Source organism: Metabacillus flavus, from assembly GCF_018283675.1.
In the GTDB taxonomy this organism is placed as follows: Bacteria; Bacillota; Bacilli; order Bacillales; family Bacillaceae; genus Metabacillus_B; species Metabacillus_B flavus.
Genome location: NZ_JAGVRK010000001.1, coordinates 3619447 through 3677117 on the forward strand (window position 1 = coordinate 3619447; position 57671 = coordinate 3677117).

55 protein-coding genes and 3 pseudogenes (2 of these 58 only partly in view) are annotated in these 57671 nt (G+C 42.7%); 22 read left to right on the forward strand and 36 right to left on the reverse strand.

Annotation, left to right across the window (positions count from 1 at the left end; genetic code table 11):
• Nucleotides 1-441, forward strand: partial view of a hypothetical protein gene (locus tag J9317_RS18460; protein ID WP_211561346.1) — the final stretch only. It extends 1056 nt beyond the left edge of the window; only the last 441 of its 1497 coding nucleotides appear in the window; its start codon lies off the left edge, out of view; its stop codon occupies nt 439-441.
• Between the two features lie 353 nt (nt 442-794).
• On the opposite strand, the pseudogene J9317_RS21135 reads toward J9317_RS18460, so the two are convergent.
• The 18 genes and pseudogenes from J9317_RS21135 to J9317_RS18555 all read right to left on the reverse strand — a co-directional run.
• Nucleotides 795-959: pseudogene (locus J9317_RS21135) on the reverse strand (DUF5381 family protein); the annotation flags it as partial.
• Nucleotides 953-1277: pseudogene (locus J9317_RS21085) on the reverse strand (DUF5381 family protein). The pseudogenes J9317_RS21135 and J9317_RS21085, both read right to left, overlap by 7 nt.
• A gap of 8 nt (nt 1278-1285) precedes the next feature.
• Nucleotides 1286-1489 carry a hypothetical protein gene (locus tag J9317_RS18480; RefSeq protein ID WP_211561357.1) on the reverse strand — a complete coding sequence of 68 codons (204 nt, stop codon included), beginning with the start codon at nt 1487-1489 and terminating at the stop codon, nt 1286-1288.
• Nucleotides 1490-1698: 209 nt separating this feature from the next.
• Nucleotides 1699-1956 carry a hypothetical protein gene (locus tag J9317_RS18485; RefSeq protein ID WP_211561359.1) on the reverse strand — a complete coding sequence of 86 codons (258 nt, stop codon included), beginning with the start codon at nt 1954-1956 and terminating at the stop codon, nt 1699-1701.
• A gap of 28 nt (nt 1957-1984) precedes the next feature.
• On the reverse strand, nt 1985-2170 hold the full coding sequence (locus J9317_RS18490; protein ID WP_211561360.1) for a hypothetical protein: 186 nt from the start codon (nt 2168-2170) through the stop codon (nt 1985-1987).
• Between the two features lie 288 nt (nt 2171-2458).
• Nucleotides 2459-5095, reverse strand: coding sequence for an Ig-like domain-containing protein (locus tag J9317_RS18495; RefSeq protein WP_211561361.1), 2637 nt, complete (start codon nt 5093-5095; stop codon nt 2459-2461).
• Between the two features lie 354 nt (nt 5096-5449).
• The gene (locus tag J9317_RS18500) at nt 5450-6589 is read right to left on the reverse strand and encodes a S8 family serine peptidase (RefSeq protein ID WP_211561362.1); all 1140 of its coding nucleotides are present in this window, start codon (nt 6587-6589) and stop codon (nt 5450-5452) included.
• An 87-nt stretch (nt 6590-6676) separates the two neighbouring features.
• On the reverse strand, nt 6677-7990 hold the full coding sequence (locus J9317_RS18505) for a UDP-glucose dehydrogenase family protein (protein WP_211561363.1): 1314 nt from the start codon (nt 7988-7990) through the stop codon (nt 6677-6679).
• 37 nt (nt 7991-8027) lie between these two features.
• A complete protein-coding gene (gene galU, locus J9317_RS18510; RefSeq protein WP_211561365.1) occupies nt 8028-8903 on the reverse strand; it encodes a UTP--glucose-1-phosphate uridylyltransferase GalU in 876 nt (291 codons plus the stop codon).
• 19 nt (nt 8904-8922) lie between these two features.
• A complete protein-coding gene (locus J9317_RS18515) occupies nt 8923-9684 on the reverse strand; it encodes a glycosyltransferase family 2 protein (RefSeq protein ID WP_211561369.1) in 762 nt (253 codons plus the stop codon).
• Nucleotides 9685-9691: 7 nt separating this feature from the next.
• Nucleotides 9692-10789 (reverse strand): glycosyltransferase, encoded by a 1098-nt coding sequence (locus tag J9317_RS18520; RefSeq protein ID WP_035404869.1) that lies wholly within the window; start codon nt 10787-10789, stop codon nt 9692-9694.
• Nucleotides 10790-10801: 12 nt separating this feature from the next.
• Entirely contained in the window at nt 10802-11920 is a 1119-nt protein-coding gene (locus tag J9317_RS18525) for a glycosyltransferase (protein WP_211561371.1), read from the reverse strand.
• A 226-nt stretch (nt 11921-12146) separates the two neighbouring features.
• Nucleotides 12147-13067 carry an NAD-dependent epimerase/dehydratase family protein gene (locus tag J9317_RS18530; RefSeq protein ID WP_211561372.1) on the reverse strand — a complete coding sequence of 307 codons (921 nt, stop codon included), beginning with the start codon at nt 13065-13067 and terminating at the stop codon, nt 12147-12149.
• A gap of 28 nt (nt 13068-13095) precedes the next feature.
• Nucleotides 13096-13764, reverse strand: coding sequence for a sugar transferase (locus tag J9317_RS18535; RefSeq protein ID WP_211561374.1), 669 nt, complete (start codon nt 13762-13764; stop codon nt 13096-13098).
• Nucleotides 13765-14735: 971 nt separating this feature from the next.
• Complete coding sequence (locus J9317_RS18540; protein ID WP_211561376.1) at nt 14736-14906, reverse strand: hypothetical protein; 171 nt, start codon at nt 14904-14906, stop codon at nt 14736-14738.
• A 135-nt stretch (nt 14907-15041) separates the two neighbouring features.
• Entirely contained in the window at nt 15042-15983 is a 942-nt protein-coding gene (locus J9317_RS18545; protein WP_211561378.1) for a hypothetical protein, read from the reverse strand.
• Between the two features lie 413 nt (nt 15984-16396).
• On the reverse strand, nt 16397-19876 hold the full coding sequence (locus J9317_RS18550; protein ID WP_211561384.1) for a S8 family peptidase: 3480 nt from the start codon (nt 19874-19876) through the stop codon (nt 16397-16399).
• Nucleotides 19877-20724: 848 nt separating this feature from the next.
• Nucleotides 20725-22686: an NHL repeat-containing protein gene (locus tag J9317_RS18555; RefSeq protein ID WP_211561386.1), complete on the reverse strand. Its 1962-nt coding sequence runs from the start codon at nt 22684-22686 to the stop codon at nt 20725-20727.
• Nucleotides 22687-22855: 169 nt separating this feature from the next.
• On the opposite strand from J9317_RS18555, the gene tagU reads away from it, so the two are divergent.
• The gene (gene tagU / locus J9317_RS18560) at nt 22856-23800 is read left to right on the forward strand and encodes a polyisoprenyl-teichoic acid--peptidoglycan teichoic acid transferase TagU (RefSeq protein WP_249292237.1); all 945 of its coding nucleotides are present in this window, start codon (nt 22856-22858) and stop codon (nt 23798-23800) included.
• A gap of 154 nt (nt 23801-23954) precedes the next feature.
• Nucleotides 23955-26789, forward strand: coding sequence for a bifunctional diguanylate cyclase/phosphodiesterase (locus J9317_RS18565; RefSeq protein WP_211561392.1), 2835 nt, complete (start codon nt 23955-23957; stop codon nt 26787-26789).
• A 26-nt stretch (nt 26790-26815) separates the two neighbouring features.
• Here the strand turns inward: J9317_RS18565 and J9317_RS18570 are convergent, their stop codons facing one another.
• Nucleotides 26816-27325 carry a competence protein ComK gene (locus J9317_RS18570; protein WP_211561393.1) on the reverse strand — a complete coding sequence of 170 codons (510 nt, stop codon included), beginning with the start codon at nt 27323-27325 and terminating at the stop codon, nt 26816-26818.
• Nucleotides 27326-27605: 280 nt separating this feature from the next.
• On the opposite strand from J9317_RS18570, the gene J9317_RS18575 reads away from it, so the two are divergent.
• The gene (locus tag J9317_RS18575) at nt 27606-28511 is read left to right on the forward strand and encodes a CPBP family intramembrane glutamic endopeptidase (RefSeq protein ID WP_211561394.1); all 906 of its coding nucleotides are present in this window, start codon (nt 27606-27608) and stop codon (nt 28509-28511) included.
• Nucleotides 28512-29164: 653 nt separating this feature from the next.
• Nucleotides 29165-29788, forward strand: a complete 624-nt coding sequence (locus tag J9317_RS18580) for a hypothetical protein (RefSeq protein WP_211561395.1) — start codon at nt 29165-29167, stop codon at nt 29786-29788.
• A 36-nt stretch (nt 29789-29824) separates the two neighbouring features.
• Here J9317_RS18580 and J9317_RS18585 read toward each other — a convergent pair whose 3' ends face one another.
• The 7 genes and pseudogenes from J9317_RS18585 to J9317_RS18615 form a co-directional block, all read right to left on the reverse strand.
• Nucleotides 29825-31243: a sensor histidine kinase gene (locus J9317_RS18585; protein ID WP_211561396.1), complete on the reverse strand. Its 1419-nt coding sequence runs from the start codon at nt 31241-31243 to the stop codon at nt 29825-29827.
• On the reverse strand, nt 31240-32241 hold the full coding sequence (locus J9317_RS18590; protein ID WP_211561398.1) for a sugar-binding protein: 1002 nt from the start codon (nt 32239-32241) through the stop codon (nt 31240-31242). The genes J9317_RS18585 and J9317_RS18590 overlap by 4 nt, the downstream gene beginning before the upstream one ends.
• A gap of 104 nt (nt 32242-32345) precedes the next feature.
• Nucleotides 32346-32906, reverse strand: a pseudogene (locus tag J9317_RS21090) (IS3 family transposase); the annotation flags it as partial.
• On the reverse strand, nt 32867-33199 hold the full coding sequence (locus tag J9317_RS21095) for an IS3 family transposase (protein WP_211561400.1): 333 nt from the start codon (nt 33197-33199) through the stop codon (nt 32867-32869). The pseudogene J9317_RS21090 and the gene J9317_RS21095, both read right to left, overlap by 40 nt.
• A 32-nt stretch (nt 33200-33231) precedes the next feature.
• Nucleotides 33232-33537, reverse strand: coding sequence for a transposase (locus tag J9317_RS18605; RefSeq protein WP_211561402.1), 306 nt, complete (start codon nt 33535-33537; stop codon nt 33232-33234).
• Between the two features lie 227 nt (nt 33538-33764).
• Nucleotides 33765-33986: a hypothetical protein gene (locus tag J9317_RS18610; protein WP_211561403.1), complete on the reverse strand. Its 222-nt coding sequence runs from the start codon at nt 33984-33986 to the stop codon at nt 33765-33767.
• A 59-nt stretch (nt 33987-34045) separates the two neighbouring features.
• Nucleotides 34046-34237: a hypothetical protein gene (locus tag J9317_RS18615; protein ID WP_211561404.1), complete on the reverse strand. Its 192-nt coding sequence runs from the start codon at nt 34235-34237 to the stop codon at nt 34046-34048.
• A gap of 139 nt (nt 34238-34376) precedes the next feature.
• Here J9317_RS18615 and J9317_RS18620 point away from each other — a divergent pair, with 139 nt between their 5' ends.
• From J9317_RS18620 to J9317_RS18665, 10 genes are all read left to right on the forward strand, one after another.
• The gene (locus J9317_RS18620) at nt 34377-35654 is read left to right on the forward strand and encodes a GTPase (RefSeq protein WP_211561405.1); all 1278 of its coding nucleotides are present in this window, start codon (nt 34377-34379) and stop codon (nt 35652-35654) included.
• A 346-nt stretch (nt 35655-36000) separates the two neighbouring features.
• Nucleotides 36001-36384 carry a YwqH-like family protein gene (locus J9317_RS18625; RefSeq protein ID WP_211561408.1) on the forward strand — a complete coding sequence of 128 codons (384 nt, stop codon included), beginning with the start codon at nt 36001-36003 and terminating at the stop codon, nt 36382-36384.
• Between the two features lie 15 nt (nt 36385-36399).
• Nucleotides 36400-36675, forward strand: coding sequence for a YwqI/YxiC family protein (locus tag J9317_RS18630; RefSeq protein WP_211561410.1), 276 nt, complete (start codon nt 36400-36402; stop codon nt 36673-36675).
• A gap of 21 nt (nt 36676-36696) precedes the next feature.
• On the forward strand, nt 36697-38238 hold the full coding sequence (locus tag J9317_RS18635; RefSeq protein ID WP_211561412.1) for an LXG domain-containing protein: 1542 nt from the start codon (nt 36697-36699) through the stop codon (nt 38236-38238).
• A 21-nt stretch (nt 38239-38259) separates the two neighbouring features.
• Nucleotides 38260-38595 (forward strand): hypothetical protein, encoded by a 336-nt coding sequence (locus J9317_RS18640; protein WP_211561413.1) that lies wholly within the window; start codon nt 38260-38262, stop codon nt 38593-38595.
• A gap of 30 nt (nt 38596-38625) precedes the next feature.
• Nucleotides 38626-39420: a hypothetical protein gene (locus J9317_RS18645; RefSeq protein ID WP_211561414.1), complete on the forward strand. Its 795-nt coding sequence runs from the start codon at nt 38626-38628 to the stop codon at nt 39418-39420.
• A gap of 506 nt (nt 39421-39926) precedes the next feature.
• The gene (locus tag J9317_RS18650; protein ID WP_211561415.1) at nt 39927-40256 is read left to right on the forward strand and encodes a hypothetical protein; all 330 of its coding nucleotides are present in this window, start codon (nt 39927-39929) and stop codon (nt 40254-40256) included.
• 1255 nt (nt 40257-41511) lie between these two features.
• Nucleotides 41512-41844 (forward strand): hypothetical protein, encoded by a 333-nt coding sequence (locus J9317_RS18655; protein WP_211561416.1) that lies wholly within the window; start codon nt 41512-41514, stop codon nt 41842-41844.
• A gap of 50 nt (nt 41845-41894) precedes the next feature.
• Nucleotides 41895-42227, forward strand: coding sequence for a hypothetical protein (locus tag J9317_RS18660; RefSeq protein WP_211561417.1), 333 nt, complete (start codon nt 41895-41897; stop codon nt 42225-42227).
• Between the two features lie 264 nt (nt 42228-42491).
• Nucleotides 42492-42821: a helix-turn-helix domain-containing protein gene (locus J9317_RS18665; RefSeq protein ID WP_211561418.1), complete on the forward strand. Its 330-nt coding sequence runs from the start codon at nt 42492-42494 to the stop codon at nt 42819-42821.
• Nucleotides 42822-42863: 42 nt separating this feature from the next.
• Here the strand turns inward: J9317_RS18665 and lepB are convergent, their stop codons facing one another.
• The 5 genes from lepB to pepF form a co-directional block, all read right to left on the reverse strand.
• Nucleotides 42864-43385, reverse strand: coding sequence for a signal peptidase I (lepB, locus tag J9317_RS18670; RefSeq protein ID WP_211561420.1), 522 nt, complete (start codon nt 43383-43385; stop codon nt 42864-42866).
• The gene (locus J9317_RS18675; RefSeq protein WP_211561422.1) at nt 43375-43935 is read right to left on the reverse strand and encodes a hypothetical protein; all 561 of its coding nucleotides are present in this window, start codon (nt 43933-43935) and stop codon (nt 43375-43377) included. The genes lepB and J9317_RS18675 overlap by 11 nt, the downstream gene beginning before the upstream one ends.
• Nucleotides 43936-44002: 67 nt before the next feature.
• Complete coding sequence (locus J9317_RS18680; RefSeq protein ID WP_211561424.1) at nt 44003-44770, reverse strand: hypothetical protein; 768 nt, start codon at nt 44768-44770, stop codon at nt 44003-44005.
• Between the two features lie 33 nt (nt 44771-44803).
• Nucleotides 44804-45226 carry a hypothetical protein gene (locus tag J9317_RS18685; RefSeq protein WP_211561426.1) on the reverse strand — a complete coding sequence of 141 codons (423 nt, stop codon included), beginning with the start codon at nt 45224-45226 and terminating at the stop codon, nt 44804-44806.
• Nucleotides 45227-45677: 451 nt separating this feature from the next.
• Complete coding sequence (gene pepF, locus J9317_RS18690) at nt 45678-47594, reverse strand: oligoendopeptidase F (protein WP_211561433.1); 1917 nt, start codon at nt 47592-47594, stop codon at nt 45678-45680.
• Nucleotides 47595-48430: 836 nt separating this feature from the next.
• On the opposite strand from pepF, the gene J9317_RS18695 reads away from it, so the two are divergent.
• Nucleotides 48431-50230, forward strand: a complete 1800-nt coding sequence (locus J9317_RS18695) for a YecA family protein (RefSeq protein WP_211561434.1) — start codon at nt 48431-48433, stop codon at nt 50228-50230.
• A gap of 17 nt (nt 50231-50247) precedes the next feature.
• On the opposite strand, the gene J9317_RS18700 is transcribed toward J9317_RS18695, so the two are convergent.
• Nucleotides 50248-50637 (reverse strand): ribosomal maturation YjgA family protein, encoded by a 390-nt coding sequence (locus tag J9317_RS18700; protein WP_211561435.1) that lies wholly within the window; start codon nt 50635-50637, stop codon nt 50248-50250.
• On the reverse strand, nt 50634-51074 hold the full coding sequence (locus J9317_RS18705) for a hypothetical protein (protein WP_211561436.1): 441 nt from the start codon (nt 51072-51074) through the stop codon (nt 50634-50636). Before J9317_RS18705 ends, J9317_RS18700 begins: the two co-directional genes overlap by 4 nt.
• A gap of 106 nt (nt 51075-51180) precedes the next feature.
• Between J9317_RS18705 and J9317_RS18710 the strand changes: the two genes are divergently transcribed.
• The 3 genes from J9317_RS18710 to J9317_RS18720 are packed head-to-tail and all read left to right on the forward strand — an operon-like array spanning nt 51181 to nt 53208.
• The gene (locus J9317_RS18710) at nt 51181-51501 is read left to right on the forward strand and encodes a hypothetical protein (RefSeq protein ID WP_347880541.1); all 321 of its coding nucleotides are present in this window, start codon (nt 51181-51183) and stop codon (nt 51499-51501) included.
• Nucleotides 51501-52751, forward strand: a complete 1251-nt coding sequence (locus J9317_RS18715) for a glutathionylspermidine synthase family protein (RefSeq protein ID WP_211561437.1) — start codon at nt 51501-51503, stop codon at nt 52749-52751. The genes J9317_RS18710 and J9317_RS18715 overlap by 1 nt, the downstream gene beginning before the upstream one ends.
• A gap of 25 nt (nt 52752-52776) precedes the next feature.
• Nucleotides 52777-53208: a DUF350 domain-containing protein gene (locus J9317_RS18720; protein WP_211561438.1), complete on the forward strand. Its 432-nt coding sequence runs from the start codon at nt 52777-52779 to the stop codon at nt 53206-53208.
• Nucleotides 53209-53504: 296 nt separating this feature from the next.
• Here J9317_RS18720 and J9317_RS18725 read toward each other — a convergent pair whose 3' ends face one another.
• Nucleotides 53505-53675 carry a hypothetical protein gene (locus tag J9317_RS18725; RefSeq protein ID WP_211561439.1) on the reverse strand — a complete coding sequence of 57 codons (171 nt, stop codon included), beginning with the start codon at nt 53673-53675 and terminating at the stop codon, nt 53505-53507.
• A 150-nt stretch (nt 53676-53825) separates the two neighbouring features.
• Here J9317_RS18725 and J9317_RS18730 point away from each other — a divergent pair, with 150 nt between their 5' ends.
• A complete protein-coding gene (locus J9317_RS18730; protein WP_211561440.1) occupies nt 53826-54611 on the forward strand; it encodes an HAD family hydrolase in 786 nt (261 codons plus the stop codon).
• A gap of 38 nt (nt 54612-54649) precedes the next feature.
• Here the strand turns inward: J9317_RS18730 and J9317_RS18735 are convergent, their stop codons facing one another.
• Together J9317_RS18735 and J9317_RS18740 are read right to left on the reverse strand one after the other, a co-directional pair.
• Nucleotides 54650-55225, reverse strand: a complete 576-nt coding sequence (locus tag J9317_RS18735; protein ID WP_211561441.1) for a class D sortase — start codon at nt 55223-55225, stop codon at nt 54650-54652.
• Nucleotides 55222-55671, reverse strand: a complete 450-nt coding sequence (locus J9317_RS18740; protein WP_211561443.1) for an LPXTG cell wall anchor domain-containing protein — start codon at nt 55669-55671, stop codon at nt 55222-55224. The genes J9317_RS18735 and J9317_RS18740 overlap by 4 nt, the downstream gene beginning before the upstream one ends.
• A gap of 763 nt (nt 55672-56434) precedes the next feature.
• On the opposite strand from J9317_RS18740, the gene J9317_RS18745 reads away from it, so the two are divergent.
• Together J9317_RS18745 and J9317_RS18750 are read left to right on the forward strand one after the other, a co-directional pair.
• Nucleotides 56435-57565, forward strand: a complete 1131-nt coding sequence (locus tag J9317_RS18745) for a HesA/MoeB/ThiF family protein (protein ID WP_211561444.1) — start codon at nt 56435-56437, stop codon at nt 57563-57565.
• Nucleotides 57562-57671: the 5' end (the start) of a PqqD family protein gene (locus J9317_RS18750; RefSeq protein WP_211561446.1), read on the forward strand. 1102 nt of this gene lie beyond the right edge of the window; the window shows 110 of its 1212 coding nt (coding positions 1-110); the start codon lies at nt 57562-57564; its stop codon lies off the right edge, out of view. Before J9317_RS18745 ends, J9317_RS18750 begins: the two co-directional genes overlap by 4 nt.

The following is a 57671-nucleotide window of genomic DNA, read 5'->3' on the forward strand; positions in this document are numbered from 1 at the left end:
GGCTCCTATTATATAAAGATTTATGATGGAGATGATTATGAGAGGCATACAGGCAAGTATTATTTAACTGTTGCCCTTCCTGCCGATAAACATTTAGGAAGAATACTGATTAGAAGCAATAATCAATACCTCTACAATCCCAAAGGCACAGCTGTACGAAAACTAAAAGCCCAAGAAGGTCTTCGCGTTTATAAAGTGTTAGCAGACCGATACGATGTTGGCGGGGGCAACTATGTTAAGAAAAACAAAGCCAACCTATTTTACCTTGGACACGTATGGAGCAGCAGTTATTCAATGAGAGTGTATACTCCAGAAGGTTATTCCTTTAAATCATTTGATCCTAAAGAACCCGTGAGAGTTTATGGACTAAGCGATGGGCGGTATAATGTTGGCGGAGGCTATTACATTATAGCAGAGGATTATATTCAGTTTGATCGATAAATGATAAAAAGCTGCCGGCAAACCCGGCAGCTTTTTCCTTTGTAAGAGATTCTGAATATGAATTACCTTCTATTCACGTTTAATACCATCTCACCAGACTGTATCATCCTATATTTTCCACATTCAGAACTTGTTATCGCGAAGATTGGTACTTACTTAAAATAATCTCCAAAAATATCAGCCTAATCTTATCAACTGAATAGTCATCATGCCTAATGTATATCAGCCCATCTTGCATCCACAGCTGTCTAGCCATATTTTTTACAATCGTCTCTTCCCTTTCATCTGGCTTTTCGTGATGATCAGGAATGTGGTAATCCTCCAGGATCGCTTTCCTCTTTTGACTCCAGATATTAAGGCTGCACTCTTCCATTCGTAAATTTCCGATTCCACGCCTCTTGGGCTCGGGGATTCATGTGGGGAAGTACGTATTTTTCTATATGTCTTTTAAATTCATGGAGTCCCAGCGTATTAAATGTGTGGTCTATTCGGTTATCAGTAGCAGTAACAATTAATTCTTCATAAAAAGCCCTTCCATACTAGGTCTGAAATTATTTAACCCAATATCCTGTATATCCCTGAAGGCAACTTCTTTTTTTCTGTCTGAGATAAATCCATTTTCCCCTTCATATATGTAGTGTAAAGTGGTCCCTCTTTTTAGAAATGACGGCAGCCACAAAATGGTTGTAAGCATTGAAGAGAACCATAAATCCTACTAAAATATAAATATGTGAATACGATGATTTAAACTGAAGGCCATTTCTGATTAGGAAAATACCTGCCGCAATGGTACCCACTGTCGCCAGAAGGAGCCATGCAAAGAAAAACGTCTTCATTTTTATTTTTATCGGGTGGTTTTAATATCCTCACTGTCGATTAGGAAATCTCTTAACAGCTGGTAAGCATCCGTTGGAGACTTGATTCTTCTCTCTTTGTAAAGCACACTTGATTCTCTTACGAGTTTCAGATAAACGATGCTCTCCCGTATCGCTGATTGGCTCTTTACACATCCCTTCTCAAACAACTCCAGCTGCTTTTGCTTCTTCATTTCATATAGCCTCAATTTGTATGCATCCCTAAATTAAAAATGCCCTAACTCCGCTTGGGAATTGGGGCTTAAATATCTCTTCACTTATATAATATTTATTTATCTTTCTCTTTAATCCGGTTTATAGACAAAATGAAAAGCCCCGCAGGGATCATTCTCTACAGAGCCTTTCGACATACTTCGGGTGGTGACAGGCACCGCTCTATATTTTAGAGAGTTTTGTTTGTTCGTCTAAATTTTCCGTCTTCTCCGCGTTCAAGATATCCTCGGTTTGCAAGCTCTAGTCCATATGCTGCTTTGTCAGCACCTGAAGCATTTTGGAATCGATTCACTAAATCCCGGTCATTGCTAACTCCAGAAGCTCTTCTATGAGCATTTTCTAGCTGTCTTTCCCTTTGTTGTTGTGATCGCTGTGCTTCTTCCATAACTGCTTTACCTACTTTTGCAACTCCATCCCAAAATCCCATGACAACTATTCTCCCTTATGTATGAATTTTATTTTTTTCTATCTTTTAGAATTTGATTTTTTATTTCAGAATCACTTTTTCCTCTTGATGCTAAATCTGCAGCGTTATTCCATTCTCTTGTGCTCATAGTTTTTAGTCCTAAAGAATCTTTCCACTGACCAGCTGCATAACGATCAACTTCATTTTTAAGTTTGCTAATATCTTTATTAGGCATATGTGTTCATCTCCTTTGTTTTTCCATGACTATTATATCATATAAATGTATTATTTTTCTAAAAAGGGTTGTTAAAAATCAATTTGACTATACATTTATTTCTTTAATCAATCCTTCAAAAATAAAAATTATACTCTAATATTTTTTAGTTTTATATGGTGAATTCAATCTGTTTACATCTCATCATCTGTTATTTATAGACAAAAAGAAAAGCCCCGCAGAGATTTCTCTCCACGGAGCCTTTCGACATACTTCGGGTGGTGATAGGCACCATCCTTATTACTAATATTAGTTAGTAATAGATCCGTCTTTAACTTTGTTTCCTGCAGCGTCAGCTAGAGCAGCACCAGAAAATTCTACTGTTACTTTATCGCCAGACTTTAGTGTTCCAGCAACAAAATCAATTACTAAGTCTCCAGATACTACAGATGGCGTAGATGATACTGTAGCACCGTTAACTTTTACAGTAATACCTGTAGTTGCGCCAGTAACAACTTCTGAGAAGTCAACAGTTGCTTTTGAATCACTTGCAATTGTCACAGTTTTAGCAACAGGAACAACATTTTCCTTAAGTGTTACGGTTTGTTGAGTTTGGCTAGTTGTATTTTGAGTATCTCCATTAGAAGCAGTAACTCCGGAAACAGATAGAACACGAGTTCCAGATACTGTTACATAACCTTCAGGAAGAGTAACCAATACATTTTTCTTGTCTCCAACAAAAGTTAAAGTAGTTCCTGCTGGAAGACTTGAACCAGCTAAAGTGTACTTAGATGCATCTAAAGCACTTTGACCCATATCTGTGTTATAGACTACTTTAAATTGGTTGTTTGCTAAACCAGTTGTAGTAGTAGCGTAAGTAACAGTTTTAGATGCAGATGCTGCACCAACAGCTACATTAAATGTAGAAGCTGCTACTTTATTTCCAGCATTGTCTGTAAGAATATCTTTTGCTACAGTAACTGTGTAAGTTCCTTGTGCAAATTTATTAGCAGCTGTAATGAAATCGGCTGTACCAGCTTCATCTAGAGTAACAGTTACATACTTTTCTTCATCAGTACCAACATCAATACCACTATTACCATTTAAATCAGAACCGGCAGTAGTAGTTGCAGTGAAATCAGTACCTGCTGCATAAGTATGAAGTACTCCATCAGCATCAACATATTTAAGCGTTAAGGCAGTTTCATCTAAAGCAGCAGCAGTTGATGCTTTAATAGCTTCGTCGTATTTCAATACTAATGTTTTACCATCAGCAGAAGCTGAAACGAATTTAGGAGCTGTTGTATCTGCAACGAAGTTAGCCGTTACTTCAGAATCTTGACCTTTATTTCCAGCTAAATCATTTACGCTTGTAACGTTAACTTTTGCATTATTAAGGAATGTGCTTCCTCCCAATGCTGGAGTTACGTCTGCTGTGTATAATGTTGGATCATTGCTGTCTTGAACTGCAGTTAATGTAGTTCCGTTAACTTTTAGAACAAAAGCGTTACCGCCTGTATTTTGAACTTCTTCAGAGAATTTCAATTTTACAGCAGAAGCTGTTGTGCTTACTGCTACAGTTGGTGCAGTAGTATCTTTAACTGTACTCACAGTTGAAGATAAAGGATTAGCTACGTTACCAGCGATATCAGTAGCACCCACAACGTCAACTTTATAAGCAGTTCCAGCATCAAGGCCTGTTACAGTGAAAGAATCTGAATTTGCTGTGAAATTTGGAAGTACTTGATTACCGTTCACACTAACAGTACCTACTGTAGAAACTCTCTCATCAAAAGTAACTTTTACGTCAACTTTTCCAGATGCAGCTGGCGTGTAAGAAACGCTCTTGATTACTGGAGCAGCCTTATCACTAACATTGACTGTAGTTGAGTATTCAGCTACATCTTTACCATCTGTAGATTTTACAGATTGAGCTGCTAATTTCACATCATAACGCTTATCGAATTTATCAGCGCCTGTAGTTTCGATTGTAAATGTTTTACCATCTGCACTTAAAGTTCCTGTTTTTGCATTAGCAAAAGTTTGTCCATCTAATGCAGTGATTGTGAAATCACCCAAAGAAATTGTATTTTTATCAATTACTTTGTTAAACTTTACTTCCATTTTTGTACCGTTAATCGCACTTACACCAGTAACCACTGGAGTCAATTTAGCTTCGTAATCAGCTACAACTTTAGCTTTATCAGCAGCAAGAGCATCATTGATCTCTTTAAGAGCTGGGTACATACCCGGGTGAAGTTTGTTACCTTCTTCTTTAATTCTTACAGATCTTTCTTCAAGGCGTTGAAGAAGAGCTACTTTTGCAGGTACTTCGTCTAGTTTATTATCAGCGATAAGCTGTTTAAGTTCTTTGTGAAGGTTGTAACGGGAAACTTCAAAAATTACAACTTCTTTAGCGATTTTACCAGGAAGAACGTATTTAGCTTGAACAGCTTTACGAGCATCTGCTCCGTAAACTTTTCCTGCAGAACGCTCCATAGCAAGAACTGCGTTGGAAACTGCGTTGTAAGCAGCTACAGTTGTGTCGTCTAGTTTGTTAGCTTTTACTAGAGCGTCAAGAGCAGCAACTTTCTTTTCAAGATCAGCGCCAACTTTAACAGCGTCGATGATGCGCGCAGCTTTGATGCGGTTTTGTTCAGCAGCAGCTAGTTTAGTAGCCCAAGTTCCTGTTGGCTTTACAGCTTGAGCAGCTTTAACAGCAGCAGTAGCTTCGTTGTAAGCTTTAGTGAACTCAGCAGATACCATTACTTGCTCAGCTTTCGTGATTGTGTAGAAAGGCTTAAGTTTTGCTACAGCAGCCTCAGCTTGTTTTACAAGAGTTTCAGCTTTAGATGCAGCAGCAGCTTGTGCTGGGTTAGCAGCTACTAGTGAGCTAGCAGCTACAGCAGCAGCAAGACCTAGCTTTACAGTGTTCTTTTTTGACATTTTGGTGTGTTCCCCTTTCAAATTGTGTTTAAAGTGTTTTGTATATTGATAAACTGACAATTATGTAGACTGGCATAATCCCCAGTTACCAAAAACGAGATAATAGGTATGTATATCCTCCTATACCGTAGTAAATTATTACATACTTTGTCTGATATTTCAACTTGTAATTATGCGAAACTAATAAAAAAGATCTAGACAAAGGAAATACTTAGTAAGAGGAATACCTATTGACAATCATATTACAAAATATTTTAAAATGCCAGCGATTTCATGTAAATTTTTCATATTCTTTGTAAAATATTCTTAACAATGCAAAAGATACCATGGAAATTTGCTGAATGCTGTCGAAAGTTATTTCAACCCGTAATAACTTTTGTAAAGATTCAATACCGGAACCTGCAGGGTGCGGCCTTTTATTGCTACAGATCTCACATCTGCGTAATCTTTTAATCTGCTTCTCACCCATTCTACCTTTTCCCCGTTTTTCGGACCTGTATAGAGAGGCAGAAGTTTTGATATCGCAGCCGTTACATGCGGAGCTGCCATGGAGGTTCCGCTGTACGATGCATACTGATTTGTTTTCACTGTTGATAGAATGTCCACGCCAGGGGCTAAAATATCCAAGCCTTTTCCATAATTAGACCAAGCGGGCATTCGATAGTACTGGTCAACCGCTCCAACGGCAATCGTATAAGCGGATGAAGCCGGGTAATCGACAGTTAATCCCTCATTACCGCTTGCAGCTACAATTGTAACGCCTTTATCATATGCACTTTTCAGCACTCTTTCTGTCACTTCGTCTTTGCTTGCATGAACGCCGAGACTGATATTCATGACTTCTGCACCGTTATTAACTGCCCACGCAATTCCTGCTGTAATATCTGAGAAATAACCGCCGTATTCCCCTTCAAATACTTTTACAACCATGAGCTTGGCATCCGGCACCATCCCGGTTACGCCAAATAAATTATTATTGGCGGCAATAATCCCTGCGACGTGCGTTCCGTGCTGGTCCTGCGCCGTATCTTTAGCCGTTTTCGGAAGTTCTTTTCCGTAAAGGTACGTAATTTTGGACTGCACCCGGCCTTTAAGATCCTCGTGATCGGATATCCCTGAATCAATGATGGCAATTTTGCAGGCACAGTCTTTTGCAGTCAAACGGTAAGCCTGGGATTTCTTCACGCCCCACGGTGTCGTTTGTTTGTAGGACGCAGCTGTTGTTTTTCTGTCTATTTCTGCACTGATAATGGCTGGGTTATTTTTGAGCTCCTGCAGGGATTTTTCCCCTGTTAAGACCGCATAATAATGCCCATCCAATGAAAAGCTTCTGATGAGACTCCAATCTTTTAAAGAAGCAGCCAGATCAGCAGGCTTTTTCGATAGCTCAACAAGATAGCGCGATGTATCAGCATTTGCCTGCGGAGCCGGCACAGCCAGCGCAGAACCAAACAATAGACAGCATATGAACAGAATCTTGACGATATTCCCCATTTTTTCACTCTACTCTCTCAAGTTAGTCGTTCTTTTCTCTTATATACTAATCGGATACCATAAAAAAAACTAGATGGAAAATTCCATCTAGTTTCGGCTCGTAATATTTTTTCGTCCAACTGAATAATATTCAACCGGATGCTGGGCTGCCTGCTCAAGAGAATAGCAGTTGCGTCCGTCAAAAATAATCGGCTCATTCATTTTCTCAATATAATCATGGAATGTAAGAGCTTTTACTTGATCCCACTCGGTTACGATCATTGCAAAATCTGCTCCTGCAATGGCTTCATCCGGGCTTTCTACATAGAGAGTCTCGGAGGGAAGAAGTTTTTTCGCATTGTCTGCTGCTATCGGATCATAGGCAACGACGGTTGCTCCTTCTTTCACCAATTCATGGGCTAGAGTGATGGATGCTGCTTCACGCATATCATCAGTGTTTGGCTTGAACGCTAGACCAAGCATAGCCACGCGCTTTCCTTCCAGGCTGCCAAAACGCTGCTTAGCTTTTGTTACAAGCATGCGCTGCTGTTCGCCATTGACTTGAATAACGGATTTCAGCAGGTTGAAATCGTGCTGAACATAGCTTGCGATCTGGACAAGCGCGCTTGTGTCTTTCGGGAAGCAGGATCCGCCGTAGCCGATTCCCGCTTTCAGGAATTTGCTGCCGATCCGGTCATCAAGTCCCATGCCAGCCGCTACATCTTCTACGTCTGCCTCAAGCTTTTCGCAGAGGTTGGCGATTTCGTTGATAAAGCTGATTTTCGTAGCAAGAAATGCATTGGAAGCATACTTGATCATTTCCGCACTGCGGATATCCGTTTTGAATATTTCAATGCCGAACGGACGGTTGATTTCCTCTAGTAGAGCAGCAGCTTCTTCGTTGTTGGATCCAATTACAATCCGATCGCCTTCAAATGTATCCTTTACAGCGGATCCTTCACGAAGGAACTCCGGATTGGAGACAGAGTGAACCTTATAATCCTCTTTCAGGTGCTCTCTTACAATCGACTGGACGCGTTCGTTTGTTCCAACAGGCACCGTGCTTTTCGTTACAACGACTACATCATTTTCGATGTTGCTGGCGATATCGATTGCTACCTGCTCAACGAAGCGAAGATCGGCCTGGCCATCTTCACGCTGAGGTGTGCCTACTGCAATATAAATGGCTTTAGCACCGGCAAATGCTTCTTTATGATTCGTTGTAAAATGCAGTCTTCCCCGGTCAATGTTCGCTTTCATCAATTCATCGAGACCCGGCTCATAAATTGGAGACAAACCTTGTCTCATGCGCTCCACTTTTTGTTCATCGATATCGACACAGGTAACGTCATGACCGATTTCAGAAAGGCAGACACCTGTTACCAGACCGACATACCCTGTACCAACTACTGCTATTTGCATGATGTCAAATCCTCCAAATTGCTGAATGCTCAGCTTTTTACTTTTTCACTACCTTTTCAAGATAGTTGTTTACTTGGTCTCTTAGATCTTCGCGCTCAAGGGCAAAGTCAACCGTTGCTTTAATAAAACCGAATTTGTCGCCAACATCATAGCGCTGTCCGTCAAAGTTGTACGCATAAATCGGCTGGCTTTCGTTCAATACCTTCAGCGCATCGGTCAGCTGAATCTCTCCGCCGGCTCCCGGTGGCAGCTCATCAAGAATGCTGAATATCTCTGGCGTCAGAATATAGCGGCCCATAATTGCATAGTTAGAAGGTGCTTCTTCTCTCTTCGGCTTTTCAACCAATGTATGTACAGAAATCATTTTATCTCCATTAGGCGTTTCCTGAGGAGCGATGATTCCGTATTTGGATACATCCTCCTGCGGCACCTGCTGTACGCCAACTACACTGCGCTGATGCAGATCAAATGCATCAATCAGCTGCTTCGTGCACGGAACCTCAGAACGGACAATGTCATCACCAAGCAGAACCGCAAAAGGCTCGTCTCCAATAAAACGGCTTGCACAGTTAATCGCATGGCCCAATCCTTTTGGCTCTTTTTGGCGGATGTAATGAATGTTAGCAAGGCCGGAGATTGCCTGGACCTCTTTAAGGACCTTGTCTTTCCCTTTTTTCGCAAGAGTTTCTTCAAGCTCATAGGATTTATCGAAATGATCCTCGATCGCGCGCTTTCCGCGACCACTTACGATAATAATATCTTCAATCCCGGAGGCAACCGCTTCTTCAATAATGTATTGAATGGTCGGCTTGTCTACAATCGGAAGCATTTCCTTCGGCTGTGCTTTTGTAGCAGGCAAAAAGCGTGTACCTAAACCCGCAGCTGGAATAATGGCTTTTCTAACCTTTGTCATAAAAATCCCCCTACTAATTCTATTTTTTCAAATACGTTTTCTTCACAGCATTCCAAGCGTATCCCCCAAAGCAAACGGCCGAGTAAGGCAGGCTAAGCTTCTCAACCTCACGATACACCTTCCACGTTTGCTTTGCCGCTTTTACCTTATTGCTCGAGATTGATCCAGGAACGAGTCTGTAATAGGCCAGCGTTTCCTGCAGTCCATATGCGGTAATGCCTGTTTTCAGAATCGACAGCCACAGCGCAAAATCCTGTCTTGTCCGGATGTTCGGCATTTGAATCGGACCAGTTTTTTCTAAGTTGACAACGGCGGTTAAACAGCCGATGATCGTATTTTTCAAAAGCCCGTGATATCCGATGCGATCCGGGATATCAATAATCTGGTCGGTCTTTTCTCCATTTTCAAGCATGATTTGGTATTTTGTATACGTAAACGCATAATCATTCTCTTCCATAAACCGGATCTGCTTCTCCAGTTTTTCCGGATGCCACAAATCATCGCTGTCCAGGAAGGCTGCGTATTTTCCTTTCGCCATTCTGAGTGCAGTGTTTCGCGCAACAGCTGCTCCGCCATTTTCAGCGAGTTCAATCAGCTGAATCCGAGGGTCCTGCTCGGCAAAGCCTCTAATGAAATCGCGGGAATGATCCTTCGAACAATCATCCACAATGAGCATTTCCCAATGATCATAGGTTTGAGCCTGTACAGAGCGAATCGTATCACCGATGGTCTTCGTGCTGTTGTAGGAAGGCGTAATAATCGAAACGAGGTGCTTTTCCACTTCGTAATTACCTTCTTTCTAATGTTCTGTCGTATATGTCTGACATGAGCTCCGCATTTTCTTCCCAGCGGTATAGTGAAAGGACATGCTGTCTTCCCTTTTTGCCCATCTCGATTCCAAGCTCTGGCTCTTCAATAAATAGCTTCATTTTTTCAGCCAGCGCTGTGCTGTTTTTCGTAGGAACGATAAAGCCCGTTTCTCCGTCCTTAACGACCTCAGGTAATCCGCCGACGTTCGCAACGACAACCGGAACCTCGCAGGCTTGAGCTTCAACAGCCGCAACTCCAAAGCTTTCGCTGTCCAGTGTTGATGGCACAAAGAAAACATCGAAGGAATTAATCAGCTCCGGTACTCTTGCATGCGGGACTCTTCCGTGGAAAACAGTTTGTGAATCAATGCCAAGCTTTTTCGCAAGAGCCTGGTATTCTTCAAGCTTCGGACCCGGTCCGACAATTTCCAGATTGGTCATTTCGAAGGCTTGTGGCGGCACCATTTGCTTAAGCTCCGCGTAAGCCTCAAGCAAATAACGGATTCCGTATTTTTCTGCCATCGTTTTTACAATCCCAAATGTTACTTTATCATCGGGCTTGCGGTTTGGCATCGGTTTGAATTTTTCCATGTCCACTCCGAACGGGGTCACGTCGATATGCTTGTCCGTATACTGTGCCGTCACTTCTTTCATGACATGGCTAGTTGAACCGATGACATCAGCCTTGCTTAAAGCATATTTCACCATGTATGTATTCAGTTTGCCCTCTTTTGGAAAATCATATATATCCATGCCCCATACAGAAATCATGTATGGATGGAAGTTGGTCATAGCACCAACCAGGCCATAGCTGGATACGTAATGGCTATGCAGAATATCAGGCTGAAAACTCTGCAGCTGCTTCTTAATTTCCGGTACAGTCAGAAAATAAGAAAGCTTGTTGGAAAATTTCAGCTTCAAATAATGAGTTTGTACGTTAGGCCACTGGGAACGATCCTCATGATCGGTGTGGCTGTCAAAGCTGATATTTAAAACTTGATATCCTTTGTTATTGTAAAAATCCAGCCACTTTTTCGTGTGGACGTTATTTGCTGGAGCTAAAATGGCAATCTTCATTTTCTTCACCTCTTATTTGCGGATGGCTGTCAGATCGTGAACAACCTTCTGAACTCGTGCATCCCAGCTGTTTTTTTCAAATGCATGTTCCTGGATGGATCGGACGAGCTCCTGATGAACTTCCGGTTTTAATGCTTGATGAACGGCCTCTGCAAAATCCTGCTTGTCTACTGTTGATACGATTCCGAATAGATTATCTTGAAGGAACCTTGCATGAGCATCACAGTTTGTCGCAACAATCGGCAGGCTGTAGGAAAGATATTCAAATAATTTAACCGGCATGGCAAAATCATGATACGTATTCTTTTCTCTCGGGATCAATGCAAGATCTGCCTTTTTGTAAACTTCCTTCAATTCGTCCCCGGACAAATGCTGAATCGAAATCCAAGGCTCATTCTGGAATTTTTGCACCTCAGGGTACTTTTTAAATTCACCCTCACGGCAAATAAACTCAAGCTTAACTTTCACTCCGCCTTCATTTAACAGACTGAACGCTTCAAGCATCGTTAAAATTCCAACTGTGTCAGTAATACCGCCTACATAAACAGCGGTTGGTACGGAGCTAGAGGTATGCTCCACGGCAGGGACCTGTTCCATCCCAGGCGGAAGTTCGTCGAAGTCCTTTTCCCACTTTACAAAGCGGTTCATTTCTAATGAAGGAAGATACATTTTATCCACTACTTTATGATACGTGCTGAGCTCTCTTCTGTAAATATTTCTCATAACCGGGGTTAAAAATTTATAACCGAACGGCGGTACGTACATATCATCAAACTGCCAGTAGACGTCACGGTAGAAACAGCCAATCGGAACGCTGTTTTCCTTTAGCTTTTTCCAGAAAGGAAAATCCAATCCAATTCCGCGCGGAACATGGTCCTTATCTGTCAGCCAGAAAGGCATTGTACTGTTTTCCATGTAGCAGAATACAGCATCTTTTACATCGTGATTTCCCAGGTATTCACGAATCCGTTCTTTACGGACCTTTGATTGGCCTGAGATGACGACTATTTCAAGATTTTCTTTTTCCCCGTAACGGGTAAAGGCTTCCACTAATCGTTTTGGCCGGACTCCCGAACCGCTTTTCGGGTTTTTTTGAAGCTCATATGGAAAGTAGACGATGGCGTGTTTCATGATAATCTCCTCTATGGTTACGTTTTACGCTATTTGGTTTTACTCACTCGTGCTTGAACTATAATCAATTCGCTGCACATCCGGGGTTTCTGTACAAAAAAATGAAGATGGCATAACTATTTCTTTTTGTTAAGTGGGATTGTCTATAATTGTCCATAAAAAAACCCCCCGCTTCGCAATCCAATGAACCTGGTTTATGCGAATAGCAGCGGGAGATGACAGTTAATCATTTTGATGCACTTTTATAAAATTCCAATGTGTTGGCAAGACCCTGAGGCAAGTTGACCTCGGCATTCCAATCAAGGGCCAAAATGGTGTCGCTGTTAGATAGCACGCTATCCCGAATATCACCGCTGCGCTCTTCTTTAAAAATCGGTTCAAGACTGTTTCCCGAAATTTCGTTCATGAGAAAGAACAGTTCCTTAATCGTAATTTTATCACCAGAAGAAACGTTTAAGATTTTATTATCGCCGCTCGTTAATGCTTTCACATTAGCTTGCGCAACGTCCCCTACATATACGAAGTCACGGGTCTGCTCTCCGTCTCCAAAGATAAACGGTGCCTCTCCGCGCGATAGAGCCTCTGCAAAAATCGCAATAACGCCGCCTTCACCGAGTGCGTCCTGGCGTGGACCGTACACGTTTCCATAACGGAGAATGGTGTAATCAATTCCGTACAGGCTGTGCGCCATCTGCAGGTATTTTTCAACGGAAAACTTGGAAACCCCATATGGAGCCATAGGCTTCGTTGGGTGATCCACATCGACCGGAAGGTATTCCGGATTTCCGTAAACAGCTGCTGACGAAGCAAAAACAATTTTGCGGACGCCGTGTTTTTTTGCGCTCTCAATCACTGAAAGTGAACCGCGGATGTTGATTTCTTCATCCTTAAAAGGATTATCAATCGAACGCGGTACACTTACCTGTGCTGCCTGGTGAATGATGGCATCCGGTCTGAATTTCTCAACCGCCGCGTCAAACTCAGGTGCGTTGATGCTGCTTACCATATATTGAGCTTTTTGATTTACATTTTGCTGTTTGCCTGTGCTAAGATCATCCACAACCATAACGTCGTGCTGTTCCTGCACTAATAAATCCACGATATGCGAGCCAATGAACCCGCAGCCACCCGTTACTAAAACTTTCATAACTTTAGGAAATCCTCCCAGACTGATCTTATCTAGCGCCTTCACCAGTAAAGATGACACGTATTGTTTTGAAGATAATTTTCAGATCAAGTGCAAAACTCATGTTTGAGATGTAGTACAAATCGTGCTGAAGCTTTTCTTTAGGAGTAATATCATAGCCTCCATTTACCTGGGCCCAGCCTGTTAAGCCTGGTTTAACGCCAAGGCGCTGAGAAAAACCGGGAATTTCACGTTCAAAGGACTCCGCAAACATTGGGCGTTCCGGTCTTGGACCAATCAGACTCATATCGCCTCTAAGGACGTTATAGAACTGTGGAAGCTCGTCAATTCGTGTTTTACGGATAAATGCTCCGATTTTCGTTACACGCGGATCATTTTTTGATGCCCATTGGGCCCCGTTCTTTTCAGCGTCCGTTCTCATTGAACGAAGCTTGATTACGTTAAATTTATGTCCCTTCAAACCGACGCGCTCTTGGAAAAAAAGTGCCGCACCAGGGGATTCCAGCTTGATTGCAAGCATGGTAATTAAAACGATTGGGCTTGAAAGTATTAGGCCGATCATTGCTAAAATGACATCTGCAATTCGTTTTCCGTATTCGTTATATGCTGTTCTTTTCGGGTTTATTTCTGCTGTTTGTGCGTAGGCAACGGATTGATACTTACGATACAAATTGGACTCTGCCCGATTAATCGCCACCAAAATCACCTCTAAATTTCTTTCAGTTCACTTTATATTAGTGTTTCCTGCTTTTTCTGCTTGTTCCAAAGAATTCACTCATAAGAACAATATCACTACTTAAAAAAAAGGTCAATAAAATTCAGGATGTGGTTCCGCTCTCTGCAAAACCGTTCATAAATCGTTCATTTCTTGGACATAATTTACATTTTAATCGGGGAAGCTGTAAAACTGGAGATGGTAATTCAGCCATTCCCTTGATTGGGCTTCTGCATACTCAAGCCTTTTCAAGAACCGCTTCATTAGCCGCCTATCCTTATTGTTTGAGAAAACCCAATCTTAATGCGTGTTGATTGCAGAGAAAATTACATTAAATTGGATAGCAAAAGGCATGCGCAGCTGCCCTCAAACAAGCCAGGACTTTCCATACATAAAGATATGACGAAGCAATTCCAAATTGGTTGCAGAAACGGTGTAAATTTTTTGTAAACGAATGTGGGAAATATCCTTAAAAGTGTTCGGCGTCACAACCATTTTTACGCGCATATCCTTACGTTTTTTTACGGGGCATGCACGCTAAGCTTCTTTACCCAATATTTCATTTTTCCTAAACCAGCGTTTTCATCATTTGTCAGCAAATACTTTTGTCAGATAGTACACCCTAGCCTTTTGTCCTTTTTTTGGTGGACTGATTTAAATACGAGATGAGATCATCTAAATCGCTGTCCGGCCAGTATTCCCAAAGATTAAGGTAGGCGAGTCCGTTTTGTTTCGAATAAATTTAGCGGGTAATAATTGGCGTCATACAGTGGAGGGCTGGATCATGATGATTCAATCCCTTTTAGCCGATTGAATGCGATTGTCTTAAAGCGGTTATGTTCTCAATTCTAGAGGACAATGGAGAGGTTTCCATAAGTCAGACAGATTCGGCTTGGCTTCAACAACCTTGCTGTAAAGCTTTTCTAACAAAACTTCCTTGGAGGGTTTGTCTTTTAATAAGATGAAGAATGCTGGAAGGATACTGATCCTTTAGCTTTTGCTGAAACTGTCTGACATTGGACGAGTTTTACAGACATTCCTTCTTTTACTTCTTTAATTAGTGTTGATGCTGCCAGATGCTGCAATTTTCCGTTCAATTCCTGCTGGCGAGCCGTCTTTTTCAAAGCTTTTCCTCCAAAGGTCAAATTAACTTTTGATAGTATACTACAAAATGGGGAAATATTGGAGGTTTTGTCGAACTTTTTACACAGTTTACAAATGAGTATAGTAAAAAAAGCCAAACCTTAAAGGCTTGACTCTCAACCAGCGCTGATTAGCTCTCTCAGCTGCTGCTCATCTTCATTTAAATTATTGATGATTTCATCCGGCAGAGGAGTATAACCGCCATCCTTAATGATTTTTTCAGCTTTTTCTTTAAGACGGTCTAACTCCGGCAATTTGGATTTAGCTTCTTCTGCCTTTCCTGATTGAGCAAGATTGAACAGACTGTTCATTAGACGGTGTCTTGAAATGTAGTAAATGGTTCGTTCTATTTCTTTTTTACCTGGCTGGACAAAAAGCTTTTGCAGCTCCTCCCGAGCAGATGAGCCGGACACTTGTCCAATTCGTTTTTCGGTTTCTTTAATATGCTTCGATAGGTAATCATACATATTATTGGCGTAGTAAATATTTTTGTCGTTATTAATGAGGATTTTATATCCGTCTACATACGTGATTGTGTATTCACCCTCTGCTCTCGCTTCTTTCTTGCGAAGATAGTTGCCGATTGCAGGGTCCAGGGCAGGGTATCCGCCAGCTTCTTTAATTTGGGTCGCTCTTTTTTTGAGACGGTCCAGTTTATTCAAGTCTGAATCGATGGTATAGGCTTCCTTATAAACATTATTCTCCATTGAGGAGAGGAGCCGGTATTGAGAAACTTCGTAAATGGTGCGCTCGACTTCAATTTTTGCGGGAGCCACATATTTTTTCAGCAGGGCTTGACGGGTATTGGAACCAGAGACTTTACCAATAGAAGCTTCGGTTGATTTAAGGGATGCCGTAAAAGAATTGTATTGGGAATGAATAGCTGTAATTTGTTTGCTGCTGATCGCTTGCTTGAAGGATCTTGTTTTCGCTGCAAGCGTGTTTCCGTTGTTAACGGCATTCGTATATGCAGGAGACTCTGCAGCCTGGGCAGCAGGCATGGAAAGTGTGCTTATAAGCAGAACAGTTCCTATACCTGCCAGTAATGCATTTTTCACTATATGTTCCTCCTAGAATGTTAGTCAGATTATCACCGAAGTTGGCTCTTTTTTAAAGTATATAGTGTTTCCGGCTCTTTTTACAGGGTTTCGTCTTTTTGGAGAAATAAAAACCAACGGGTCTGTCTCACTTGCTATTTAACTTAGATTTGTTTGGGCTGATTTCCACTGCAGCGCTCCCTTATCCAGGGGCGGGCGGTGAGCCTCCTCGACGCCGAGCGTCTGCGGGGTCTCACCTGTCCCGCTGCTCCCGCAGGAGTCTCGCACCTTCCGCTACAATCAGCCTAACCTATTATTGTACAAAGTACATAGTTAAAAAAATAAAAACCCAAGACCACTCATACAGCGAGCGTGCTTGGGTAATCAATTGGGACATTTTCTCTCAGCAGGGCTTTTTGACAGCCCCCACTCGATTATTTAATGGTTAGTTCATAAGGAGACATACTTACCCGGTTCATCGCTTCTTCTACCTTCACGTAGTATGTTCCTTTTTTAAGACTAAGTTTGAACAGCTCGGAATCTCCTGTACCGTATTGGTCAGCCGTCCATATTGCTTTTCCTTTTGAATCAAAAACGGTTACCTTGCCATCTGTTCCAAATGGTGTTTTGAGAGTTGCCGTCAGTTTTTTTTCTTTTGATAGAACGAGCTTATACGTATCAGAGTCCTTTGGTGAGTGGAAGTAGCCTTTTGCTGATCCGTTCTTCAGGGAAGCAGGCTTGCTAGGGATTCCTTTTTTCACAACAGAGCCGCTGTCCTCATCCTTCCCGCCCATCTTGGAAATGGTTAGTTTGTAAGGAACAAGTGTTGTTCGGTCTCCCCAGTAATTAAACGCCACTGCAAAGTAGCCTTTTCCTTTTTTCCCTGCGAGTGAGCCCGCCTCAGGGTCGTTATCGAAGCCGTAGTCTGAAATTATAAAATTGCCTTCCTCTTCTGGCTCAAGCTTTCCGTTTCCATTGGTGTCTTCAATCATGACTATTACAGGGTCAATGGCAGCCTTAAGGTTTTCAGAGACTTTTGAGCCCATGATTTTCTCTGGCATCGGCTGAATGGCATATCCATACAGACCGCTCGCTGCCGGTTTGAAATAAAACATATCCATATCGCCAATTGAAGAGAAGTTTCCTTCAACAGAGGTTAAGCCAGTTGCCGCCGCTTGAGCGTAGTCATCATTTGTTTCATATTTATCAGCTATGTTTTTATGTGTCGCTTTAGCCGTAAATTCATACGGATAGATTGAAGCCTGATAATTGATATCTGCCATTTTCAAATAGTAGGTTTGTCCCTTTTTCAAGCCTGCTTCATATTTAGCAGCAGGTCCGTAGCCATTTTCCGTCATCTGGACGTTTGCAGCTAGCGGAATAAGATCTTTCGATTTTTCATCGTACCGGTAGATCTCCATCGCCGGAACATTGGATTCCCTTCCGTTCGCAAACGTAAAATCATAAACCGCATGTTCGTCAGGGGTGAATGCATACCAATCCTCATCTCCCATGTACTGAATGTATCCTTTTGACGTGCTTCCTGCCTGGTAAGGAAGGGCGCTGCTTAATACACGCTCAATATACTCCTCAAAGGAATCAATTGGAGAAAAATCATCTTCCATCATTTCACTTCTTTTAATGGAGTCCACCGCACTCAATGGTTTTTCCCCTTCAGCGGAACCCTCTCTTCTTTCAGGGAAGTTATCTTCATCCGCCTCTATTACCTGACTGGATAAGAGAACTTCATATGGAAGGTGGGAGGAGAAATTACGATCCAGGTCAATGACCTGTTCTCCGCTCATCATCATCCAGATCCACGCATCCATACTTGGCTTATTCGCCACCTCAATGACGTACTCGCTGTTCGGGCTTGCCTGGAAGATCGCCTCTTCCCCTTGTCCCGGCCCTTTCGTATCCGTCATTCCAATTTCCATTGGGAATTTATTGCCTTGTTCCTCAACCATCAAAGAGATTTTCAGATTTGAATCAATTCCCGGGACAGCTGACAAAGCAAATTTTATCATTTCCCCTGCTTTGACTTCTCCGGTTTTAAATGTAAAGAAATCGCTGTCTCCCTTGAGGTTTGGCTTTGAAGGATTTTCTTCCTGCCCTTCGCCTTTAGTGTCTTCACCTGCTGGAGGCGTTTCAGCCGACTCATCTGTGAAGTAAAAAGGTTTTTCCGATCTATAAGGAAGGACTGAAACCTTTTCAGGTGCTTCCATCGTATTCGTGTCCTCAAGCTTCGTACTGCGTTTTTCAATCATCAGTTCATACTTGGAGAGATCAGCCTCGCTATAGTTGCCGTATGCATCTTTAACAGACACTAACAGGACACCATCTTCTCTTGCTTCAAATAGCGTTCCTTCCGTTCCATTTTCCCCTTGATCATTGATTTTTTGAGTGGAAGCAGCCTTTGTTTCCTCTCCCTTATAAAACTCAAGACCAAGAACATAGTCATAATTCGCAGATCCGGTCAACTTGGTTTGAACAAAGTCGCCCTTTTTGACATTCAGCTTGTAGAGATCCGTTTGATTCATTTTCTTAAAGGAGCCGGAGACCGTATTTGCTTTCCCATCCTCCGCAGCTACATTTTTTGCAGCACCGAGCTTTTTATCTGCCGGGAGTTTCGGGTTGGCCGGAACCTTTTTCACATCGTATTTCAAAGCAGCAACCGGATCAATCAGGCCGTTTCCGTAAGAGATGTCATACCCTTTCGTCCCAAGGTCCTTCGCTGTTTTGTTTAAAATGTAATTAATCTGATACGGTGTAAGCTTTGGATTTTTGCTGAGCATTAAAGAAACGACACCCGCTACTGCCGGCGACGACATGGACGTTCCGCTCATTTTTCCGTAGGAGGAGCCTTTTTCAAAATCAAAAAGGGTGGAGTACACATCCTCTCCTGGCGCAACCACGTCGACGGACGGACCAAATGTAGAATAGCTGGAAAGCTTATTCTTACTGTTTGTGCTTCCAACTGCGATAACCCCTTCGAAGGATGCCGGGTATTCCTGCATATTCATTCCGCTGTTTCCAGCTGCCGCAACGACGGTAATGTTGGCATCAATCGCTTTTCGGACGGCATCCTCGATGATTGGAGATGGGAACCAGGAACTCAAAGAGAGATTGATGACTTGAGCCTTTTGTTCAATGGCTGTAAGAATTCCCTGTGCCACGGTGTAATCATTAGCAAAAAAGGAACGGTTAAATACGTCGATCGAAAGAATGTCTGCATTTGGGTTGATGCCGTATCCGCCAGCTCCATTGTTCTTCTCAGCAGCAATAATCCCTGAAACATGAGTTCCATGAACGTCAACTAACCCGTTTTGGGCAGGATTCATCACATTTTTATTGCCTTTTATCTTATTTTTCAGTTCCGGGTGCTTCGCATCCACGCCCGTGTCAACGACCGCTACCCGCACTTTATTTTTCCCAGCCAATTTTGACGTTTCCGGGATGTTCAGTGTATTTAGGTGATACATCGAAGACGCCTTAAGATCCGGCCCTCCTGCTTGTTTCAGTAAAGCGCTTTTAGAAATAGATGAAACTCCAGGCATCGATGCATAGTTTTTCGCAGCATCCTCCATGGATATCTTTCCGTTCACCTGAACAATATCATAACCAAGTGCCGCTACCCGCTGGATGAGCTTTCCTCCAGCACGCTGGTGAGCCTGAGCGGAAATCGGTGTTTTGTATTTAATCATTAAAGTTTTATCCGCAAACTGCTGATCTTTTTCTTTTTTTACACTGCTTTTTTTCCCCTGTTTCCCTTGATGCTGTTTCAACAGTTCTTTAATGGCAGCTTCTGATTTCGGCCCTTTTTCAACGGCCGCCGCAGATACTCCCGGCAGCGCACTGAAGATGAGTGCTGCTGTTACAATTCCGCTTAATGCCTTTTTTAATGGTTTTCTCACAATTTAACCCCCGTCTTTTCGTCAGTGGAAATATTCTCCACTAAAGTAAATACGACACTATCCACTTTTTACCTTTTAATATTTCAAGTATTTTATGTGACAGGTTTTGTGCAAGGAAGGTGGAAATTTCCCGGGGAATGAAGAAGGAGATCAAAAAAAGTCGGACTGCAGGGATTTCTGCAGTCCGGCTTCATTGCAATTTGACTTATATTGTTTCTTTTAACCTGCTTTCATCAAATTCAATGTATCTGACTGGGATTTCCCCTTAAAATGATCAACAGCTGCCATGTAACAGGAATAAACAGGTTCCTTTTTTAAACCATCCTGTATGTAATTTCCTGCTCCATTACAGACGCAAAACTTTTTTCAGAAGAGCTTCAGATTTTCTCTTCTAATTTTACGCGCGTGTTCTCCACTCTGGTTAAAGATTCTGAGAGCCCAGCATCAAAGAAAAAGCCTTTGTATTCTTTTTCTTCTATTAAAATAGTATCTATTTTGGGAACGGTATATTCCACTCTTATAATTCTCGCATGTTCTCATAGTTGAGCTTAATCGTATGCAGACTATTGGCCAACGCCTTCGCAAACCATATACAGACTTCACCTGCATGTGCTGATTCATTAAGCCAAAGTAAAAATCGATGCATTTTAATCTGCCTTCCCCCATCTCAAATATTAAGGTTTTTCTGAATCAAAGTTATCGATATCCTATACTGGATTCATATGAAATGGCTGCTTTTGAACATGAATGGACTTTATTAACTTTGTCCCTTGCCTTGAGACTGGGGGAATTAATCGGGTTTTTAGTTTATATGTTTTTGTAATATTAACAATTCCCTTCCTTCATTATCAATAATTCATTTTCCACAGATCTTTTTCATCATGGAAAAATAGTCCACCTGTGGAATCCGCAGCTACCTGATCTGGCCCTTTTCTCAAGACCGCCATTTTATATGTTTTCATATCAAGCTTAAATAATATCTTCTCAACCGTTCCATACACATTCCCATCTCTTCCAATGGCAAGAGATGCATGAGGTGTGTACCCGGAGACGCTTTTCACGACCGGACGCTGGATGGTGACACCTTTTCCAGGGCTATAGATAAACACGTTACCATCCGCTATCCCGACGATTCGCCCATCCTTTGCAGCGGCAAGGGCTGAGATATATTGTACGTGTTTAAAAGGAAGTCGGATGATTTCAGGCTTTCCCATTAGGTTGCCGGCCGGAAGAGCAAACAGCACAGCATTTGTTTTATTTTTATCTACATTTGCTTTTCCAAATATGGAAGTTCCGGCATATACCTTTTTGCTTCCGGAATGAAAAGCAAGGGAGACGATGCTTTGGTCCTTTACGATTTGATGGCGGACGGAGGCTTTTCGGCTTGCTGTATCATAGATGGCAAGTGCCCCTCCGTTTTTGCCTGATCTCGGTGCGGTCCCAAAAACGATTTGTTTCGAACCTGGTAAAGCTGCTGCTGCCATCGGCCGGTCTTGTCCGCTTCCATCAAAGGCTGCGACCTGTTTGGGATTTTGTCCCGCTGACCAGGGAGCAGATGGGTTGTATTCCAATATTTTCGCACCGGGATAGACGCCAAAATACAGTTTCCCATTCGCTGAAGCCATGCTTTCCATTTGGCCGATTGCTTCTTGAATGACGCTTGTTCCTGTTGAAGGCTGATACGTTCCCATCTTTCCGTTCAAAAACCCGGAGCTGTAAATTTTCCCGTCCGCTCCTGCTCCGATTTTATGCACCTCTACCCCCTGCGGAGGCAGCACCAAGTTCAGGTTTTCATAGGATTGGCTTGTGGATTTATAGGTGAAATAGCGATCAGAATTGCCCACCTTGCCTGTTAAAACCGCTTCGGATGAACCTGGGAATACAACGAAGTCCAGTGAAACGATACTGGTCGGAATTCGGTTATGTACGACAAGCTCTGATTTTTTTGAACCTAAATCATACCGGTAAAGGGACGTACCGTTTGCATAATAAACGGAATTTTCTTTCGGTGATTTTGGAGACACCCCTCTTGACGTAGCCGCTAGCTCCCCTGTTAGCTTCTTGCTTTTCGCATCAAACACGAGAATCTTATTTTCTGGATTAGATTTCACAAAAACAAGAGAGCCAACCACTCTGATGGAATCAATCTGCTTCTGTGACATATACCTGGATGGAAGGATGCTCTGCTTTTTCGCCGTTTTTATGTCATATGAAACGAGCGTTGCAGGTGCTCCGGTTCCGATAAACAGCTGACGGTTTGCATCATCAGAGGCTACACTTTTCGCGTCCTTTTTCCCGGATACGACCGTGCCGAGATCTTTAAATTTTCCGGAAGCATAGCTGAACAGCCTGCCTTCATTGGCAGAAACTCCGTACAAAACCTTTTCCTTTGCACTGTATGCAAGTCCCCATATCGTTGTTCCGTTTTTTGCGGTGGCCTTGCCCGCTTTCTCAAGCTTCATAGAATTCGGATCATAACGGTAGAGCAGTTCTCCTGGAGTTGTGCCAATCCAAACCTGTTCGGAATCGGCTTGTATGGACCAGCCGGCCGTCGAACCATCCAGAGACTCTGAATCTACCACTCTTCCTGTAGATAAATTGGTCACAATCAGTTTGGCCGGGAGACCCTGCAGCATGGTATACATGAGCGGCTCTCCTTTTTTATTCACAGCACTAGCAGCTGCTGTGACATTTAAATTGGTAATTTGCTGGCCGATTTTTTGAAAAACAGGTGCTGAACTTACCTTTGGCTGCTGCAAAATTCCTAAACAGCATGTCATAATCAATGTACTTATCAAGATTTTTTTCATTTATTCAGTTCTTCCTTCCTGTATTTACCTGGAACACTCTAATATTTTACAAGTTTTTGTAGACAATTTTACATAGATATGGCAAAATTTCTTCAATAACGCTAACTGTCAATCCCTACTTATGTATCGGTTTTAATAGACAATTATGAATGGAACGAGGGAAAAAAGCTTGAGAGCGAAAAAACAGAATAAAAAACGGAAAACGTGGCTATGGGTCACTCTTTCTATCATCGGGGTTTTACTTCTTGGAGCAGGTTTGTACGCGGGTTATTTGGTTAAACGCACAAATGATACCGTTGCCAATATTCAGGAAGAGGTCAAAATTGAAAAGACAAAACCTGTTGTGAACCTGGAAAAGAAGGATCCCATTTCTATCCTGCTCATGGGCGTGGATGAACGAAAAGGGGATTCAGGACGCTCTGATTCTCTTATATACATGACCGTAAACCCGAATAAAAAAGAAATGCATATGGTCAGCATCCCAAGGGATACGAGAACGGAAATTGTCGGCAACAATACGACCGACAAAATTAACCATGCCTATGCATTCGGCGGTACATCCATGGCAATTGCTACTGTTCAGAAATTTCTTGGAGTAGACGTAGATTACTTTGTTAAAGTGAACATGGAAAGCTTTAAGCAGATTGTTGATACAGTGGGCGGCATTGAAATCAACAACCATCTTGCTTTCACCTATGAAAAAGAAACCTTTGAAAAAGGTCCGATTACACTGAATGGCGAGCAGGCACTTAAATATTCGAGGATGAGGTATGAGGATCCGGATGGCGATTTCGGCCGTCAGCTTCGTCAGCGTAAAGTGATTGAAGCGGTTATTGCCAAGGGAGCCAATGTTCAGTCAATTACTAAATTCGGCGATATGCTGAGTGTCGTCGAAAACAATGTAAAAACAAACCTTTCCTTTGATAATATGTGGGACATGGTTTCAAATTACCGGGATGCGAGCAGCAAAATGGTTCAGCATTCCATTGAAGGAAAAGATACAAAAATCGATGGTGTTTATTACCTTGAGGTTCCAGAAGAAGCACGCACAGCCTTAACAAAAGAACTGCAGGAGAGCCTGGACATCACACCAAGCACAGCCAGCAGCAACTAAATCCGGTGAAAACCGGATTTTTTTATTTCAAATTAGGTAAAAAGAATCATTTTATACAAATCTCTTCTTCTACCTCTAGCGCAAAATTCCTAATTCCCCTTATAATATGCATGCAGACTTCAAAATCCGACAAAATTCTACTATGGTGATCCTATTGACTCCACAATTTAAAAACCCGCTAGCATGGCTGGGAACCATCACATTAACGATACTCGGCGTTCTAGGTAATTATTTCTCGATTGAAATATTTTTTGGCATTGATTTTTTATTTGGATCCATCTTTGTTTTTATTATTATTTATTCATATGGTATTAAGCCCGGTCTGGCCGCCTCCTTGATTGCAAGCCTTGTCACTTTTTCCTTATGGAATCATTTTTTCGGGGTCATCATTTTAACAGCGGAATGCCTCATCGTTTATATGCTTCACCGCAGGAGCAGCCTGAATATCGTAATTCTCGATGCCCTGTATTGGTTTACCATTGGTACTCCTCTTATTTTTCTTTTCTATTATGGAATACTCGGCACCGAGGTACTGGACACAACCATTGTCACCTTGAAATATATAGTCAACGGAATATTAAATTGCCTTATTTTTTCAATCCTGCATTTAGTCTATCAGCAGTACATTTTGAAAAAAGCACATACAAAAAGCTTTCAGGAGCTCCTATTTATCACCTTCACCTCAGTCTTTCTTATTCCTTCCATGTTCCTGCTTGTCTATGAGGGCAACAAAGTATACCGGAGTGAACTTACTGATATTAGAGAAACCGCTTCGCTGAAAACGCAAATGATCAGTGCTTCTTTAACAAGCTGGGAGTCCACTCACCGCGCCTCATTAAATACATTAAGACTCTATCTCGCAAGCAGCAACATGCAAAATCATTTGAAGGAGCTTGGCAGGAGTCTTCCGTTCGTTCAGGATATTTATGTTTTCGACCATCGGAAGGATTTGGATTACCTTTACTCAGAAGCTTCAAATCTTCCATTCTATGATGTGACCATGCTCAAGCTGACCGAGCTGCACCCTTATGTGACAGACGTTTACTTTAATCAGTTCACACGAGAGCAGATGACAAGCATCGTCGTCCCTTTCCATGAAAAAGATTACACGGGATTTGCGGTTGCTACCTATAAGCTAAAGGATCTTCTGGTCATGCTGAATCGAATGGAGCCTCAAGAAAACATTGAGGTTAGCTTATATGACGAGCACACCTTAACCATGTATGATTTGAGCCAGCTTAAAAACGGGCAGCTTTCGAGCGACGTCGATGTAGAAAGACCCTTTATCATGCAGCCTGTTGAGGACTTAAATACGAACAAAATGAAGCGCTGGAAGCAATCATTTTTAGCAGAAAAGGCGGACATCCCTTCAATTCCCTGGAATCCCTTTACAACGGTAAAAATTGAGCCGTATCAAAACGAGATATACACAAGCTATACTAAGCTGTTTGGACTGATCCTGGTTATTATCGGCTTCTCCATTTTCATCGCCTATTGGCTGAGCAATATGCTTGTGTCATCCATACGGAGGCTATCGTTAATCACAGATCAGCTTTCTGCCTCCAAGGTGACATCTGAAAAGATTCGCTGGCCAAGAACAACGATTACAGAGGTTTCAAAACTGATTAAAAGCTTCGAAACGCTGATTGGTGATTTTAACCGGGTCATGCTGGAGCTCAGGAACAAGCAAAAGAAGCTTGAGTACTTTGCTCATTTTGATGTCTTAACGAATATGCATAACCGGTATTCCTTTTCGGAGCAACTGGAAAAAGAGCTGAGGCTCGCCTCGCAGTTTGACCGGTCCGTTGCCGTTATGTTCTGCGATCTCGACCGCTTTAAGCTCATCAACGATTCCCTGGGGCATGATACCGGAGATGAATTATTGAAGGAGCTTGCTGAAATCATCCGCGGCATTTGCGGGGAACGCGCTATTTTATGCCGCCATGGGGGCGATGAATTCCTGATTGCACTTCCCGCAAATGCAGAAGAATCCATAGAGTCTATTTCTAAAAAACTGCTTGAAGAAATTTCAAAGCCAATATCCATAGGTGACAATGAAGTCAGTATAACGTGCAGCATCGGCATCAGCCTTTATCCGGATCACGCTAATCATATTGATGACTTGATCTCAACTGCTGATATTGCCATGTACAGTGCGAAAGAGAAAGGCAAAAACACCTATGAATTTTTCAATCCGGAGCTGAACAACAATTTAGCACGGAGAGTCCTGATAGAGAATGAACTGCAAAAAGCGCTGGAGCTTGGAGAATTCACGCTTTATTACCAGCCTCAAGTATCGCTTGCAACGGGGGAAACAACTGGCCTTGAGGCGCTGATCAGATGGAACAATCCCCGCCTCGGCAGCGTGTCGCCGGCAGAATTTATACCGGTAGCGGAAGAGACGGGGATCATCCGCAAAATAGGGGAATGGGTCATCGACCGCGCGGCAAGCGATTTAAATCAGCTTATGCAAGCAGGCTGTGACAATCTGAACGTCGCCGTCAACATTTCCATTAAACAGTTTTACCATGAATCCCTGCCTGCTTTTATTATGGATAAGCTTACCGAACACAGCATTCCTGCACAGCAGTTCAAAATTGAAATTACGGAAAGCGTTGTAATCGATCATTTTGATCTCGTTTTGAAGCAGCTCCACACATTGAAAGAAGCAGGCATTGCCATCGCTCTCGATGATTTCGGAACAGGCTTTTCATCATTGAATTATTTAAAGATCCTTCCAATCGATATCGTGAAAATTGACCGCTCCTTCATTCAGGATATTCTTAGCAATGAACAGGATGCAGCCATCGTCCAAGCTGTCATTCAAATTGCGGAAAGCAAAAGCCTGACGGTCATTGCAGAAGGCGTGGAAACGAATGAACAAGCCTGTTTTCTCCACTCAATCGGCTGTCCCCAAGGACAAGGCTATGTTTTCAGCAGGCCGCAGCCGATTGAAGAGATTATGGAACAATTAATAACAAAAGGGTGACCGTTACTTCCCGGCCACCCTTTTTCCTATTTAAACGGATACTTGTCATTCCAATATTTATTTTCTAGTAAAAACCTGCGCCGCTGCTGAAGCGTCATAGCAAGCTGAGAGGTCTTTCCAATCTTGCTTGTTATGTATTCCTTTAACAGAGGGATAAACAGCTGATCTCCATTCGACAAAATCACAACCGATTTGTTTTTGGAGGAACGGACTTCCTTCACATGATCAACTGCAAGCCATATAACCTGATCACTTTTAGGCGACATCGTCGGGAACATATAGATGTCATTGAACTCACATACACATACCGGAAGCAGCTTCTGCCCCAGCAATATTTCTCCGGACGCCTGTAAACGCCCTTTGTAGCTGCTTCCATAAAATACACAGTTAAACTCAATTACAGATGTTGCGGGTTTCTTGATAATCAGTTTCTCATGCTCTTCATGAATAATCGTGTACACATGTCCAAACTCATCCCACTTAGACTCCAGCGCCATTGTTTTTTTCTGTATATAATACTCGTCAACGACTTTCATCTGTGTTTCCCCCCTTCTGCTAAATTAAGATAAATGGTATGATATGCGCAGGCAGCATTCTGCCGGACCCCTCTCTTAACACACTTCCTTGCAGGTCGTCTTGAGTGTTAAGAGATTTTTTGTATTTCCATAGCTTCATATTGTTCCCCCCTTTATATTTTGTAAAATAGTAAATTTTAACTATTTTCAAATACCATTATATAGGACTTTAATAACTTAAAATATGTTATTTTTGTAAATTAATTGTATATTTTGTTTATAAAAACAGGAGGAATTCATCGTGACCGAAGTTTATTGGAAAACAGATTCCAGGAAAAATTCCTGGAAACGGTACATCTCTTCCCTGCTTGTCATCCTGCTGTTTATCGCACTCGGAGGAGTCGTATACGGAATTGGCCTGTTTATGTTTACAGATCTGGACGGCAATTCAAACACATACTTCGACCCGGTACTCGGCAGTGCGGTCGGACTCTCGCCCTTTATTGACTTCGCCCTGCTGCATGCCACCTATCTATTCTGGCTCCTCGGAATTTTTATAGCGATAAGATTTATACATAAACGCACGATCCGTTCTCTCATTACCCATCGCGAACGATTGGATTGGGGCAGAATCGGGTGGGGATTCGGCGTGTTTATCGGAATCTACCTCGTACTTAATCTAGTGGATTGGCTCTTATTTAAGGAAGGGCTCTCGTTAAATAAAGAGACCTCCCCCTCTCAATTTCTGATTCTTCTAGCTTTGGTGCTGGTTTTCACGCCGATTCAAACAACCGTTGAAGAGCTTTTCTTCAGAGGATTCCTCGTTCAATGGCTTGGAAAAGGATTGCGCAGCCCGATCCTGATTGCCTTGATCATTGCTCTCGTATTCGGCTCCCTGCATTTCGCCAATCCCGAAATGGGCCGCTCTGCCGTACTAGTGGGCTTGGAATACATCGTCGCCGGCTTCATGCTCACCTTTATCGCACTGAAAACGGGTACCGCTGAGCTTTCGATCGGCGCCCATGCGGCGAATAACATGTTCCTGTTTTTGTTTATATCAGACGAGCTCTCAGTTGGAGGCAAGCTGCCGGCAGTGTTCTCCGTATCAGGTGAAGTGGATCCCGTTTCGTCCTTGATTGGATCGGTGATTATGTTTGGGGGATTTTATTGGGTGAGTGTGCGGAGGTATGGGGTGTGGCGGGGGTGAATCGGTTTGCACTGACCCCCGGTTCGGTAAAGGACTAAAACTCCGTCCCCTTCGATCACAGTACTTAGTGCTGGATGGGATTGCAGTGATGCTGCTCTGTCCCTTGATGCGGTGGTGCTCGGGGGTCAGTGCATTGCACTGACCCCCGAGCACTAAAACTCCGTCCCCCCGTTAGTCAAGGTCAATATCCATGGGAAGCGGCCGCTTCTTTACTCTGACCCCTGCTGCGGTGATGCAGTGGGGGTCAGTGTCGGTTTTAGGGATTGGGATTGAATATCATAATAACGGGGTCTGTCCCGCACTCTGCTAAAGAGTGAAAGCTCTGGCACCGCCACCTGCAAACCCTTATGCAGCAAGCGATTGAAGGGATGCTCCTCTGTCCCCGGCTGCGGTGAAGGATGACGGGACTGGCACGGTGCCAGTTCCCACATTCTCTGCATCACGAAAGCTCTGGCACCTCCCCCGCTTATCTCTTCTCCCACAAGGCTTTGAGGCGCCTTGCCTCTGTCCCCACTTGCGGTGAAGAAGAGCGGGTCAGGCGCCGCGTCCCATCCCCAGGCGCCCCACCCCACATATTAACCATGCACAGCCCCTCCCCCTCCGCCATACGATAACCCTATACCAAATTGGGTTTGATTTGAGGAGGACTCTATTTGAAGAAAGCTTTATCCTTGCTGATTGTTTCGCTTTTTTTGTTAAGCGGCTGTGTGATTAATGAGAAGCCAAAGACGGTTCAAGAGCCCCTTGCTGAAAAAGAGAGTCCGCCTGTAAAGGAAGAAGAACCAGCTCCTGAGGCAGAGCCTGTTCCTGAAGCACCCGCTCCTGCACCTGAGGAGCCGCCTGCTGAAGAGCCTGCAGCACCTGCTGAACCAGATGTGAACGATGCGGAAATGCAGTATTTAGATCAGGTTAGTCCGATGCTTGAACAGCTGTCTAATGGGCTTTATGCTTTTGGGGAGCTGAATATGCAGGCGAGCGGGGATCCATCGCTTCTGACCGATTCGGTTTGGGTGAAGGAAATGGCGAAAGCATTGGTTCAGATGCAGAGTGCAAGCGATGATTTGAAAAGCCTTCAGCCGCCTCCTGGAATGGCGGAGGTTCATGATTTGTTTCTTTTGGCAGGCAAGGAGATTGATTATGTTGTAGCGCATTACCCGGATGCCATTGATTCAATGGATATTGCTGAGATTGAGCAGTGTACGGAGGCGCTATTAAATGTCGGGATGTATATGGATGAGGCTTCGGCATTGCTTGGAAGCTCTCCCCAATCCTATTAGAAAAAGCCAAGGAATCTTGGCTTTTTCTTTATATCATCATTCACTCAGGATAATCCGGATTGTCGTTCCCTCGCCTTTTTTTGATTGGATTTGCAGGACATCCTTTCGCTTATAAAAAAGTTCAAGGCGGCGGATCACATTGCGGAGGCCAATGCCCGTTGAGTGGCCGCTGCTTATTTCATGCGCATGCTCCTGCTGATCAAAAATTTTCTGCACCTGGTCCTCTGTCATCCCCTCTCCGTTATCGGCAATTTCAATAACCGGCGTTCCTTTTTGCGAGAAAATCCTTAACGTAATTTCCCCGCCGGACTCGTTGTTCTCCACTCCATGGATGAAGGCGTTCTCCACCAGCGGCTGGAGCGTAAGACTCGGAATCTCCTTTTCCAGGCAGGTTTCATCGATTTCGGTTTTAAATGCAATCCGGTCGGCAAATCTTGTTTTTTGAATGTAAAAATACTCCTGAACCACGCTTACTTCCTCAGAAAGCGTGACTGTTTTATTGAGATTTCCTAAACTGTAGCGAAGCAGCTGGGACACGGATTCGATCAGCCTGCTTGTGACCGGTGCCTCTTCTAGATAGGCCATCCGGGCAATGGTGTTCAGTGTATTAAATAGAAAATGAGGGTTGATCTGGTTTTGCAGATGCTTGAGCTCAAGTTCCTTCAGCAGCTGATCGAGCTCCGATTTTTCCTCCATTTCCTCAATAAGACGCTTTAAATTGTCCTTCATGTGGTTAAACGATTCTCCAAGAACGCTGATTTCATCCCTTGATTTGACGGCAATGGACGGACCTTCAAAGCGCCCGGAAGCAATCTCTTTGGCCGCATCGGACAGCTGCCGGATGGGACGGGTGACGCCTCTTGAGAAAAAAAGAGCCAACAGCAGGGCAAGCAGCAGGGTGGATGTGAACAGGCTGATTGTGAACCATTGAAACGCCTGGTTGCGCTTTTCCATATCCTGATAAAACGCGCGGTACTCAGAAAGCTCCATGTTCAGAAGGGTGAGGGTGGATTCCTGCAAATAAGAGGAGATATTCTGAACTTCCTTTAAGTGCCGCAGGTAATCCTCAATTTGGCTCGTTTTTACTTCCTCAATGGTTGCATCGCTTTCTGCCAGCAGGCTTTTCATCATGTTTCGGTATTTCAGAAGCTCAGGGTCTCCTACTCCTGCCGGCTTCTCAAGCTCCAGCCGATCGTAATTTTTACGGAAGGTTTTTTTAAGCTGATCATACTCCTGTACAAACTTCCCATCCTTTTCGACAGCAAAGCCATTAATTTTTTCATAAATGGAGCTTGCCTGCTGGGAGACTTCATTAAACAGCAGGAACCCCCGAAAGCTTTGATCATATTCAGAAACCATCCGATTGCTGCTGAAATAAATAGAAAAGGTTACGATATTGAATAACGCCACAAAGACAGAAAAATAGATAAGGAGCTTGCTGCGGATGGACTTCATTGCCTGGCCCCCTCAGGCTTGGCGGGAGTGAGCGGCAGGTCATATTCCCGAATAATCGCCGTTTCCGTATGCTGAACCGGGTTCGGCTTGAGCCCTTTTTTGATTTGCAGCAGCGTTTCGACCCCTTTATAGCCCATTTGATACGGATACTGAACGACCGTCGCCTGAATGGTACCCTTTTCGATGTATTTTAGCGTCTCCGGAAGAGTATCGAAGCCGATTACATACGTCCGCTTGTCCTTTTTTAAATACTCCGCTACCTGCGCAATGCCGATCCCGTCTAGAGCACTCGTTCCGTACAGCGCATTTAGTTCCGGGTATTCCTGGAAAAATTCGTATGCTGCCTTAACCGCACCTGCTTTCGTAATATTGGATTCTTTTTGCGCTGCGACCTTGATTCGGGACTCCGATTTAATCGCATCTAAAAACCCCTGCACCCGGAGCTTCTGATGGGACGCCTCGAAACTCCCTGTAATAACCCCAACCGTCTGAGGCCCCTTCGTATCAGCCATCAGCGCCTTTCCCGCAAGAAAGCCGGCATAATAATTGTCCGTTCCGATATATACAGACCGTTCACTGTTCGGGGCATCCGTATCTATTGTCACAACCGGAATACCCTTCTCTACTGCTTTATTTAAAAGCGGCGTAAACTCCTGATCCACAATCCCCTGTGTCAGCAGCCCATCGACCTGTCCCGCAATCGCCATATCGATCGTTTTCAAATGCTCATCTATATTCGCCTGCTTCGGGCCAAGGAATTCAAGGGATACCCCATGCTCCTCCGCTGCATCCTGTGCTCCTTCCTGAACCAGACTCCAATACTCGTTATCCAGCTCCTCAGGAATGAGGACAAAATGATACGTATGCTTTGAATCCGTCTTCCCTGCCGCAATTTCCGTCACATGAAAGGTTTCCTTTCCAAAATAAATGGTCATGGCAGCCGTCGCAGCAAAAATGAGAATAGCAATAAGATAGAGAAATCGTTTGAGGTACGCCATGAGGTTCTCCTTGTAAGCGTTTTATTTCTATTGTAGGAGATTTGGCGGAGGTTGGGAAGTGGGAGTTTAAGGAGGTGTGCACTGTGCACTGCGCCCTGTCAAGTTTACAGGGTCGATTTTTTCAAGCTGCTCACGCTTTTGGCAAACTCTTTCGGTGATTGATAGCCTAGTTTCTTCTGGTATCTCCGTTGATTATAGAATTCCATGTACTCATCTGTCGTTTCCACTAATTGTTGTAGAGTACGGGGACGATCCAGCCAAAGACCTTCTGTCTTATAATGACTGAAGAATGACTCAATCGGTGCGTTGTCCCAACAGTTCCCTCTTCTAGACATGCTGCGGACGATTTGATACTCTATAAGTGTGTTTTTGTATTTATGAGACGTGAATTGGTGTCCCTGGTCGCTATGCAGGGTGGCACATTTCAGGTCTCTTTTTTTATTTGCTTTTTTGAGTGTGTCCAGTACCAACTCCGTATCATTCTTGTCACTCAAATGATAAGCAATGATTTCTTTGTTGAATAAATCGATGATGGCACACAGATAGTATCGCTTACTCCCCGCGTACACATAAGTGATATCAATGCAAAGCTTGTCATTTTGATAAGGGGTCGTAAAGTGACGCTTCAAGAGGTTTGGGGCAAAATGGCTCTCTTGATCGTAGTTCCTGAACTTTTTTTCCGCTGACGCCCATGCAGCCCCATCTTATTCAATAACCTTCTTACGCGTTTGTGATTGACGAATAAATCGTGATGATTCCTCAAATGAGCCGTCAATTGGCGGTATCCTTGCCGTCCTTTTTCCTCAAAGTACTGATCCCTTAGAAGAAAGGCAAGTTCCTGATTTCTCTTCTCCTCCTCGGTTAGAGGCCGTGAGAGCCTCTTTTTCCACTTATAATAGCCATATCGGGAAACACAAGCTATGAGACAAAGTTTGTAAATACTATAGTTCTCTACCAAGTGATGAATGATTTCAAATCGCTCTGATTTGGTTATCTGCCCTCCTTTCTCAAGGCTAATAACTTTTTTAAGTAAGCATTCTCCGCATCTGAAAAAGCTTTCTCTTCCATTAGTGTTCTTGGTTTAGGCCATCCAGAGGGAAGACATCTTCTCGTCGTTTGACCCTGTTGCTTTTCCGGTTTGGGCTCTTCTTTCATCTGATCCTTTTTAATCCAACGTCTCACCGTTTCGTCAGAAGGGATACCAAATTCCCTTGCCACACTTAAATAACCCAAATCTGCATGATCATGATAAAACTTGATCACTTTCTTTTTATATTCCGCTGAGTATTTTTTCATCTGGTTCTCCTCCTTTGATTGTAGACACTAACATGTCTAAGGAGACCCTGTAAACTATATGGGGAGCATAGCACTGACCCCCGCTCTGATAAAGCACTAAACCTCCGTCCCCCCTCATTTTTTACGTTGTTCCGTATGAGGTTCGGCGTTTGGTGCTCTGTCCCCTGATGCGGTGATGCGACGGGGGTCAGTGCAACGCACACAAAAAAAAGAAGGGTTCCCCCTTCTCACCTGCTGCGCGCAGCGTTTCTCATTTTAATGATGGAATAGCTTGTGATGGCTGCAACGACGGCGCAGGCGCACCCTGTGTAGATGAATCCCATTTGGGCGGTTCCTGCCTGGAGCTGCAGAGTTAAGTAGTAGCCGAAGAATACGAGGACTCCAAGGATGGATACATTGCGAACTAGCTTCAGGTAGGATATATAGGATGCTCGGTCATAATTAAACATAGTAATTACCTCTCAATCAACTAATCTTGTAAGAGGATAATTACCCGCTTAATTAATTTTTAAACATCTGATTGATTATTTTGCTGGCCTCTCCGGTTTTTCCATTTGTTCAGGAGAATAATGACGATGATAAAATAAATTCCGCTGGCAATCAGGAGCGAGGTTGTGTCGTTTCCGAAAAATTTATAGAGGATGGGGCCGCCGCAGACAGCTGCGATCAGGTACCACATCCAGAAGGATAGATTGTTCATGGGGTGCCTCCTGTTTTGTTTTCTTCTATTATACAAATTAAAACGATATACCACAAAACCATTGGAAATTTCAGGAATCGCGTTATACATCCCTCTATATTCGGGTATGTATCACTAATGACTAAAGGAGGGCAAAACCATGGACAAAACCGGTGATGAAATACAATGGGCGGAGGTTTTGGCAAGGCTTCAGGATGAATTGGCGGAGCTTAATGAAGATTTCAACCGGAATTTTATTAAGCCGAACATTGTGCTGTCCGGAAAGACGGGCGTTGGGAAGAGTACGTTAATCAATGCTGTTTTCGGTTTTAATGAAGCGGAAACCGGGGTCGGCAGGCCGGTTTCACAGGCTCTTATTGAGTATCGGATTCCGGAAGCACCGGTTCACCTCTTTGATACAAAGGGGATGGAGCTTGACTTGGAGCAGCGGGAGATTTCCCGCAGGCAGATTGTCAGTGAGATTCGGAAACGGGCTTCTTCGGTGGATGCGGCGGATCATCTTCATATTATGTGGTACTGCATTTCCAATGAAAGCAGACGGCTCGAGAGTACGGAAATTGAGTGGATCCGCAGCTTTTCCGAATACATGCCGGTCGTCATTGTTTTAACGCAAACATTCGATCAGAATGAGGCGTTTCTTGAATTTATAAAAGAAGAGCTTCCCCACCTTCCAATCTGCCGGGTGCTGTCAAAGGAAAAGTTATTGCTGGGTGAGGTGAAAATTCCGCCGCACGGCTTAACCGATTTGATAGACAAAACGCTGGATATCATTCCTGAAGCGACTAGACGGGCGTTTACAGCGGCTCAAAAAATTGAAGTAGAACGGAAAATTGATTCAGCAAAAAAGTTGATCCAGGAGCGGCTCGATTCAAACAGCCCGGTGAGCTATAAAAATCTTGCCCACGCGGCTGAAGCGTTCCCGATTGGCATGGATGTGATGGGCCGAAGCGCTGTGTATTTGTATATGGCGAAAGACATCATGACAGTCATGGGTATTCCAGTTAACCGGAACTTCCTAAAGTTCACGAAGGAAGCAAGGCCGCTCCTGCAATCCATTCTGCTTCCGTTCGTTGCCTCTGAAGGCGGGCGCGCAATCGGCAAAGCTGCCCTTAAATACGGAACGAAACAGCTCAGTAAGGAGAGCGCCTCCACTCTTGCGAAGCTCGCGGGAAAAACAGTCGGAAAAGCGAACCTGCTTCTTTCTCCGGTTATTGGATTGGTTGCCGGCAGTTTTAACCGAAAGGTCACCGAATCCATCGCCAACTCCTTCATTAATACATGTGCGGACTTTTTAAGGAAAGAAATCAGCTATAAGGACTACTCCACTACAGAAATTATGGAGAAGCTTTCAATTGGAATGAAGGTACGGATGAATGAGGAAAAAGAGAAGATTGAAAAGCTTGCTGTTAAGAGCTGATTCAGTCAAACGCTTTGTCCAAATTCCTCGGAATTTAAGTTTTTGATGATATATGGAGTTTTCGATAAATATTTACTTAAGCAGTCTGCAATCTATACACAGGCTGTTCTTTTTTATGTTTTAAGAACTAGTTTTATAGAATAAATTGGTTAACTTTTCAATATTTTGGGTAAAACCACTAAATAAAGATCAAATCACTGCAAAAGTCACACCGCTTTTTACTAATATAAGGTAAATTACCCATTCAACCTAATTTATGCCATCGTATATCATAGAATAATGCATACGTAATTTGACGAAATTTCGAATTATCCATAGATTTTTATTTTTTCAGGGGGGACGGATGATGTCGGCCTATTTATCTTATCTATATGAACAATTAAGAGAAAAAGAGGAGCAGCTGGAAAAGCTGCAAGCCGCTAAACCAAAGCTTGAAGAAATTCAGCAGGAATTTAAAGCGAAGATTAAGATGTGTAAGGAACCTGAGCTCACAGCAGACACCTATAATGGGGAACACGCCACGGATTTTGATAAAATCCGGACAGAACTAAAAGAAGAATATAAAGACATGTACGACGGACAGCTTGAAGATATCCTTAATCAGATTCAAGGAAAAATAGAAGAATTAAAAGATCAGATTAAGAATTTAAAAGATCAGATTGCTGCTGAAGAAGCAAGACTTGCCGCTGAGGCAAAAGCTGAGGCAGAAGCTACAGCGAAGGCAAACTAGAAAGGAGTTCATAAAATGAATGAAGAAGAAATTAAAATAGATCTTGCCGAAGTAAATAAAGCAGTCGATGGGCTCCAGTCATCCTCTCAAGGCTTCACCTCCTCCCTGGCAAGCGACTTCGCAAGCGGAAACGAACTGGATGCAGTAAAAAAAATCAACGAGCTTAATCAAGCACTTCAAGATGCAGCAGATCAATACAAAGCGCTTCTTTTAAAAAATATTCAGGCAACAAAAGAATCTGTCCAATCCATGAAGGATACAGACGACGAATTGGCGTCTACCTTTAAATAATGAAAGGAGGTTTTCTAAGCAATGAAAACTCTTGACGTCGAATCATTGAGCCAAGGCATTAAAACAGCCCTGGCAGAAATCAAATCACAAAAAGAGCAGCTAAAGAAAGTGGAGGCGGATGTCAAATCCATCGAAAACCTCCATACTGCCCTTACCGGTAAAGGCGGGCAGGCAATCCGTTCCTTTTACGGTGAAACACATAAGCCCCTTCTCGCCTACTATGATTTCTTATTCGAGAACTACGAGCGCGTTCTGAAAAAAATGAAAAAAGATCTGAGCGAGCTTGAGCCAGAAAAAAACGGAGTTATTAAACAGAGCTTTCTAGAGAGTGAACTGACCCAGGGACTGAACGAAACCAAAAACTACACCTCCGACCTGACTGACGAAGCAAACGGAATCATCGATACCATTAAATCCATCGCACCCGTAAGGAATCTTGACGACAGCGGTGTAGCTGGTAAAGTAAGTGAAGGAAAGAAAGACATGGAAGAAACCATCAAGCAGCTGACAGAGTATGACCAAAGTCAAACGTCTGAGCTCACTACCGTAGAGCAGGACGTGGAGAAATTAACGTCATATGTCAACCAAATTTCCGGTATGTATGATAGTGGAAAGCTTTCGGTTGGGGGGTATGTGCCTGGGCAGCTGTCGGATGTTAAAAGCGCAAGAGAATTGAATGGTGACTTAGCCGAAAAACGATTCATGCATTTAGGAAATATTATCGCTTCCCCGCTTAATACCCTAAACGAAAAATTGGGTATTGCTGATGCTGCTCTAATTGCAACACAGATAGCTGGAGCTGGCTTTAAATATAAACTTGCAAAAAAATTAACAGTACGTTATAGGAATAATATTAAACCCCAATTTTGGGATCGGATAAAAGGAAATTATGAATTCACAGTGAGCTCTGATCGTTCTTTAACCTCTAAAGGCAAACACAGAGATAAAACAGCCAAATTCCTTATCAACTTGATGCGAGAAGAAAATCCAAGCAATTCATTCAGAAAGATGGCCCAAAATTTTGTTAATACCTATGACAGTCCATCCCACTTAATTAAACATGCATTTGGATTCCCAAAGAATAGCAACGGGTGGATTAATGGAAAAGGATTCCAAAATCAAGTTAAAGATAGAGTTTCTGCGGGGTCTAAAGATGTTGTCAAAACTGTATTTAAAGCTGGAGGTTTAAAAACAGCAGCTAAGTTTGTACCGGGGGCTGCTACAGCAGTATCTTTTGTAGGGAATGCAGCAGAAATGTTTAGCCCTGAAAATTCTAGAAAAACAGTTGCTGAAAGAATAGGCCGCTCATTAGCTGGGGTTGGAACAGATATGGTAGCAATTGGTGCAGGAGCAAAAATTGGGGCGATCGCCGGTACCGCTATAGGTGGTCCAGTTGGCACTGTTATTGGAGGAGCTGTTGGCGGATTGGTAGGCGGAGTTGCAAGCACAATAGTAGGCGATAAGGTTAAAGATGCTGGTGAGAAAATATTTGGAGCAGGAGAAAAACTTATTAGTAAAGGGATTAACACTACGGTTAAGTCTGTAACAGGATGGTTTAATTAAACTTTTTATAAGGAGCACATCATGATCTCTATCGGTGTAATTAAAATAATTGAACTATGTATGGGCGCAATAATAGCAGGTCAATTTGGATATTCTATCGCTATATTAATTTTGGGCAGAGTGCAGATTGAATACTTTGAATGGGGAATTTTCGAGAATACAACGAATATATTCCTTAAATCTATCAACTTTGTTCTGTACTCTATAGCTGGTTTAGGTCCCTTTCTATACTATAAAAGCCAAAGAGACTCTTGGATTTTATCTAAACTACTTTATATTCTTTATCTGATCATTGCTGGAATCATTGCGATTATTTTATTTAATGTAATTAGTCAAACTCTTTATTTATTTAGCTGAGTTAATTCTCTTTAAGAAAGGAGCTTAAAAATGGAACATCAAATAACATGCACTACAGAAGAACTAGCAGTGCTGGTATCGGTATGTGGCTATCCTGAATTTGCTTTTGGTATGGATGCTGCTGCTTCTAAAAACCGTACAGAGGATGAGTGGAATTTAATTTTTGAAATAACGATTCCTCATCTACTGTTAAAAAATATATGGGATGAAGAAAAAGAGGCTAATGATGAGCAGCCGCTTAGCGAGAACATGCAAAACTTTATCAAATCCTATGTAGAATCCCGAAGAATGATTCGCTGCTCCAATGCTCCTCATATGAGTGCCTACATGTTTCATAAAGTAACGGAAAATGGCTGGCTTGCACATTCGATTTATAAAGATATCATACATGACTTTTCTTATGTAGAATCTGAAGAGATTCCAAAAATGATAAAAGATTACTATAGTTTTGAGTTTACCGATGAATATACACACAATGAATTTAAACTATCAGACGAAGATTTTGATTCCTTAAGCAAACAGGAAAACGCAAACCGCATCCTCGCAAAGGTTCATCAAGCTGAACATGAAAGCTTTAAAAAGTTTTTAGCTGACTTACATAAAAGCAGCTGGTCCCTTTTCAACATTTCAAATTTTGCTTTGTCAGATAAGGAAGAAGATACATATCTAGAGAACATTGTATTTTTCCTCCCTTCTACTAACGGGGTTTGGATAGCTGAATATACAGATGATCCAGTAACGCCCGTTTCAGTCCGATTAAATCCTCCGGATGAATGGTATGAAGTTATTAACGGCGTAGGCTTTGTTGCTGCAGCATCGTCATAAGAAAACTGCAGGATATCCCTGCAGTTTTCGTTTTTTAATCACTTCAAAAGATGAACCTAAGTCCTTACAAAAAGCAGTAGATTTTTGTTTCATGTTTTATGCAATTCTAATAGAGCCAGATATAAAATAGCTAAGAACCTTCTAAAGGAGCGCAACATGATTTCTAACGGTGTAATTACTATTATAGATCTCTGTATGGGAGCCATAATAGCTGGTCGATTCGGTTACGCCCTTGCTATCTTGATTCTAGGGAGAGTACAAATAGAGTATTTTGAGTGGGTAATATTCGAAAATACAAACAACATATTTTTGAAATGTATCAACTTTATTTTGTATTCTATCGCGGGACTGGGTCCATTTCTTTATTATAAGACCCACAGAAATTCATGGATTTTATCTAAACTGCTTTTTATTCTTTATTTAATCATCGCTGGAGTTATTGCTATCATTCTATTTAATGGTGTCAGTCATATTCTTAGGTTTATCAGTTGAAGGGGTTTTAACTCATGGAATCAATCTCAGAGATATTGAAAATCGGTGTAGCTCTGATCCTCACAGCTCAATGTTCCTATTGCTTTTCATTGCTGCTGATTGGAAACACGCTCCTCGATTATTATGAGTGGAGTATTTTTGAAAAGCCTAAACATTGGCTTCCAAAAACAACAAACTTTATTCTGAGGGGGATCTTCGGATTAGGTCCCTATCTTTATAAGAAGCTGCAGCACCATTCTTGGCTTTTAAGAAAACTGATTTTTTTCATATGGACCAATTTGGTTGTTTTAGGAAGTTTTTTAGCTTACTTATTCATTAGCTTCGTCCTTGATTTATTTTACTGATCAAATGCTTGACTAATCAGTCTAAGGAGTCTTCATCATGCATTCCCCAATAGAATTAATTGAAGTTGTCGTTTTAATTCTCTTAGTCAGTCAGAACGCATATGCTTTTACCTTAATCATCATGGGAAATGTTCTCTTAGAATATTATGAATGGGGCATTATCAAGAACCCAAAACACTGGGTTCCAAAAACCACAAATTTCTTTTTAAGATTTTTGTTTGGAATTGGACCCTATTTTTATAAAAAAACTCATAATGGACAACGCTCATGGTCAACTAGGAAATTACAATACATAGGCTGGTATCTTTTATTTTCAATTTTCTGTATCCTTTTTTATTCAATCTTAAGTTCTGTTCTTAGATTATTCATATAACCTCAGGGAGGGGTTGAGCATTGAACCATAAATATCCTGCATGAATTCTATCCTTGGGGTAACTTTACTTTACATATTATTAGGAGAATAACTTAATGGGGTTTGCAATCTTAAAAATAGTTGAAATATGTATCCTTATTATCCTTTGTCCTCAATTTGCATAGGCACTTGCAATACTTATTTTAGGGAAAATACAAATAGAATACTATGAATGGGGAATTTTTAAGGAGCCGGAAAACTGGTTTCATAAAATAGGAAATTTCATTTTGAGACTATTAGTTGGCATTGGACCTTTTATATATTACAAAACTGCAAATCGTTCATGGATCTTATCTAAATTACTATATTCCTTATTTCTGATTTGCCTTATCATATCTGGGATTATTTGTTATTATATTTTATCGCGCTTAGGAAATTTAATTACCGGTTAAGAACAATTAATGCAGTAAGTGAATTCTTAATAGGATTAGTGAGAATTCACAGGATAATAGTAAATCCACATATAATTAAATACCTCTATAGGAGCTCAAAAGATGATTTCCACAGGCCTAATCAAAATTATAGAATTATGTATGTTAGCCATTCTAGCAGGTCATTTCGGCTACGCCTTTGCTGTGTTAATTTTAGGCAGGGGACAAATAGAATATTTTGAATGGGGTATTTTTGATAAGAGCTCTAATGTATTTGGTAAACTTATTAACTTTGTCTTATACTCCATTGTTGGCCTAGGTCCATTTCTATACTACAAAAGTCAACGAGAATCTTGGATCTTATCCAAATTACTATACATTCTTTATCTCATACTTGCAGGAATAATCGCAATTATCTTATTTAATGTAATCAGTCGAACTCTTTATTTTTTTAGCTAGCAGGAGCATCTATATGAATACAGAGATTTCTCTATTAATATTAGAAAACACACTAATTGCTCTTTTGGGGGCTCAGAACGTTTATGCTTTTCTTATTCTACTAACAGGGAGTCTTGTTTTAGATTCGTACGAAAACGGAATCCATAAAGAAGGCTTAAAAAGAACTTGGCTTGAAAAGGTATTTTTAATTGTCGGGGTAACGTTATTCGGAATTGGCCCCTACATATACAGAAAACTGGATCAGCACTCCTGGATTGTAAAAAAGCTTCTTTTCATGCTCTTTTGTATTGGATTATTTATTGGGAGCATTATTCTATTTGCAATCATTATGTCTATCGTAAAATAAACGCTGACTGTATTAAAATCATTTCACTTAACAATTAAGGAGTTAGTACAATGTTCCTCGTACCCGAAATCATCAAAAATACTGTGCTTATTCTTTCTATCGTTCAGTGTACATATGCGGCATGCATTATTTTGCTTGGGGATACCCTTTATGAACAATTTGAAGATGGTGTAGTATACAATCCCAAGAATATTTTCTCGAAAACATGGAATTTTGTGATCTTCGTTCTTTTAGGCATCGGTCCTTATATATACAGAAGAAAAGCTCTGCATCTTAATTGGTTCGTTAAAAGAGCCGTTATGGCCTGGTGGGTTTTATTAATGATCATAGGAACGGTTATGATTAATTTTCTTATTTTCAGTATTACAAGCCTGCTTCAATGAGAGATGCTGTGTCTGACTGGAAACAGTGTTTTGTATATTTGAGTGGTTTTTAAGTTCACCTTGACTCATCCCTTACATGGACTTCCAGTCTGTTCGTCATATTGAATGCATTGATGATGTGCTGAATATCAGAAAAAACTAGCCCTATTGGTCCCTTCACTGAGGTTTTGTCGAAAAATATTTGTCGAAATTGTTCTTTTTATAGTAAAACCCAATTCGTTATATGGTATGATAGTACCAAAATGATGAGCAGGAGTGAAAAAATTGATCGGAGAACGCATTCGCAAATATCGTATAGAACGTAATTTATCCCTTACAGAACTCGCTAATCGTGCAGGCGTAGCTAAGTCATACTTGAGTTCCATTGAACGAAATCTTCAAACGAATCCTTCTGTGTTATTCCTGGAAAAAGTATCTTCTGTTTTAGGCGAGTCTGTGAATACACTGGTTAATGACACCGATGATCGCGAAAGTCTGGATACAGAATGGTCGATTTTAGTTAAAGAAGCCATGCAGTCTGGCGTCACAAAGGATCAATTTAAAGAGTTTTTAGAGTTTAATAAATGGAAGCATAATAATGAAAAAACAGTCTGAATGTAAAAGTTAGACTGTTTTTTCATATAGGTTCCTAGTGTTTTATAAGATTTTGGATGGAAGGAGTGAAACTAACACTTCACCTATCAGGTTTTCTTTAGGAATCATCCCCACGCTTGGGTCACGGCTGTCCAAGCTTTCTCCAAGAGTTCGATTATCTCCTGCGATGAAATATCGGTTTTCAGGTACTTTGATTTCTTCCAAATCTTCAGAGGTGCCAGATGTATATGGTTCCACTAATGCTTTTCCATTCACATATGTTATGCCGTCTTTGATTGATACAGTGTCGTTTGATACGGCAATCACTCGCTTTATAATGTTGTATCCGTGAGGATCGCGGGCGATAACAATATCCCCTTTATCTGGGTTAAAAAACAGTTTGCTAATTAATACAGCGTTCCTGTCTTGAATGGTAGGGTTCATTGAGTTACCTGAAATTAGCTGTATTCCTATAGTGCAGCGATAAACGAAAATGATGAAAGCCATAGCAAGGATGAAAAGAATCCATCCGCGAAGAGAATTTGGGCTCTTATTGATTGGAGTTTCAGCCATTTTATTGTTCATTCTCAATAACTTCCTCCCCAGTAACTTCCGGTTTTATATCTTCACTATTTTCATTAGAACCCGGCTCACCAGGTTCTTCTATTTTTTCTTGATCCCCTTCTATTGAACCAGATGGATGTATTGCATTAATTTCAGCTATTGCCTCTTCCACGACATCGTTCATTTGAGATTCTATTTCTGCTTTTTCAGCTGGTGTGTCGATTTGAAGATTTTCTATGATTTCGTCTGTACGCTTTTTAAGTGCTTCTGTACGGCTTTCAATTTCATTTTTCGTAAAGGTATTGAGTTCTTCTTTTGAATCCTGGATTTCTAACTTTAATTCTTCTTTTAAACGCTGCTTTTGAGTTTCTTTTTCATTCATGATGGCTTCTTCTATTATCTTCATGGATTGCTGGCCTTTGCTGTCAAACCAGCTGGTGAGCTTTGCACTGATATCCTCATCAGCAAATGAAACCCCTGCCCCGCTAACGGCCGTTATGCTTAAAAGGAGAATTCCAGTTAGAAACTTTTTATTTATCCGTTTTCCGTGCTTTTCTTTGCGGCTTTTCATATATTATACCTCCGTGAAAATTAAGATAACGGAGTCCCATTATTGGGACTCCGACCTAAGCATTGAATTAGATGGAGTTAGCGATTGCGTCTAGCTCTTCTTCCGCTTGTTTTTGAAGATCAGCAGCTTTTGCCGTGATTAGATCTTTTTGAGCTTTTACTAACTCAGCAGCTGTATTATTAATGGTTGTGCGAAGTGCTATGATTTTGTCATCAATGGAAGTTTTAATCTCAGCAGTTGTACTTTGGGTTTCTGCAGCAAGTTGTGCATTAAGTTCTGCTTTAGCTTTATCAATCGCTTGTTTTAGATCTTCTTTTGCACTATTAGAAGCAGCATTAATGTCCTTTTCAACTTCTACTAGAGCCTTTCCACCTGTAGCTTCTGTAACACCTTTTAAATCCTTATTGGCAAATTTCACAGCCTCGTCTCCCGCCAGATTAATTGTTTTGTTTGCGAGATTGGAAATTTTATTAAATTGCGCTTCCATAGAAGCAGACAGTTCGCCTTTTCTTTGGTTGACTTCTTTCACATATTGATCTTTTTTATTGTTTACAGCGTTTGTACTATTAGTAATACTGGATGTCTTTTCAGTATTAATGGCTGTATTGGAAGCAGATTTCAATTGACTGTACTCTTTGTCAGCTTTGCCAACTTCACCTTTTCCATAGTTCAAAGAATTGATTGCGATATTTGTTTCTGCATTTTTGAATTGACCATTGTACCAGCTGCCCAATTTTCCAGCTACATCCGTATTAGCGAAAGCTGCTCCTGTACCTGATACTAAAGCGATTACGACTGCACCTGTAGCGATTTTCCCTTTAACTGTTTTCATCATTTTGAATGTCCCCATTTCGATTAGTTTTTTGAATTATTGTTCCTTTAGCACTTCATCCAGTATGCTGTGGACGTTTTGTGTGGCGATGGCTGCTTCCTCTTCCATTCTTTTCTGCTTGTAATCCTTGTATTGCTCAGCGGTTGTTTGGCTCAGTTCTTTGCTAGTTTTGCTGACTATGCTGATATGACTTTGAGAATGGCTTTGAATGGATTCGGCCTGCTGTTTAGATAAAGAAGTGAATTCTCTGATTTCATTGTTAGCACTGGATATGAACTTGCCCATGTCTCCAGAAAGCGTATCGATAAATGAAATGTCTTTATCTAAATCGGCAGTTGTTTCGGAAAACTGCTTCAGGTACCAGCTGTTTACATGTTTCCCTGTGCTAGCCAGTACGTAAAAGCTTCCTCCGGTGACTAAGAGGAAACTTAAGGGGAGAACGATGATCATTCTCTTCATTTAGTATTCCTCCGTATTCTGTTATAATTTTAAGTTACGAGGATGGCTGCTCCCCCTTGTTTCCTCTTGTTTCACCTCCAATGCGTTTAACATCCCCTTTGTTATGTACGCTACTTTGAATTTCAGTTCCTTATAAAGAACAACCACGCCGCAATGACTCGACTTGCAAAATATTTCTTATGACCCGCCACTCTTGATAAGGGTGACTTTTCAACCATAAGTTCTTTATAAAGAACTTTACGAACTGAGTATATCGTATGATTCCAAGTATGAAAAGGGGCTAAAATACCCAAATAATCCTTTTTAAAGAACAAAAACTCTATTTCTCTTTATCTTTCTCAGTTTTTCAAAGTTTTTCGTTTTATATAACGAATTCCTCTTGTTCAATATATACTATTTAAACAACTGCAAAAAAACCGGCTCCCTTATCAGGAGAGCCGGTTTTCACCTCTTACTTTTCGTTCATCAATTTTTCCATTTCATTCAACGTTTCCTCAAACACCTGCATAGCCTGATCGATCGGTTTGGATGTGGACATGTCCACTCCGGCACCCTTCAGGATGCTGATTGGATCGGAGGATCCGCCTGCAGTGAGGAAGTTATCCTTCACGCGCTTAACAGCTGGTGCACCTTCGTCCGTGATTTGCTTGGATAGTGCGGTTGAAGCTGCGAAGCTTGTTGCATATTGGTATACATAGAAATTGTAGTTATAGAAGTGAGGAATACGGGCCCATTCCATTGGTATTTCCTCATCCGCAGCCATCGCTTTCCCGTAGTACTTCTGGTTAATATCTCCGTATACCTTTTTGTACGTTTCTGCGTTCAGCGCTTCGCCTTTTTGGTCCAGCTCGTGAATCTCTTTTTCAAATTCAGCAAACTGCGTTTGGCGGAATAGCGTCGTACGGAAGTTCTCAAGACGCTGATTCAGCAAAAACATTTTCTCTTCTTTTGTTTTGGCATTTTTGTATTCACTGTTCCAAAGCAGCGCTTCATTCAAAGTGGAAGCCACTTCAGCTGTAAAGGTTGCATAGTTGGAATTTAAATAGTTTTGTTTTTCGCTCGACATATAGGAATGCACAGCATGTCCTAATTCATGGGCAATCGTTGATACGTCATCCTTCGTGCCCTGATAATTTAACAGCAGGTATGGATGTGAACCATAGGAACCCCATTGGTAAGCACCTGTTGCTTTGTCGTCTGTAGAGTAAACGTCGATCCAGCGCTGGTCAAAAGCTTTTTTCAACGTGTTCACATAGTCTTCACCCATTGGCTTAAGACCTTCAAGCACCATTTTTTCTGCATCCGCATATGGAATGTACGTTTCATCTGCTTCTACGATCGGTGTATAGATGTCATACATATGAAGCTCATCGACTCCGAGCATTTTCTTCTTCAATTCCATATAACGGTGCATCAAAGGCAAGCCTTTGTTAACCGAGGAAATTAATTGATCATATACTTTCGCCGGTACGTTGTTTGGCACGACAGCTGCTTCCAGAGCGGATTTGTACTTTCTCACTTCAGCCCCGATGTTATGGCTCTTCACTTGAGCCGTCAATGTTTGCGAGAAGGAATCCTGGAACTTTCCAAGCGTTTGATAGTAAGCTTCATAAGCTTGCTTGCGAACATTGCGGTCTTTGCTTTCCATATAAGAAATGAAGTTGGAACGCGTCAGTTGTACATCTTTCCCGCTGGAATCCTTGATCATCGGGAACTTCACATCTTTTGCAAGCATCGCATAAACGCCTGAACCAGTATCATTTAATGGAGATACTTTGGCAAGCAGCTCTTCTTCCTGCTTTGTAAGGGTATGGCCTTTCGTGCGAACCATATCCTTTAAGAAATACTTATATGGCGCAACCGTTTTGTTACGCAGAATTTTCTCCATTGTCTTTGTCGGGATGCTGGTGATTTCAGGTTTTAGCCAGGCTGTATTCTCTGAAACCTTTGCCAGCATTTTTTCAGCTTTATCTGTTAATGCCTGGAGCGATGAATTCGATTGATTCACATCAAATGAAAGATTTGCATAAACATAAGCTTTATCAGTAATCGCGGACAGCGTTGAATAATCCTTCAATGCACTAGCAAGCGTCACGACGTTCTTGCCAAGTTTTCCGCCCTGATAGGTTTTCTTGAACTTCGCAGATAAGTCTTCGGCTTTTTTCACATCGGCTTCCCAGGCTTCTTTCGACTTATACATATCTTCCAAATTCCATTTATACTGCACTGGAATTTCGTCACGGTTTTTGTAATTCGGTTTCGCCTGCTCTTCGGCATGTGCAACCGGAGTGCTAAGAACGTTGTACGGCACCACTGCTGAAACGGCGATTGCAGCCGCTGCCACAGTTGTTATAAGCTGTTTTTTCATGAAAAGACCCTCCAAATTATGTATATTTACTGAATCATACTTATAATTCTACAAGATTTTACATTATTCCTTCTTTTCTGAAAAAATAGTTATTTATTCCAACCTATTGTTATTAGGTTTCCTTTTAATGGGGGAAACTATGACAAACGGCGGAGGGGGGGTCTGTCCCTCACTCTGCTAAAGAACGAAAGCTCCGGCACCACCTTTCCAAACCCTTGGTACATCTGGCTTCGCGGTCCGCTTCCTCTGTCCCCGGCTGCGGTGAAGCATAGCGGGACTGGCACGGTGCCAGTCCCCACATTCTCTGCCAGAATAAAGCTCTGGCACCGGCTCTCCAAACCCTTGGTATATCTAGCTCTGCAGTTCCCTTCCTCTGTCCCGACTTGCGTTAAAGTGGTGCTGGTCAGGCGCCAAGCGCTGGCTTGACGAATTTGACCTCCCCCCATTTATATATAGGGGGAATAATAACAAACGGCGGAGGGCGGGGTCTGTCCCTCACTCTGCTAAAGAACGAAAGCTCCGGCACCACCTTTCCAAACCCTTGGTACATCTGGCTTCGCGGTCCGCTCCCTCTGTCCCCGGCTGCGGTGAAGCATAGGGGGACTGGCACGGTGCCAGTCCCCACATTCTCTGCCAGAATAAAGCTCTGGCACCGGCTCTCCAAACCCTTGGTATATCTAGCTCTGCAGTTCCCTTCCTCTGTCCCGACTTGCGTTAAAGCGGTGCGGGTCAGGCGCCAAGCGCTGGCTTGACCACCCTCGACCCAGCTTGACCTCCCCCCAAAAATACGTTTAACTGGTAATATTGAAGAATTCTAAAACAGATAGGTGAATATGATGTCCATTAATCGTAATGCCCCGTGCCCTTGCGGCAGCGGGAAAAAATATAAGAAGTGCTGTTTGTCGAAGGAGAATGTGGTTCAGCTGACTGAAGTGAAGCAGGATCGGTTTCTGCAGCAAAAGGAGGAGCTCGTTCTTAGAGTGAGCCGTTTCTTCCAGGAGCATTATAATCACGCAGAGATTCATTCCTTCCGCCAGGAATTCAGGGAGAGAACGCAGAATACCGTTCCCCGGCATATTGAGGATTCGTTTTTTGAGTTTTATCTGTACTTTCTGCGGAAGACTGAGAATGGCAAACGGCCTATAGAGTGGTTTTATGAGGAGAACCACGCTCACTTGAACGCTGATCAGGAATCGATGCTGCGCACTTGGATTTCGCTGAACCCCCGTTTGCTGCAGGCTATTGATCGATCCGAGCATTCCATTCTATTTGAGGATCAGTTTACAGGTGAAACGTTTCCGGTGCCGCGTTCACCTCAGAATACAGGGGAGTTTATCCCTTGGTACGGAACACTTTCCATGCTGGAGCCGTTTGAAAATCAATATTTGTTTAATGGCCTGAGAGCATTCACGACTCCACAAGGAATACGGGCAGCCGTTTCCATGACGAAGGAGCTTATGGAGAAGGAAAACCTGCCTCATGAGGAAATTCTGCTGCATTACTTCCCTGAGCTGATGGCTGAGATTGTTCAAAAGGAAAGCGGGAAGCTTGGGGATGACACGAAGGTCATTGAGCAGGTGGAAGTTTCTTATAAAATTTTGAATGACCGTGCCCTTATTGAATTTTTGCATGATCACGATGAATTCCTGATCGATGAATGGGCGGAAAATAAATTGGTTAGCTGGACAGGCGATTGGAAGATGTTCACGGACAGCGAAATGAAGGGCACGGCCCTCCTTGGCGACGTTTACGGGACAATGGAAGGACATAACGACATCCTTACCTTTACTTGCATTGGTTCGGATCATGCGGAAGGCTTTAAAAATGCCATGAAGAAAACTGGGGTGGCGCTCTCCTCCCTGGATCAGTCATCAAAGTCGATTACCGTTCCATTCAATGCGGAAATCAGCAATATGGTGTTCTATTCAGAACAGGCTTCGCCAGAGATTTTTGCTCCGATTGCCCAGGCCCTGCTCAACATGGATGCAGATCAAAAAATTCCCGCTTATGACAACCTCTCTTTAAAAGAGATGTGCCAGCAAGGACGGGAAGCGGATGCTGATCACTGGCTGAAAAACTTTGAGCATAACCATGCGAAGCAAATGGAAGACGGAGATCTGACGCCGGACTTCAATACGATCCGCAGAGAATTGGGTCTCCAGCTTTCTCCTTTCGTAACCGGAGGAGAAAAACGGACATCAACCCTGACACCGGCTTCCCCTCCAGGCAAAAAAAGCGGTGACCTTTTTAATGAGGAAGATATTCCGTTTTATGAAGCATTGGGATTCAGACCGGATACGATCCATACATTCTTTGCATCTGATTTGATGAATTTTTACCGTGAAAAATCCACGGGGAAATCAGAGAATACCATAAGGAAATACCGCAACAATTTATTGGATCTGCGCGAGATTCTCGAGAGCAAATCATTGAGCAGCTGGAGCGACTGCGATGAGAGCTTCTGGAATGGCTTGTTCGGCAAGGACTTATTTGCCCTCTATACTCAAACAAGCAAAACCCAGCTCAAGGAATTCGCAAGCACGATGAAAACTCTTGCGAAGTGGCTCGATGATCGAAATGGAACCAATCTTTCTGAAGATGTCGCAAAAGCGATTACGGAAACTGAATTTGTATAAGCAAGAAGCCCTCTTCCTTAACGGACAGAGGGTTTCTTTGCTATGTATTCACTGCCTGCACATACGCTTAATCCAATGGCATATGCGGCTAAATCCGTCCAAAGGAAGCCATACCCGAGAACCAAGCCTCCAAGAGACGTTGCCCTTATGTCATTCATCCAGGCGGCTTGATAGAGTTGGCTGCACTCTGTAAGCAGACAGTAGAAGGCGGCAGCTCCCACAATGACCGCTGTTTTTCTCCTATTAAAAAGAAAGGCAAAACCGATGAATATCATCGCCGCCCATATGGCATCTCCCAGGTAGGTGTTGATGAATTCTGGAAGGAATGGAGAGAGCCTTCTTGAATAGAGACCGAGTCCGACCATAAGAATAAGCAGGAGGCCGTAAAAAATCCGGGAACGGTTCATTCTCCGGTTTCTTTCACATACAGCACGTAAGCGCGGCGATCCTGATCCATTTCCGCGCTGATCCGCTCATATTCCTTTCCTCTTAAGGTCAGGTATGTGGAGTCGAGGCGGGAAAAAACGTCTACATGATCGAAGCATGAAATATACATGAATTCAGTACTTTCCTTGTATTCTTCATACAGGCGGACTTCGATTCCAAGAGGACGATCCTGAGCTGCGGATGCAAATGGACGCTCTTCTTTATCCTGATTGAGATAGATAACAAACCGGTCGGGTTCAAGTGACGTACTGGTTACTTCATAAACGGACCCTTCTATCACAAAATAATCGCAGCTTCGTCTGCAAAAAATCTGCATGGGATCGAGATCTTTAAAATGGTAGATTGCCGGATAGTCATTCAGTGGATCATTAAGTCGGTATTCGAGTATACGGTGCATGGCTGACACATCCTTTTTACACTCTATTATATGGGAAAGTTTGTTTATTTTGAAAAAAACTGTGTTAAAATCGGTAAAGAATCCATTAGCTGCTAGGAGGTTCATTGTGAACAAAACGGAACGTATGATGAAAAATGTGCTGCTTACGGCGACAGCCTCTGTTTTGGCGATTGGGATGTCAGGCTGTTCGTCACAGGACAGACCGCCTAAGCCTAAAGATAAATCATGTGACGATTGGGAATGGGATAATGACACGGAGACTTGGCAATGTGATGATGACTCCAGTCCCCATTTCGGCTACTTTTTCTGGGCCGGATCTTTTTTTGCCAACTCCAGTGCTTTAAAAAAGAGTTCGTCCTATAAAAATTACATAAGCAAAGGCAAAACAGGCATCGGCAGCGGATCAAAGGGCGGCTTCGGCGGATAATGGAAGCTTTGCCGCGCATCCGTTTTCCCCAGCACGAAAAAAAACGCCAAACTTTCTATCAAACCATCCCAAATTTTTGGCATGACCTGTTTGGAGAGCCCTATGCCCTTTACGATATCAAAAAGCTGTTCAGGAAAGAAGCACAGCAAATCCGGACCGTAACCGAGCGAATTGCAGCCATCTATGATAAAACAGCCCCGCTTCTCCGCTCTTTGCCTGACGAGTCGATGCTCGAACTTGGCTTTCCGGAAGAATCCGTTCCTTTTCTCCGGTTAAATCCCTTACAGAATGAAGGCGTAATCCGGCGGGTTGATCTTGTTCAAACAAGCAGCGGCTGGAAGCATTTCGAGCTGAATGCGGATACCCCGACCTTTATTTATGAGCTTTTCCATGTAAACGGATGGGCTGCCAGGCATTTTGGATTGGAGGACCCGAACGAAGGCTGTGAAAGAGCGCTTCAGAACGCAATCCGACAGGCAGTCCGGGAGCTTTGGGATCAAGACCGGGCGCCAAAGGTTGTGTTCACCGCCCATGCCGATCATGAAGAGGATTGGCATACCGCCGCTTACCTCGGCCGGCTTTTTGGCTATCCTCATGAAATCCTGCCGATCCATGAACTTCAGCTGAAAGAGGGCGACGGAATCTATACTCCGGCAGGCGTGAAAATCGATGTCCTCTACAGACAGACGTATCCGATTGAGCATCTTGTCAATGACAGGAGTGAAGACGGAAGTGCAATCGGCGTTGAATTGCTGAAGCTTGTCAAAGACGGAAGACTCGCCATTCTGAATCCGCTGTCCTCCTTTTTGCTTCAGTCCAAAGCGGTTCAAGCACTCATCTGGGGCTTGCATGAAAACGGCCATTCCTATTACACCGATATCGAACATGAATGGATCAGGCAGCATTTCCTACCAACCTATCTGGAAAAGGAGCCATTTATCCAGCAAGGAAAAGCCTTCGTTGAAAAACCGGCATTCGGAAGGGAAGGCGACACCATCACGGTATTTGGGGGTGACGGAGCACCTTTGGCTGAAAACACGCTGAAAACGTACAGCGATTCCCTTAAGGTTTATCAGGAATATCAAGAGCTGCCGAGCGCTGCCATTGAAACGCCATACGGCAAAGATCAGGCTCATCTGTTAGTCGGTTCATTTGTCATCGGCAAGAAAGCAGAAGCCTTCGGAATCAGAGCCGGAAGCGCCATTACAGGAAACGAAGCGTACTTTTTGCCAGCCGGAATACGTACATAATTTGCAACTAAAGGAGACGATAAAAATGGAATCATTGTTCCATACCCTTACCTACCTTGTGATCGGCCTGGCAACTCTCCTTATTGGAGCTGTCTTGTTCAGCATCACAACCAAAATGAGCGAACGAAAGCAGATCCTGGAGGAGGCCAACACAGCCGCCGCCATCAAGCTCGGAGGCAAAATGCTGGGTCTTGCCATCGTCATCTGGGCCGCTGCCCAATACTCGCTCAATGTAGTTGACTATAGCCTGTGGAGCGTATTCGGCCTCGCCGCCCAAATTCTATCCTACTGGATCGTCGAGCACCTTCTCTTCCCTAAAATCTCACTTGCTAAAAAGGTGGAAGAAGGGAACAAAGCTGTGGCCATCCTGCTTTTCATGATCTCTGTTTCAGTCGGGCTGATTATCGCAGGCTCGCTTTCTTATGATGCGGTTTATGAGATGCTGAAGAATCAGTGATGGTAAAAGCGGCTATAAAATAAGAGCAGTGAGATTTCACAACTGAAATCTCACTGCTCCTATCTTTTTTGGGGCATACCTTTTTTCATGTGTAATATATCAGTCAATACCTTCTTAGGAAATGATCTGTTTTGGCTGATCTCCGTTCCAGGCTGCTCGCTTTCCGCGGGGCGGGCGGTGAGCCTCCTCAACGCTGCGCGCCTGCGGGGTCTCACCTGTCCCGCTGCTCGCGCTGGAGTCTCGCACCCTCCACTCCAATCACCCTAACCATTTTTGGTTAAACTAAAAAGTTTAAATCAATAATTCTCCTCTTCTTTTTTCGTCAGTTCTACCTCTATGTCTCGATTTAATTCTCGATCAGCAACATCCTCTATCATTCGATACTCCGTTTCCATAATGCCCATATGTAATATGTCATCTGTTACATTAAGTTTATTATTTCTACCATCTCTTTTCTTTTCAGTCACTGCATATCAACTCCTGCTTACAAAGGTATTCCACATCTATATGTATAACTTATACAATGATTAAGGGTATTACGTGAAATATCAGCTGTGTTTCTTTTCCCAACCCATCCTGTTATTCTGTTAGGAACAACAATTCGTGGAGGAAAGCTAATGATCCCATACAAAGTCCTGTTCCTCGATATCGACGGAACCATCGTAAAACCGGACAATACCATTGACACAACAACAAAAACAGCCATTGCCAAGGTGCAGCAAAAAGGACTGACGGTTGTCCTGGCGACCGGGCGTCCTCTTCATGAGATTTCGCCTATTGCTGATGAGCTGAGTGTCACCTCTTACATCGGCTACAACGGAGCCTATGCCATCCATAACCGCCAGGACGTCTTCAAATGGGCGATGAATGAAAAGGACGTTCAGTACTTTATCGACACTGCACAAAGTAAAGGACACGAGCTTGTGCTCTATACTCATGATAAAAACCTGTTCACCGCACCTGATTCACCTAGAACAAAGCAATTCATGGAGAAATTGCATTTGACGAAAAATGAAGCCTTAACAGAAGCAAGCCCGGATGGAATTTTAGGGATCACGGTCATCACAGACAGCCATCAGGGGTCCATTCACTATCAAACCGATCACATTCATCTGTCCCAAGTAAATGTCGAGGAGCTTTACCATTGCTTTGATGTGATAAGAGAGGATGTTAACAAGGGCGTCGGAGTGAAGCATTTTCTCGAACGGTTAAATGTGCCGGTCGCGTCCTCCATAGCTTTCGGCGACGGGATGAATGATAAGGAAATGCTCGCTGCTGTTGGAGAGGGGTTTGCGATGGGAAATGCTCATCCGGATTTGTTTGCTTATGCGAAGCATCGGACGACGGGGGTAAATGAGGCGGGGGTTTCCAACGGTCTTAAGAGTTTAGGATTGTTGGATTAAAAAACCCATCCTGCCCTCTGCTGCTGGGAAGGATGGGCTCAAGGAACCAGCCTGGCAAAAATCACAAGTCTGCTCGTCGGGTTTTCAACCGGGTCGCACGTTATAAGGGTTAGGGTTTGCCCCTCCCCCTGCTTTTCCAAAACGCTTGTATCAGATGGAGGAACGATCGACTTTTTATAAACGTTAAACAGAAGATTTTTCTGTTCCGTTTCTACTGAGATCAAATCACCATCCTTCAGTTCATTAAGCCGGTTGAATTTCCTCCCAAATGTGCGGCTGCGATGCGCGGCAATGGCCGTATTTCCCTCCTCGCCCAGTGCGGCCGTGCCTGTAATGTGACCGGCGGCAGCCTTCAAATTCTCCTGCCCAGCTCCCTCTACAATGGGAAGCTCCAGATTTATTTTTTCAATTACAAGACTGCCTAATATTTTTTTAGTAGTGGAAAAAGCCTTTGCGCTTTCATGCTGATCCAAATCCGCCAGTTCCCTTTTTGCTTCCTTCCATTGGGATAGAAGGTGCTCCTCCTGAACCTTTGAATGCCAAGACACCCATTGCGGGGAAAGGGCAGTCGCAAAACCGGCTAGGATTAGCACAAGAGACAGAATTTTTCTCATCTGCCCAGCTTATGAGAGGCACTCTTTTTATAAAAAAATAGAACAGCTCCAAGCAGCATCATTAAGATCCCTGAAAGTACAATCGTCACAGGGCTTTCCTCACCGGTTTGAGGGAGACCCGTTTGAGGGAGACCCGTTTGAGCATTGGCGTTTGATGCTGTATTTACTCCACCCATTTGGTCTTGGTCCGATGCAGGCGCAACCAGATCTGCTGCTTGGAAGGAAAATACCGCTTCGGTCCGCAGTTTTTGATACTCATTGCCTGCACTCATTGGAAATTGAACCGTAATATCGAACGTTTCTTCCTGCCCCTTTTCCAGCAATCTTGGGTTAACTAAATCGAAGCTTTTTAAAGGACCGCTGAATAGGGTTTCTCCCTGGCTGCTGATCTTTGCATCTAAAACGTTATAAAATTTATCTGATCCTGAATTTTTTTTGACCGACATGTGATACTGGAAATCTTGCTTCCCGTCATTCTTTACAACGATTTTCCGGGTGGACCAATCTCAATTACTCAGTGAGAATAAATAAGGACTTGGGTTAACAGAAAGGCTCATTTTCGAAGGCTCTGAAGCTGTACTGGCCTTCTATACAGGAACCATAGGAGCCATACTAAAAAGGAAAATGATGATTGCAGCAAACCACTTAATAAAAACCGAAAATAACTTCATTAGAATCCTCCCTTACCCCTTTATTTTCTCTATAAAGAACATTAAAGTTATTATAATCCCGTTTTTGTTTTTAATAAAATACTATCCTTCAACAAATTTCTAGTTTTTCTTTACGATTGAAACCGCTCTGCTGCAGAAAAACACGATAAATTTTATGGATATCAGGTGAATTAGTACTGATGGCCATTAAAATATTCCTAGAGTTATATTTTTATCTAAAAACGACAGATTTCTTCAGGTAACTGCTTATTCACAAGAAAAAATATAAGATTTCTAAAAAATCAATATTTTCTAATAAATGCTAGGATAAAACCTGTAAGAAGCATCTTATGGCAAAGGAGGTACTACATATGAAAATCGTTGTTCGTAAATCCGAGAAATTGGCTCCTACTCAGTACAGACCGCCTCATACTTCTTAATCGAATAAAAAAGTGAATAAAGAAGATAGACCATTCTATTCACTAGATATGGTCTATTCTTACTTCAAATAAAATCACCCGCGGCCTTTGCCGTTTAGACATAGAGGGAGGCAACGAAGATGAACCCTGCCATAAAGAAGACACTGCTGCCGATTATTCAAAAGGAAGGCTGTATTGAAATCACTCTTAATTATGTAGCGACAGACATTGAGGATCCGGATGGAGGTATCTATCAATTATGCAGGCTGCTGGATGGAGACCATTCAATCGACGAAATTTCGTCGAAACTTTCCCTTTCAAAGGAAGAGGTAGCAGATGCGGTTGAGTCCCTGGACAGCCTTGGATTTGTTGAATATGAGTACCAGCCTCCCCATTATACAAAGACGGAACTTGAGCGCTACCGGTCAAATTTGAACTACTTTTCCGGATTCTCGAGCCTTGATGTGAGCAAGTATGAAATACAGGATCGTTTACGGGACAAGAAGGCTGTGGTTCTCGGGTTAGGCGGAGGGAGCCTTGCTGCTTCTTTTCTTGCAGGTATGGGCATTGGTGAAATCGTCGGAGTGGACTTTGACATTGTGGAGCGCTCCAACTTGAATAGGCAGTGTCTATATAATGAAGAAGATATTGGACGGTTAAAGACGGACGCGGCCCGGGAAAAAGTACTGAAGATCAATCCTGACATCAGCATGACTGTCCAGGATTTGGAGATTAGCTCGTACATGGACCTGCTTCCCATCCTTGAAGGGGCGGATGTGGTCATCAATATGATTGACCAGCCGGCTATCAGTTCCCTGCGATGGGTCAGTGCCGCTTGTGTAAAGCTAAATATTCCTTATTATAGCGGGGGAGTCAATCACCAAATCGTCCAGCTTGACCGGGTCATTCCTGCGAATGGGGATCCTTGCTATGATTGTTTGCTGATTCATACCATGTCGCTGCACCGGGATTCCGTTTACCGTCTGAAGGAAAGCTACGGAAAGATCTTTTCAAACGTCAACACCGGGTTTGGCCCGAACGTATCGTTATTAACCGGACTTATGATTACAGATGCAGCAAAGCTTCTTACCGGAATCTCTCCTGTATCCAAACCGATGCTGACAATGGATCTCTCAGATTTAACACTTGAACAGAGTGAGTTCGGAACAGGAAGGCTTGCCTGCTGTCCGACGTGCTCAGGCTCATTTGAACAGCTGGCTTCATTTGAGGAGCTTCAAAAGCTGGCAGAACGGGAATTGACAGAAGCATGAGCAGCGCGCTTACCCTTCAATCCATTGTCGACTGCTCCCACCTTTCCATCCAGCCGGAAGGAGATGAATTTTCCATTGGGGATTCATCTATTGGGGAATTCCTGCG

Coding starts and splice junctions, on each gene's coding strand:
- J9317_RS18480 (WP_211561357.1), bottom strand. CDS start 1,489: ATGAAGAAGCAAAAGCAGCTGGAGTTGTTTGAGAAGGGATGTGTAAAG.
- J9317_RS18485 (WP_211561359.1), bottom strand. CDS start 1,956: ATGGGATTTTGGGATGGAGTTGCAAAAGTAGGTAAAGCAGTTATGGAA.
- J9317_RS18490 (WP_211561360.1), bottom strand. CDS start 2,170: ATGCCTAATAAAGATATTAGCAAACTTAAAAATGAAGTTGATCGTTAT.
- J9317_RS18495 (WP_211561361.1), bottom strand. CDS start 5,095: ATGTCAAAAAAGAACACTGTAAAGCTAGGTCTTGCTGCTGCTGTAGCT.
- J9317_RS18500 (WP_211561362.1), bottom strand. CDS start 6,589: ATGGGGAATATCGTCAAGATTCTGTTCATATGCTGTCTATTGTTTGGT.
- J9317_RS18505 (WP_211561363.1), bottom strand. CDS start 7,990: ATGCAAATAGCAGTAGTTGGTACAGGGTATGTCGGTCTGGTAACAGGT.
- galU (WP_211561365.1), bottom strand. CDS start 8,903: ATGACAAAGGTTAGAAAAGCCATTATTCCAGCTGCGGGTTTAGGTACA.
- J9317_RS18520 (WP_035404869.1), bottom strand. CDS start 10,789: ATGAAGATTGCCATTTTAGCTCCAGCAAATAACGTCCACACGAAAAAG.
- J9317_RS18525 (WP_211561371.1), bottom strand. CDS start 11,920: ATGAAACACGCCATCGTCTACTTTCCATATGAGCTTCAAAAAAACCCG.
- J9317_RS18530 (WP_211561372.1), bottom strand. CDS start 13,067: ATGAAAGTTTTAGTAACGGGTGGCTGCGGGTTCATTGGCTCGCATATC.
- J9317_RS18555 (WP_211561386.1), bottom strand. CDS start 22,686: ATGAAAAAAATCTTGATAAGTACATTGATTATGACATGCTGTTTAGGA.
- J9317_RS18570 (WP_211561393.1), bottom strand. CDS start 27,325: ATGAAAGTCGTTGACGAGTATTATATACAGAAAAAAACAATGGCGCTG.
- J9317_RS18585 (WP_211561396.1), bottom strand. CDS start 31,243: ATGAAGTCCATCCGCAGCAAGCTCCTTATCTATTTTTCTGTCTTTGTG.
- J9317_RS18590 (WP_211561398.1), bottom strand. CDS start 32,241: ATGGCGTACCTCAAACGATTTCTCTATCTTATTGCTATTCTCATTTTT.
- J9317_RS18605 (WP_211561402.1), bottom strand. CDS start 33,537: ATGAAAAAATACTCAGCGGAATATAAAAAGAAAGTGATCAAGTTTTAT.
- J9317_RS18610 (WP_211561403.1), bottom strand. CDS start 33,986: ATGTTTAATTATGACCGAGCATCCTATATATCCTACCTGAAGCTAGTT.
- J9317_RS18615 (WP_211561404.1), bottom strand. CDS start 34,237: ATGAACAATCTATCCTTCTGGATGTGGTACCTGATCGCAGCTGTCTGC.
- J9317_RS18620 (WP_211561405.1), top strand. CDS start 34,377: ATGGACAAAACCGGTGATGAAATACAATGGGCGGAGGTTTTGGCAAGG.
- J9317_RS18625 (WP_211561408.1), top strand. CDS start 36,001: ATGTCGGCCTATTTATCTTATCTATATGAACAATTAAGAGAAAAAGAG.
- J9317_RS18630 (WP_211561410.1), top strand. CDS start 36,400: ATGAATGAAGAAGAAATTAAAATAGATCTTGCCGAAGTAAATAAAGCA.
- J9317_RS18635 (WP_211561412.1), top strand. CDS start 36,697: ATGAAAACTCTTGACGTCGAATCATTGAGCCAAGGCATTAAAACAGCC.
- J9317_RS18640 (WP_211561413.1), top strand. CDS start 38,260: ATGATCTCTATCGGTGTAATTAAAATAATTGAACTATGTATGGGCGCA.
- J9317_RS18645 (WP_211561414.1), top strand. CDS start 38,626: ATGGAACATCAAATAACATGCACTACAGAAGAACTAGCAGTGCTGGTA.
- J9317_RS18650 (WP_211561415.1), top strand. CDS start 39,927: ATGGAATCAATCTCAGAGATATTGAAAATCGGTGTAGCTCTGATCCTC.
- J9317_RS18655 (WP_211561416.1), top strand. CDS start 41,512: ATGAATACAGAGATTTCTCTATTAATATTAGAAAACACACTAATTGCT.
- J9317_RS18660 (WP_211561417.1), top strand. CDS start 41,895: ATGTTCCTCGTACCCGAAATCATCAAAAATACTGTGCTTATTCTTTCT.
- lepB (WP_211561420.1), bottom strand. CDS start 43,385: ATGAACAATAAAATGGCTGAAACTCCAATCAATAAGAGCCCAAATTCT.
- J9317_RS18675 (WP_211561422.1), bottom strand. CDS start 43,935: ATGAAAAGCCGCAAAGAAAAGCACGGAAAACGGATAAATAAAAAGTTT.
- J9317_RS18680 (WP_211561424.1), bottom strand. CDS start 44,770: ATGATGAAAACAGTTAAAGGGAAAATCGCTACAGGTGCAGTCGTAATC.
- J9317_RS18685 (WP_211561426.1), bottom strand. CDS start 45,226: ATGAAGAGAATGATCATCGTTCTCCCCTTAAGTTTCCTCTTAGTCACC.
- pepF (WP_211561433.1), bottom strand. CDS start 47,594: ATGAAAAAACAGCTTATAACAACTGTGGCAGCGGCTGCAATCGCCGTT.
- J9317_RS18695 (WP_211561434.1), top strand. CDS start 48,431: ATGTCCATTAATCGTAATGCCCCGTGCCCTTGCGGCAGCGGGAAAAAA.
- J9317_RS18700 (WP_211561435.1), bottom strand. CDS start 50,637: ATGAACCGTTCCCGGATTTTTTACGGCCTCCTGCTTATTCTTATGGTC.
- J9317_RS18705 (WP_211561436.1), bottom strand. CDS start 51,074: ATGCACCGTATACTCGAATACCGACTTAATGATCCACTGAATGACTAT.
- J9317_RS18715 (WP_211561437.1), top strand. CDS start 51,501: ATGGAAGCTTTGCCGCGCATCCGTTTTCCCCAGCACGAAAAAAAACGC.
- J9317_RS18720 (WP_211561438.1), top strand. CDS start 52,777: ATGGAATCATTGTTCCATACCCTTACCTACCTTGTGATCGGCCTGGCA.
- J9317_RS18730 (WP_211561440.1), top strand. CDS start 53,826: ATGATCCCATACAAAGTCCTGTTCCTCGATATCGACGGAACCATCGTA.
- J9317_RS18735 (WP_211561441.1), bottom strand. CDS start 55,225: ATGAGAAAAATTCTGTCTCTTGTGCTAATCCTAGCCGGTTTTGCGACT.
- J9317_RS18740 (WP_211561443.1), bottom strand. CDS start 55,671: ATGTCGGTCAAAAAAAATTCAGGATCAGATAAATTTTATAACGTTTTA.
- J9317_RS18745 (WP_211561444.1), top strand. CDS start 56,435: ATGAACCCTGCCATAAAGAAGACACTGCTGCCGATTATTCAAAAGGAA.